Raw genomic sequence first — 57671 nt, forward strand, 5'->3', positions numbered from 1 at the left:
AGAATGCATGTCAAGAATGGAGATGAGCCGTACAGCTCAACCCATGCAGCGTTAACCCAATGGCCGGAGACAGCTACAGCGATTGGTGTAAGACTGAACCGCGAAGGGGAGCTTGAGCTCTGCTGCCCTTACGGATTGGAGGATTTATTCGCTTTAAAGGTTCGAAGATGCCCGAATTTTCATAAGCGAAGCTATTATTTGGAGCGTGTTCGGAAGAAACAATGGAAGAATCAGTGGGCACGGTTAACAATACTCGAAGTTTAGAGGGGGAGAAGTTCTATGGAGATCCGTCCCTATCCACCGGGGATCTGGAGTCAAAAACCCCTTAATGAGAGCAATATAGGATATCCGGTATTGAAGGAGCGAATTTAGTGTCCGGATCGGATGAGAACACGGAAGCGGCACCCCTTTATCATACCTTTGTAGCCAGCCGACCAAGCGAAGCGGGTAGCGGAGATGATCCGCTGCCGGGAATTTTTAAGTTATGAGAATAACGGAGTTGCCACGCACTTCAGTGCACTGTTTACATAGAAAGAGCGGCAAGGGCAAGGAATTGGGAGAACGCTTGTGGAATTTGTAAAGAGGTGGGCTCTGGAGAGGGGCGACAATGTGCTGCTGACCAGCGGGAACAAACCCGAGCGCAAGCGTGCCCATAGGTTTTATGAGAAAATGGGGTTTCTCCATCGGGACTCCGGTTTGTGAAGACATTATAACAACATGACTGAGGGGTCTGTAGCATGGAAACGTTCAATCACGCGCGTGAGAAGGAAATGTTGTATCACGAGAAGTTTTATGAAGCGGCCGCCTTGTTTGAGCCGGGCAGCTGGTTAGCACGCCCCGTCCAGACGGTTATGGATCATCTGGAGTTGTTGCCTTTTCAAAATATGCGAGTGCTGGATCTGGGCTGTGGTGTCGGTCGTAACAGCATTCCGATTGCACAGCAAATCCAACCTGCAGGCGGTAAGGTTCTATGCGTGGATTTGCTGCCCTCGGCAGTGGACAAGCTCCGGCAGTATGCTGCCTCCTATGGCGTAAGTTCCAGCATTGAGGCACTGGCAGCGGATGTGCAGCATTATGACATCGCGAAGGATACCTATCATTACATCATTGCCTGCTCTTGTCTTGAGCATATGAGCTCGGAGGCCGCCTTTGTATCCAAGATCAAACAAATGCAAGCAGGAACCATGGATCGGGGAATTCATTGCATATTAATGAGTACGGAAGTGAAGGAAATCGATCTGGAGACCGGTGTGGAGGAAGAGGGGTTAATCGAGTTGAATTTATCCGCTGACCAAGCCTTCTCTATCTTTTACGAGCTGTATCCAGAGTGGGAGATATTAATGAAGCGCCAAATACAGCAGGACATTCAAGAGGTGAAGGACGGAAGGGACGTCCTCTTTCGAAGCCAGTGGATTACGTTCATTGCCAGAAAAGGAGTGTCGTGACCATGGAGAAATATACGCATCTCGGCGTTTATGGTGTTCTGATCCAGGATGATCATATTCTGCTGATCCAAAAAGCAAGAGGGCCTCACAAAGGGAAGTGGGATTTACCTGGAGGTTCCATTGAATTTGGAGAGGAGCCGGAGTTTACGCTGAAGCGTGAATTTATGGAGGAAACCGGACTGTCTCCGATAAAAGGCAGTATTCGCACAGCCATATCCTATACCATTGTGTATCAGTATGCCGAGAATCAGATGGAAGAGCTGCATCACATCGGCATCATATATGATGTGGAGCTGCCTGATGATCAAGCTGTTATTAAGGCAGAAGGGGATGGACAGGATTCCTTAGGAGCCAGATGGGTTCCGCTTGAGTCGCTGAGTCTGTTACCGTTAACGCCATTTGTTGAGATGATGATGGAGCCGGTATTGATTGAAGAAGCCGAGGGGGAAGCATGACAACTTTATATTTTGTGCGACACGCAGAATCCCCGTATAGCGAAGGGAAGGAGCGGTCCCGCGGATTGTCCGTACAGGGTGCAAGCGATGCCGAGCGAGTTAAGGGTTTGCTGCTGGGAGAGGGTATTGGGGTTATCGTATCCAGCCCTTATCAGAGAGCGAAGGATACGGTACAGCCATTGGCGGATGCCCTGGGTTTACCGATTACGATGCTGGAGGATCTGAGAGAACGGAAGATCGGGGATTTCCAAGGGAACTCATTTACGGATGCCAAAAGGAAACTGTTTAACGAACCCGATACCTGCTTCCCGGAGGGAGAATCCAGTAAAGATGCGCAAAGGCGTGCAGTCCAGGCAATGGAGGGAATTCTGGATACGTACAAAGGCAAGAATGTCGTGATGGGTACTCATGGGGACATTATGACATTAATGCTGCACCATTACGATCAGCGGTTCGATTATGAATTCTGGCAGGGAACGAGTATGCCGGACATATACCGAGCCGAATTTGAAGAGGGAAAACTCGTGAACATATCGCGGCTATGGTGTGAAGGCTAACAAGAAGCTCAAGTTGGTCCATAGTATATTGAATGTACAAAGAAACCGTTTCTTTCGTAAATGGTGGGTCGGACTTCCATTTTACCATAAGATGAATTCAGGATATTGGAGGGCAACAGCCGAATGGAGGAATGCTTCGTTCCGCAGCGGCAGCGTACTCATAACAGACAAAGGGGCCTCCCTCAGGTCAAGTGACTTTTGGGATACCCCTTCTGCTTTTATAAAAATAACAGCTTAACTAAATTCCTTATGTAGAATAGACGAATAACGAATAGACGTTATACTTTTTAGAATTTGAAAATATTGATGGTCTTCTGCAGTTGGAAGACGGCATTATTCATTGCTTCGGCTTCCTCAGCCATCTTCTGGATAGACGAAATCCCTTCGTTCATGGAAGCAGATACCTGCTCCGTTCCTGCAGCGGATTGCTGCGTAATCGCAGATATGTTCTGAATGGCGGAAGAGATGTTCTGCGCACTCTCCAGCATGGACTCGCTCTCCTTGGAGAAAGCTGCGATCTGCTCCGAAATATACTGCACGCTGTTTACAATCTGCATGAACACCAGCTCCGCCTCACGGATCATCTCGGTTTGCTGCCGTACGACTTCTTCATTGATCTTAATATTCTGTGCTGCATGTTTGACATCCGATTCAATGCTCCGTACCAGATTAAATACCTCGCGGGTGGAGGAAGTGGATTCCTCGGCCAATTTACGGACCTCTTGGGCAACAACGGCAAAGCCTGCACCATGCTCGCCGGCTCTGGCCGCTTCAATGGAGGCGTTCAAGGACAGCAAGTTGGTCTGATCGGCAAGCTCGGATATGGTTTCGGTGATTTTGGTAATCCCTCTGGCGCTCTTGGCCAGTGCATCGATGGATTCCGAGACTTTTCCGGTGGCGTCGATATTTCGCTGCATCCCCGCGGATTGTTTGGCTACGGAATCTCTTCCTTGCTCAACGAGTCCCAGCGTCTCGATAGAACGGGCGTTCATTTCATGGGTGGAGTGCGTATAATTGCTGACCTTCTCTTCGATTTCGCGGATGGAATGCGTCATCTCCGATACGTCCTCCGAGATTTCGTTCGCACCGACGGCCAGCTCGTTGGAGGAGAGGGATACTTGATTCATCACTTGAATAAGCTCCTGATTTTTATTCGAAATGCTTCGGCTTGATGTCATTACCTTGCGGGTAATGTCCGAGGTTTCCTGTAAAATTTTGCGAAGCTTGTCCACCATGCTGTTGAAGGTTCGGCTTAGATCGTTCATGCCTCCAACCTCTTCTACCTGGAAGGTAAAGTCGCCTTTGGCGATTTTGGCAGAAACGCTGGAAATTTCGGCGAATGAATTCGTAAGCGTTTTCTCAATAACGCGAGAAAGAGGAAGGGTAAGTCCAATTAAAGCCAAGACAAGTACCACGCCAATGATTGCTTTGCCCATTAGAATAAACGCAAGCAGCATTGGAACCGCAAATAAAGCGGCAATAAGATAACAGGCTGCAGTAATTTTTTGTGAGATTGGGAGTCTGTTGAACCATGCCATAAGAATGAGTCCTCCTCGACAACATAGGATATATTTACCATGATTATAGCATCGCCGGGCTGAACTAGATATAACGAATTGACAAAAAGTGTTGAAATGGGTCGAAAGAACTGATCTTTTGGAAGGGGAGGGGAAGCGCAGCTAACTAGCCAACAGACAAATCCCCTCTCGTTGCATAGATACGCAGCAATATTATTTTACGGCACGGAATAAGGCGGAAGCGAGATAATCGGTGTTATCCAGGATCATCCGGTCATGCTTGAATAACGTTTCCCATAACGTTACATCAAACAGAAGTCCTTTATCGCGCTGCTCAAATGTATCCAGATGACGTGTTTGCTCTTCCTTCAATTGTTCGTTGAAGTGGTTATACTCCAGAATTTCCTCCTGCTTAAAACCGCAAGCCAGCAAGGATTGTGCCCATTCTTCCCGCAGCATCAGATTCGGAATCCCGAAGAATTCCAGCAGTTCCTTGAGCTTTGGCTCAGGCATTGGCTTATTCAGCAGCAATTCTCTGTCCAGCAGAACGCCTCCTTGATCCAGAACGCGATAATATTCAGGGAGTGATCTCGACGTATCCGTGAATACGGTGACTGATTCGGCCATAATCAGATCAAACTGGTTGTCTTCAAAAGGCAGCTCGCACACATCAGCCTGCAAAAATTGCACGTCCATTTTCATGGCTTCGGCTCTGGTGCGTGCTTTTTTAATCATATTCTCATTGAGATCTATGGCCGTGACTTGATAGCCCATCTCCGAAAGATGGCATGCTGTCCTGCCTGTTCCGCAGCCAACCTCCAGAATACGACTGTTCGGCTCAATCGGATAATTCTTCAGCATTCTTAAGGTAGCCTCGAATCCGCCCGGATGCGCACTGCCCATACCTAATCTGGATAGCATGTGAATGTAGTTCATTTCATCTTCCCTTCTTCCTTGTAGTCATCATGAGGGTAATCGTTTATTTACCATATGATTAAGGTACGTTTGGGGTTTTTGCTGAATTAAATATTTTGAGCCCTTTTTTTCGGGAGCTATGAGAACAACTGGGGGAAATAGCCATGAAGAAGGAACCGATGGAGGCAGCAGAGCGTGTTATCCACCGTCATTATCCCGACTGTTTGCTAGGTGTACTTGGCGGCAGCGCAAGCAGAGGAGAACATAACGAGCAATCTGATTTGGACATCGTCATCCTTGAGCGGGACGGAGATGAGATGCGGAGAAAGACCCTGGAAGCGGATGGATGGATTGTGGAATTGTTTATATTGTCTTTGTCATCCTATCGTGAATACTTCGACGAGGGCGTGATGGCAGCCAATCCGACATTGCAGCGGATCACAGCGGAGGGTAAGGTGCTGCGCTCGTTGCCGGAAGGAGAAGCAGTCCGCGCAGAGGCCCAGCATGATTTGAATTACGGACCGATGCCATGGATGCAAACCGATATTGATGAATACCGTTACATGATTACGGAATATGTGCAGGATTTGAAGAATCCTAAGCGGGATGGCGAGAAATGGTTTACGGTGCAAAAGATCATGACGGTACTTTGCGAATTTGTACTTAGAGTGAATGGGGAATGGACAGGGGAAGGCAAGATGCTGTTTCGGCTGTTCCACCGTTTCAGCACGACCTTGGGAGATCAATTGGAGGTTTCGCTTTCAGCGATGTATCGACAGGATGATCCCTCCCTGCTTCTGGCATTCACAGAGCAAATGCTGAACCCGTTCGGGGGCATGCTTCTTGTGGGTTATGAGGAATAGATTTTAACTGGTGAGCAATAAGAGAGGTACATTAGCCGTGACGTTCGCCTTCCACGACCAATACAATAATCATGTGATTCGGTCACGTCATTCTTTAAATCCAGGAGGGATCTTCATGAGCGGAGTATATGGTGGTGGATGGGGTAATTCAGTAGGTATTATTTTGGTTCTCTTCATCCTGCTCGTAATTATCTCGAGTGCTTGGGTTTAATTCGTCAAGCTCTTGGAGCAAATCGCAAAAGCCCGGCATGCGCCGGGCTTTTGCCTGTTATATAGAAGTGATCACGGTCTTGGCTTGGCTGATGGACTGTGTGCAGACACGACTGCGGTCATGACAAGGTGACTGCTGTCCGATTGGATCGCATGCAAAAACGCATCTTCGAGGGATTCAAACACCTTGGAGATGGAGCCGTCCAACCGGCTGGCATAGTGAACGCTTCCGGCGAACGTTCCTTTTTCCTTAGCCCGATGCACCTCTTTATAGATAACATCCATGTAATGGTCTGTACCCAGTGGATAAAGGGCAAATTGGCAGGCTGTATCTATATCGGCATTCTTCCCAATCTCGCGATTCAAACGCTCCGAATCCTCTGACATATATACATCGGCTTCCGTATCACCAGGGCAGCCAATAGAATAAGTTCCGTTAAAGATGGTGTGCACACCGCTTGCTGCCGCATAAGCAAAAATCGCCCTCGTTACATCAAATACATGCTCCGCCCGTCCACGAATACAGGTGCTCACATCATCCGTCTGAATCCATACTTTCCCCGTGTTGACGGATTTCAGCGCGTCCATAATGACTTCCACAAATCGGTCAGTCATCGGAAACACCGAGAATCGGCATCCGACGATGCGACTGGTTCCACATGTTAGCTCACTCATTGTTGTTATCCTCCCCTATGATATAAATCCACGCAAAAAAACCGCACCCCGTGAAGAAAGTGCAGTTATGCCTACGTGAAAAAGTATAAACATAAATGCTACACTTCCCCACGCTAGTATGACCTAGATCGGGTGATAAGGGTTAACGGCAGCACGCCGTCTCTCAGCACATGGCACCCCTAGTACAGCCAACATGATATGCAGTTGGTCCCGGAACTATTGCCAGTTCAGGAAGACAAAGGTTTCTTGCTTGTGTTATTGTATCGTTTTGCCGGAAGATTTTCAATCATTCGATTTTTTTTTCGACATTGATCCAAATTGATGCAACCGATGAAAGACCAGACGCATCGTAGTTATAGAGAGGGGGAGATGGCCTGGATGTCATACAGCGCTTAAAACAAAAAGAAGAGGCGGCTCTCCGGGAATTGATGGAACAGTATGGAGATTATCTGCTTCGCACGGCGGTATTGCTGCTGCGTGACCGTCAAGCGGCTGAAGAGGCCGTTCAAGATACCTTTATCCAGGCGTTCGAGAATATCGCTCAGCTTCGTGACGGCGACAAACTTCGTAGCTGGTTGACCCGAATTGCAGTGAATCGATGCCGGATGCGGCAGCGAAAATGGGATTGGCGTCATATTTTTCCCATGCCGAGGATGGACCAGCATGTAAACGAAAGTGTACCTGCCGTGGATGAAATGCTGGGCGTCCATTGGCGTGAGGCTGAAATGATCAAATCAGTGCAGCAGCTGCCCTATACATACCGAGAAGTGATTACGCTCTATTATTATAATGAGTTGGGTGTTCAAGAAATTGCAGCGCAATTGCAGCTGAATATAAACACGGTTAAGGCACGTTTAATGAGAGGGCGGCATAAACTCCGGCAGATTGTTGTCGAGAAGGGGGAGAGCGATGCGTAGCGAAGAACAGGAAATGGCCGAACAACTAAAGCAGGAGCTGGAGGAAATTCGATTCCTGGGCGCAGAGAAGGTGATTTCTCGCACATTTCCAAAATCCAGCCGCGAACGTTTGTCTTCCTTGTGGAATAAGGAAGTAGAAATTTCTGCTGCCGCAATTGGTTGTTTTGGCGCAGCAGCGGCCGTTCTGCTGCTCGGAGGTTTGTTATGGAGGGAAGCAATTGTGAAACCTGCTGTTTCCGTGCCCTTGCAGGTGAGCAATGAACTGCTTGAAGCCGGGGGGAATTATTACTGGAAGGATCAGTACGAGAGGATGGTGGCCAGGCTTGAAAATTCGGGTCAAGATTAAACACCTGGTGTTGGGGGTTTCGGGTTTAATCCTCTTTGTTATGATGGTATCTATGCTCACACCTCGAATAGGGCTGCTGATTGCGGAGAAGCAGATAGAACAAGGCCAAGCTGAGGGGATAGCCAAAGTCATTGACCTTATTCATGAAGAAAGCAGCAGCAACCGGAAATGGGAGATGATCGAGAAGTATGTGATTGTGCCTAGAGCAACAGAGCTAGCTCATCGGTTTGATGTGTTTATTAGTCCGGGGTTCACCAGCACAGGAGGAAGCGCCGATCAGCAGATTCGTTTTACTGAGGATGAACGTTTGCCGCTGCTGAATCAATATGTGCTGGGAGCGCCAGCCGGAGAATATATGAAATATGCCGCAATAGACCTTGCGGAGCATTATTCGATGAATGGTGATGTGGAGGGAGCAGCGGATATATTGGAAACCGCTATCCAAAAGTTCGGGGATCTGAGCAGCGGATATTCTCCGGAGCCTGTTCTTTATTCCTATCAGCATGAATTGGTGCTGGAGCTTGCGAGCCTCTATGACAGGCTGGACCAGCCTGATCAGGCGGCGCTGCAATATGAGCGATTAGGGAAAGTCCTTTCTGGAGATTGGAGGGACATCCATAGTAAGGCCCTTTTATATCACTCGGAAATGCTCCTGCGTCGGGGGAGCCCCCAAGCCGCTATGGACGTGTTGAATCGGATATCAGAAGGGTCCGGCGGGAACTTTGCAAATTCGGATATCTCAAAACGGGCGAATCAGCTGAAAGGACGGCTGAAGAGGATTTTAGACGGAGAGACCTTGTCAACGGTAAGCGGAACCTTGCGAAATCGTGAGGGGGATCCGATTCCATTCGCAGGTGTATTTTTACGTAAAAACAACGATCTGAATCACAGTCTGCTGTTAAGCGAACCGTACCAAATGCTGACAGACGCGAACGGTCGCTATCATTTCGAGGGTGTAGAGCCCGGCAGGTATCAACTCGGCATTGGTTTGAATTATGAACAAATCAATGGCAGAACGTGGCCTGTAGAATCGGGGGATTGGGTGGAGGTCGCCCCGGAATCGACACGACGGATTGATGTCACGCTGCAGCCATTGATTCAATTGACAACTCCAGTAAACCATGATGAGATACGCGGCGACATGATCTATTTTGAATGGGAGGCTACACCCGAAGCCGCCTACTATAAACTGAGTGTTGGTATCGAATTTGGCAGCGGATCGATGATGACGGCGATGGATAACTATATTGAAGGGAATTCGCTGCGGGTTGCTGTTCAGGATCTGTATGATCTCAGAAGCGGACTTTCCTACGAGGATCCGCATGATTGGACGACCGTTGCACCTGAGAGTGTGCTTGGTTACTCGAACCCAGAGGCTCCCTATTTCTGGTCGGTGGATGCTTACAAGGAAGACGGCACGAAGTTAACAAGCAGCAGCGGGTACCGCCTCAATGAGAGCACCATGGGTTATTTACCGTATTTCTTGTTAAAGGGTCGTGAATTGACGCCGGAGGATCAGCTGGTACTCGAACGTAAATATGATGAAGCGCTCGCGGCCTATAGTGATAATGTGAGTGCGCATCCAGAAGATATTCACAGCTTAAGGATGAAACTCCGATTGCAACAGATCAAGGATCAGTTGTCCAAGGATGTAGATAACAGAAGTTCAGAGGAAACCTTATCCACCCTGCAGGAGATGATCGAACGGCATCCGGCACCAAGCTACCTGATGGATCTGGCGGATTACTTCTATAATAATGAAGATTGGGACAGTTACAATCCGGCATTCGATCGGTACTCCTCTGTACGGAGCGAAAGCGAGGATCATTCCTATACCGATTCTCTCCACGCAACAGCGCTTATGAAGCAGGGCAGGCTGGAGGAGGCGGAGAGATGGTTTGCGCGGGTGATCCGACAGGATAAATCCCACCGTTTTATCGGCAATTACCTCGCCGTTCATATGCTGCACAGCGGTTCGCTGGAAAGCACGCTGCAATTGGCCCGGAAATATCCGGAGCGAATGATGTCAAGCGATACGGATTGGGCTGTTCTGGTGGAGCGAATGCTGATCGAATCTGAGGGAAACTCAGGCTATACCGAGATACTGAAAGAGAAATTGCAATGGGGCATGAGCGGAGAGCGGGATGCCATTCAGTTGTGGACGCCGGGAGAGGACTTCCAAGAGATCAAGCCCTTCCTCCAGGCCTTATTACATGTTGATTAAGTAGAGTCGCAGTTTCACTGCTGGATAAAGTGTTGGTATGAAAAAAGGCCGCCTATCCAAGTTATCAAAAACTTGGGTGGACGGCCTTTTCCGCTAAGGACTTAGCTGTATACTTTCACGCGATCTTCAATCGGAGCAAATTCTTTTTCGCCTGGTTCAGCAACCGGTTTACCGAAAGGCATTTGAGCGATCAGTTTCCAGCTCTCTGGAATGTTCCATTCGGATTTCACCTTTTCGTCGATCAATGGGTTATAGTGCTGCAGTGATGCACCTAGGCCCTCTGCCTCCAGGGAAGTCCATACCACGAATTGCAGCATGCCGTTGGATTGGTTGGACCATACCGGGAAGTTGTCTGCATACAGCGCAAAGTTTTGCTGCAGGCCTGTAACGACGTCATTGTCCTCGAAGAACAGTACTGTACCGTATCCAGCGCGGAATGCGCCCATTTTTTCAGCCGTGGATTTGAATGCTTCTTCGTTACCGACAACTTCTTTCAAGATGCCCTCGGTCAGGTTCCACAGCTTGTCATGCTGTTCGCCGAGCAGTACAACGACACGTGCGCTTTGGGAGTTGAAGGAAGACGGAGTGTACTTAACAGCTTCGTTCACAATTTCCTGGATACGCTCGTCCGAAATGACAGGGTCCTTGCTGATAGCATAGTGGGAGCGACGATTTTTGAGTGCAGTTGAAAAATCTTTAGACATAAGAAAAAACCTCCTGATGTAATGGTGTTGCATAAGCCTGATAAGAAGATGTCCTTTAATTCAGGTAAATATGCATTTTAGTGAAGCATTTTGCTCATAATCATTATTCCATATCAACTAACAATTTGTTAGAAATGATATTTATGTTAGCATGTTAATATAATGAGTTGCAAATGTCAACAATTCAGAACGAAACTCAGAACTAAAAGTTTATCTTTAATACCCGCTTACTGAGAATTAAAACACTTTTCTAAGGTCAGTCCTCTGATTGCTTTACACGATATGTCGAAACTTCATATCATGAACAAATCGTGAACAAATGATACGCAGATGAGAAAAATTAAATGATTTTGATTCTCAATTAGGGTTGTCGAGTGAGAATGAGAGTGATATAATGCATATCAGAACGCAATTGATAATCAATCTCAGTGAGAAGCTGATGAGATTGCGGACTGTCGGATATTCAGAGACATACGCATAGAAGGAAGAGCCATGAAGATTAGATACTTATTTGCAGCCGTTGTGGTACTCTCCATAATCTCATTATTTATTGGAGTTAAGGACATTTCACCACTGGAACTGTTCTCCATGTCAGAACAACAACAACATATTATGCTTGTCAGCCGGATCCCGAGGCTTGTCAGTCTTATACTGGCAGGGGTCAGCATGAGTATCTGCGGATTGATCATGCAGCAGTTAAGTCGCAACAAATTCGTGTCACCAACAACAGCGGGTACGATGGATTCCGCGAGACTTGGAATTTTGGTTGCCATGCTGGTCTTCACAACAAGCGGTCCACTAATCAAGATGCTTGTGGCATTTGTATTCGCACTAGCGGGAACCTTCATCTTTATGAAGATCCTGGACCGGATCAAGTTCAAGGACGCCATCTTTATTCCCCTCGTTGGACTGATGTTCGGTAATATTGTTAGTTCGATAGCAACCTTCTTTGCTTACAAATATGATCTTATTCAGAATATGTCCGCATGGCTCCAGGGTGATTTCTCCATGATCATCAAGGGACAATATGAAATGCTATATATTAGTATCCCGCTTGTCATTCTGGCCTACCTGTTCGCTAACAAGTTTACGGTAGCCGGGATGGGAGAGGAGTTTGCAACGAACCTTGGTCTCAAGTACCGGAGAGTTGTGAACCTGGGATTGGTCATTGTAGCGCTGGTCACCGCATCCGTCGTTCTAACCGTCGGCGTGATTCCTTTTCTCGGTCTGATCATACCTAATATCGTTAGCCTGTATCTGGGAGATCACTTGAAAAAAAGCCTTTCGCATACCGCGCTGCTGGGGGCCGGATTCGTATTGTTCTGTGACATCCTTGGCAGGATCATCATTTATCCCTATGAGATTCCAATCAGCCTGACCGTGGGCGTCCTTGGAAGCGGTATATTCATTTTCTTACTGATGAGGAGAAAGGCTTATGACTTATAAAGCCAAAATCGGCCTGTTGGCCGCGGCGGCAATCATCCTGGTGGCAGTCTTTCTGTTCATTGATCTTGGCAGCAATTGGGACTACGCGCTTCCGAGAAGGATCAAAAAGGTGCTTGCTATTATTCTGACCGGCGGAGCCATTGCTCTGTCTACCACGGTGTTTCAAACGGTCACGAATAACCGGATACTAACGCCGAGTGTTATGGGATTGGATTCCTTATATATTCTTATCCAGACAACGGTAATCTTCGTCTTTGGATCGTTTACGCTGTACAAACTGGGCAGCAATGTGAACTTCCTGATTAATGTCGGAGCCATGATATTGTTTGCTGGAGTTTTATACAAAATACTGTTCAAAAGGGAAGGGAATAATATTTACTTCCTGCTGCTCATCGGTATGATATTCGGTACGCTGTTCTCCAGCATGTCCTCCTTCATGGAGGTGCTGATTGATCCGAATGAGTTCCAGTATGTGGCGGACAAAATGTTTGCCAGCTTCAACAACGTAAAGACGGAGCTGCTCATTCTTGCCATGATTGTGGTTGCTTTGTCACTTCTCTATTTTGCTCGATTCGCCAAGTATCTAAACGTGCTTTCACTTGGACGTGAGCAGGCGATCAACCTCGGTGTGAATTATGATTACGTGGTGAAGCGGCTCCTGATTATTGTCGCTGTTCTGATCTCTGTAGCAACTGCGCTGGTCGGGCCGATTACATTCCTGGGACTTCTTGTTGTCAATGTTGCCTATGAGGTTATGAAGACATATCGGCATTCATACTTAATCACAGCTTCTATACTTATTAGCATCATCGCGTTAGTGGGCGGTCAACTGGTTGTCGAACGGGTGTTTACGTTCTCCACAACGCTCAGTGTTATCATCAACTTCATCGGCGGTGTCTACTTCATATACCTGCTTCTAAAGGAGAGTAAAGCATGATCCAGGTTACGAACGTATCGAAAGTCTATAGCGGCAAAAAAGTCGTTGATAACGTGTCGGTTACGATCCCGAAGGGGCAAATCACTTCCTTTATCGGCCCTAACGGTGCCGGTAAAAGTACTTTGCTGTCCATGATAAGCAGATTAACGGGCAAGGACAGCGGTCAAATTACGGTGGATGGCAAAGAGGTCAGCCAGTGGAAAAGCAGCGACCTTGCGAAGAAGGTTTCGATTCTGAAGCAATCTAACCATATCAGTCTTCGTTTGACCGTGCGGGAACTCGTATCTTTTGGCCGATTCCCTTACTCTCAAGGCAGGTTGAATGCGGAAGATGAGAAGTTCGTGGATGAAGCGATCTCGTATATGGAGCTCGGAGATATGCAGCATAAATTTCTTCATCAGCTCAGTGGCGGTCAAACCCAGCGTGCTTACATCGCTATGGTTATCGCCCAGAATACGGAGTATATTTTGCTGGATGAGCCACTGAACAATCTGGATATGAAACACTCCGTGCAGATCATGAAGATTCTTCGAAAGCTTGTCGCCGACATGAATAAAACGATTGTTATCGTGATTCACGATATCAACTTCGCTTCCTTCTACTCGGATTACATCGTTGCCTTGAAGGATGGCGCTATTGAGAGCGAAGGGAAGACCGAGAGCATCATTCAGAGCAATGTTCTGCGCGGAATCTACGACATGGACATTGAGATTGAAGAGATTAACGACAATAGAGTATGTGTGTACTACGCCTAATCTATAACAACGTTTGTAAGGGATAAGGAACGGTTCAACTGCCATCGGCAGGTTCCTTATCTCTGCTAAAATAGCTGGGGCTGCCTTGCGAAGGGACGGCATGATTCAATCTGTCCTTATTTAATTACTAATTCAACCATACATTCAAATATATGTTGAAGATCAATATGAAGCAGGAAAATACAAATATAAAAGATGGGGTGTACGTAATGAAAAAATGGTTAACTTTATTCATGGTAGTAATGTTCACGATTGTACTCGCAGCTTGTGGTCAAGACGATAAAACAACAGGTGCCGATGGCGGAGACGCTGCAGGGGATACGCCTCCAGCCGATGCGGAAACAATTAAGATCACCCACCAGCTTGGTGAAACCGATGTACCGAAGAACCCTTCACGTCTGGTTGTATTCGATTTTGGTATTCTGGATTCCGTAGATAAATTGGGCGTTGAAGTATTAGGCGTTCCGCAAGCAAATATTCCTGCTTACTTGTCCAAATTTGAAGATAAGAAGTACGAGAATGTAGGGAGCCTGAAAGAGCCGGACTTTGAGAAAATCAACAGCATTGATCCCGATCTGATCATCATTTCCGGCAGACAGCAAGATGCCTATGAGGAACTGAGCAAAATTGCTCCAACGATCTTCTTGGGCGTGGATACAAGCAAATACATGGAATCCTTCAAATCCAACATGAACACGCTTGGTCAAATCTTTGGTAAAGAAGCAGAAGTTGAGAAAGAAATGGCTGCCATCGATGAGAACATCAAAGCGCTGAATGAAAAAGCAACGGCAACAGGCAAGAAGGCATTGATCATTCTTGCTAACGAAGGCAAAATCAGTGCATACGGTCCAGGTTCCCGTTTTGGTATTCTGCATGATGTGTTTGGTTTCGGAGCAATAGATCCTAACATCGAAGTCAGCACACATGGTAAAGATATTTCGAACGAGTACATTGTAGAGATGAACCCTGACTATCTGTTTGTAGTTGACCGCGGTGCTGCTGTTGCCACTGGCGAAGGGGAATCAGGCGCTAAAGCGGTAGTTGAGAATGAGCTTGTAAAAACAACCAATGCCGCTAAAGACGGAAACATCGTTTACTTGAACCCGGATTTCTGGTATCTTTCCGGCGGCGGGTTGACTTCCGTATCTGAAATGATTACTGAAGTTGACGCAGCTATTAAATAATCCAAGACCCTTTCCGAAGGGAACGGTAATGAACATAGAAGACACCGGAGCAGCTTTTACCAGGCGCTCCGGTGTTTTATTTTTTTGCATTAGGGTAAGTGGTTAACGGATAATAAGATAAGGCAGATGTTGACGTAATAAGATGATGATCATCAGGCTCGCTCAACCTGGAATAGTCGATTAGGAGGAGGTCTTTATATGTATCGGAATCAAATCTATATAGATGGACAATGGGTTCAGACCGAGGAGCAAATGGACGTATATAATCCGGCGAACGGGAAGGTTATAGGCACCGTGCCTAAAGGCGGCAAGAGAGAAGCCCAGCAAGCGGTGGATGCTGCAGCGGCAGCTTTTTCGGATTGGTCCGGCAGAACCGCGAATGATCGCGGGGAACTGCTTCGCCGGTGGCATCAGTTAATTGCAGATCATACGGATGAATTGGCCCGAATCATGACCACGGAGCAGGGGAAACCGCTGAAGGAAGCAGCAGGCGAGATTCGATATGCCAACAGCTTTGTTGATTGGTATGCGGAAGAAGGTAAACGAATATATGGCGAGACCATACCCGGTTCTTCCAGTCGTCAACGTATCATCGTGACCAAGCAACCAGTGGGTGTTGTAGCTGCCATTACGCCTTGGAACTTCCCGGCTTCGATGATTACACGCAAGGTAGCCCCTGCGCTGGCAGCTGGCTGCACCGTAGTTATCAAGCCGTCCGGTGAGACGCCATTCACGGCGATCAAGCTGGTGGAGCTAGCAGATGAGGCGGGCATTCCTGCCGGGGTAATCAACATCGTAACTGGACCTTCAGGTGATATCGCTGACGTGTGGCAGAAGGACAGTCGGGTGAGAAAACTGTCATTCACGGGTTCAACCGAAGTGGGGAAACAACTGATGGCTGGCGCTGCGGCCAATGTGAAGAAAATATCGCTGGAGCTTGGTGGTCATGCTCCATTTATCGTGACAGATCAGGCAGACCTGGATCAAGCGGCAGCGGGATTAATCTCTTCCAAGTTCCGCAATGGGGGACAGACCTGTGTATGTGCCAACCGGATTTATGTTCAAGAATCAGTTGCGGAGAAGTTCGCAGCGAAGTTTACGGAGCTTGTCAAACAATTGAGGGTGGGGAATGGACTGGAGAACGGAATCGATATCGGACCCTTGATTAACGAGGAGGCTGTGGATAAAGTCGTTCGACAGATCAAGGATGCGGAAGAGAAGGGCGGCGTTATATTGGCTGGCGGTCAAGCTCTCCCTGATCTGGGAGGCAACTATGTCGAGCCAACCGTGATCATGAATGCCACGGATGACATGGAGTGCATGAATGAGGAGACCTTCGGTCCCCTTGCACCCATTACCACCTTCAAAACCATAGACGAAGCGGTCAAGCGAGCCAATAACAGTCCTTACGGATTGGCTGCCTATGTGTTTACGCAGAATTTGGGCGAAGCGGTCAAAATCGCGGAATCTCTCGATTATGGCATCGTAGGAGTGAATGACCCTGTACCTTCCACCGCTCAAGCTCCGTTTGGCGGATTTAAAGAGAGCGGACTGGGCCGGGAAGGCGGCCATTACGGAATGGAGGAATTCCTGGAGGTAAAGTACATTTCACTTGGTTTGTAAGAGCGGAATGAGTATTGCGATATTCAATGAACATGGACAAGCTGAGCTGTCCAAACGAATTTAAGCCGTACTGCATCAGGGCAACAAAAATTCAGGGGCGTTCTCCAGGTTCAGACCTGGAGAACGCCCCTTTTGAGCTATTGCTGAATCAATACCGGCTTACCGGTTTCCGCGGATTCATTCGCGGCCAGCGTCACCTCGAGTGTCTTGAACCCGTCTTCGTAGGAGGCAAGCACAAGGCTTGGATCCTGGTTTCGAATGGCGTCGATCAAGGCCGTAGTAAGATCCTTGTAGAAGTCGGTTTTGCTGCGGTATACCACTTCTTTCTCCTTATCTGCGATGGAAAGCGTGGTTCCATCCAGAACGACCCGGAAATCGCGTCCCATGATCTCAATTCCGCTCCGATGATCGAATTGGATAAATCCCGTCTGCATATGGCCGACTGCTCCAGAGTCCAGCACGAATTGAATCGCGCCTACATCGGGAATGTCCAGATCCGGAATATCCTGCATAAGCAAGAGACTCATATCGGCATACAAACGGGTGATGTCGCCGCACAGGTAGCGTACAAGGTCCATGGTATGAGTAGACTGCTCAACCAGCTGTCCGCCGGACAATTCTTTTTTGCGCCACCAAGGAGTAGGTACAGGTGTCGTTATGTAGTGGGCACGGACCATGCCGATTTTTTTGTCTTTAAGAAAATCCTTGGCGATTGCAACGGTGTCCAGGTACCGCAGACAGTATCCGGAAGCTGCTATGATTCCGCTTTCATTGATGACTTTGACTTTGTGACGGACGGACTTCACGTCCAGACCCAGCGGCTTCTCGACCATCAAGTGAATGCCCTTGGCTGCTGCCTGTTCTTCAATATCTCCATGGCAGAATGGCGGGATGCATACGTACAGAACATCCAGCGGTTCCTGCTCCAGCATCGTGCTGCCGTCCGTATAATAAGCGGAGCCATACAATTCGGCCTGCTGTTTGGCTAATGCTTCATTCGTATCGCATATTGCAGCCAGTTGAACATGTTCATTCTGGTGAAGGTTTTTAATATGGACAGCGCCCATACCTCCGGCTCCAATTACACCTGCTTTAATCATAGGTTGCTCACTCCTGATCGTATAATGATGATGGATAAATATTCCCCAATTCTAGGACTCACACGTGATTATAGCCCCGCTATCCATATTATTCAAGCTTTCCTTTGTATGCCGGTACAGAGGATTCACCTGGAAAAAAGTACAGCAAACCTTCCTGAATACATACTAGGTGCTTGCTGCTAATAACCCTCATACCCGGCATAGCTGCGTCGGCAGCGCCATAGGGACGATGTTTCCCATAGCGCCAACACCAACTCTGACATCGGTATCATCCGGCAGACTCCTTTATCGTGTATATTGCTGCGGGATGTGTTATCCTTTAATCCCGTTCATGGCAATGCCCTCAATGAAGTAGCGCTGAAGGAATATAAACAGGATGATGATCGGAAGGGTTGCCATAAGCGCACCGGCCATCAGGAGAGGATAGTCGGTGGAATGCTGTCCCTGAAAGCTGGAGATTCCAATGGATAGCACCCGCATGTCCTCTGAGCTTGTCATAATGAGCGGCCACAGTAAATCGTTCCACGAGGCGAGTATGGTGAAGATGGCCAGGGAGACAAGCGCAGCTTTGGATAACGGTAAGTAAATATTCCAGTAGATCCGGAAATAACTGCAGCCATCGATTTTGGCTGCCTCCTCCAGATCCTTCGGCAATGTCATGAAGAATTGTCTTAACAAGAACGTACCGAAGGCACTGAAAATACCCGGTACAATGAGCACATAGAACGTATCCAGCCAATTGAACTCACGCATAATGACAAAGCTCGGGATCATCACAACCTGTGACGGTACCATCAATACCGCAAGGAGCGCGAGGAAGATAGCATTCTTGAAAGGAAATCTCAAACTTGCAAAAGAATAGGCTGCGAGTGAGCACAGGACAAGCTGGCCCGCTGTGCGTCCGAGTGTGACGATAACGGTATTCAAGTAATACGTGCCAAAATCAATGGTTTGAATGACACGGAGGTAGTTGTCCAAGTGCCATTCGACAGGGAGCCATTTGGGCGGAATCGCCATGGAATCGGCAAAGGACTTGAAGGATGTGGATATCATCCACAGAAACGGCATAATCATGAGCAGCGCCCCGGCAGCTAACAGAACGTGGACTGCCAGACGGCTTGCTTTTCCCGATCGGGTTGAAGTATTCACGTCTTCATTCCTCCTGTTATTGGTAGTGAACCCAGCGCTTTTGAATATACATTTGAACCATGGTGATGACTAGAATCACAACGAATAGAATGAAGGCCTGCGCTGAAGCGTAACCCATATTGAAATATTTGAACCCGTCTTCCCAAATGCTGTAAACGACGGTCCGGGTGGATTCCAGCATCGTAGTCTGCTGATCCATCATAATGAAAATCAGGTCAAACACCTGGAATGAATTGATAAAGGACATGACCAATACAAAGAACAGGCTGGGCGTCAGCAGCGGCAGCGTGATCCGAAAGAACTTGTACATCGTTCCGGCACCGTCCAGCGAAGCGGCTTCATAATAGCTGCTGGAGATGCCCTGGAGACCGGAGAGCAGAATGACGGCGTTATACCCGATACTGCTCCAGACGCTGACAAGCACGATGGAAAACAAAGCGAATTTTTCATCAAACAGCCAATTCGGCTGAGGCAGATTCAGCACTCCCAGCACATTGTTGATCAACCCGAATTCGGAGTTGTACAGCCATTTCCAGACCATGCCGACCGCAATCGGCATCGTGATTACCGGGATGAAATACAGTGTGCGGTAGAAGACCATGCCTCTGATCTTCTGATTCAGCAGTACGGCCAGAACCGTTGCGATTGCAACGGACAACGGAACGGTGCCGACGGTATACATCATCGTGTTCAGCAGAGAGCCGGTGAATTTGTCGTCCTTCATCAGATTCGTGAAATTATCTATTCCGACGAACTGGGGAGAGGTTAACCCGTCCCACGATGTAAACGACAGGAACAGGGATGCGGCGGAAGGCGCCATGTAGAACAAACCAAGCCCCAGCACGACCGGCAGGATGAAGATATATCCCCACAGGGCTTCGTGCCGGGCAAGTTTCCCGACCTTTCGCTTGGGTATCTCAGGAGGTTTCGTGATCACAGTTATGGGAGAGCTCACAGGCTGCACCGTCCTTTCTTGGAATTCCTACTTGGGAGCGGATGGTTGTCATTTGGTTTCAGTTGCAAGGATTGCATCCATTTGTTCACCGGCGTTTTTGAGCGCTTCTTCAAAGGTTTTTTTGCCAAGAAAGGCTGCCTGGATTTCCTTCACTTCCGCATCCTGCCATTCCGCTGTTTTCTGGGATACCGGATAAGGCACGGCAAATTCCAGACTGTCCACAAATACCTGCAGATCGAGAGAAGGAATGGATTTCAGCCAGCCACCTTCCGTGCCTTTGTAGGCAGGCATCGAGAAGCCGGAATCGGCCAGCAGTTCCTGTCCCTCCTTGCCCGATAGTATCTGCAGCAATTCCCAGGATTCCTGCTCTACTTTTGTCTTGCCGTTGATTGCCCAGCTCAGTCCGTGAACGATGGAAGCTTTCTGTTTACCGGCAGGAAGAACAGCAACGCCGAGTTTATCGCCGAGAAGCTTGTGCAGCTCAGGCGAGTTGACCGAAATCCCCGGAAACATGGCGGCCTTGCCGGAGCCGAACAATTGGCGGGACTTCGTTTCAAGCTGCTGCTGCGCATTCGGCGAGTAGCCTTTGTCAATCAAGCCTTGTTCCCACTTAAAGGCCGACAGAGCTTCAGGCGTATTAAAGCCGGATGACTTCTTATCGTCCGAGATTACAAATCCTCCTGCTTGGGCAATAAAGTTGTAGTAACCGATTTGATTGTCGATCGGCGCTATGTAACCGTAAATACCGTTTGTTTTATCGGTCAGCTTGGCCGCATTCTCCTCTACGGTTTCCCAGGTCCAGGTATCGTCGGGATAGGATAAGCCCGCGTTGTCAAACAACTCTTTGTTGTAATAGAGTCCGATGGAATCCTGGAAGTAAGGAAGACCGTGAAGCTTGCCTTGATAGGTATACATATCGACGAGTGCTTCGGTATAAACCGAGGTGTCCAGTCCGCTTTGCTCAATGAGGGGAGAGAGGTCTTTGATCAGACCGGAGGAGGCGTAGGAGTGAAAGTTGGGTCCGTTCATCCAGTAAACATCAGGACCACTATTGCCGGCGAGGCTTGTTCTCAGCTTGGTCCAATAATCCGCCCATGGCGTATACGTTACTTTCACTTGAACATTCGGATGCTTCTTATTGAAAATTTTGATGGACTTGTCCAGCGTGTCCCGTACGTTTTCGTCCCAGAGGGCGACGTTGATTACCTTTTTCCCATTGTCTCCACCGGAGGCATTGCCACCACAAGCGGACAGTAAGGCAGTAAACACGAATAGCATCGCAATCAGGACAGACATTCCTTTTTTCATTACATAACCCTCCTTAAAATGTTGGCATGGTTTTGATCAAGCATGATGGGGTCATAAAGCTTGTTCGACGTGAAAACCAGTCTCCTTGGTGGGAGCGCCCCCTTTGTATAGCTGGAGTAAAAAGCATTAGTTATTCCAATCGTCGAAAAAAGTTAACATCAACATGCTATCTTTTGTGACAGAATAACTAGCTTCTATTGCGAAAGATTATATAATCCCCTCGATTATTTTTCAAGATAGCGATTTCAATTACTTTTAAATTATTTTTTTCACATAATGTGAGGTTGGGATAATTCTTACATATAACATTATTTTGATTGATGGAATAAGTTAATTTCGCTTATTGAAAATGTTATAGTGTAGCTAACCTCATTTTTCCGATACAGAAAGTCGCACTAATTGATGAACCTATAGAAAGGTTGAGCTTGCTTGAACAATATGAAAAAAGGGGATCACAAGCTGATCCAGGCATTAAACCGATCCAAGGTGCTGAACAAGATTCGTACGGATGGTCCCATATCGAGAATTGAGCTGGCCAAAAAAAATAAGCTGAGCCCCTCCACAGTCGCTTCCGCCGTTCAGGAGCTGATTAAGGAGGGCTACGTCTCTGAAATCGGCACGGGTTCTTCCAGCGGAGGGAGAAAACCCATTCTGCTCCAATTCAATCCGGATAATCATTATTTATTTGCTGTAGCCATAACGAATTCATTCCTAAATCTGGCCCAGATGAACCTGGAGGCAAGGGTGCTGAGAAAGGAAACCTATCCGATCGAAGGACTTCAGGGTAATGCGGTTATCGAGCGGCTGCTCGAGCTCATGGATGATTTCACTGCAGGAGCGGAGGACTTGGAACGTTGTGTCGGCATTTCCCTCACCGTTCCAGGTATTGTGAGTGATAGTCAGGGAGTGCTGCACTATAACACCAAGCTGCGGATGACCGATGTTCCGCTAAGGCAGATCCTCGAAGACCGCTATGGAATGCGGACCTGGGTTGAAAACGATATGAATTCCGTTGTGCTCGCAGAGCGGCGATTTGGTGATTATGCATTCGGGAATTTGATCTATATTTCCATCGGTGACGGACTCGGCTCCGGTATATTAATAAACGATAGCCTCCTGAGAGGCAAGCATGGGGGTGCCGGCGAGTTTGGACACACCAGCGTGAATCGCAGCGGAATTCGGTGTGAATGCGGCAATGTAGGCTGCTTGGACAGTTATATCAGCTGGATCGCTGTGTATTCACGAATCATTACAGCAATAGCCACAGGACGACCGACTCTAATTCAGGAGCTGAGCGGAGGGGATTACAGCAAAATCGTTCCGTCCGTGTACAAGGAAGCCCTGTGCAGAGGGGACAAGCTGGCCATGGATCTGAATGAAGAAGTAGCGGAACACCTCGGCGCAGCCATTGTTAATCTGGTCAATATGTTTAATCCCGAAGCACTCGTTCTGGGCGGGGAGATGGCGCATGGGAATCCGGAGCTATTGGCAATGGTTCGAAAATATATGGACCGGCATGCGATGCCGATCCTGAAGGATGATATGGTGTTTGGATTGGCATCCCTTGGCGAAGATGATAAGTTAATCGGTGCGGCTTCTGTCCTTCTGCAGGACTTATTTGGTTTCACCCTGACGGAATAATGAATTTGACAACGTTTCCACCTGCACGTTATCTTTGGTTAAATGCACTTAACGGAAGGGGAGAAGATGATTGGAGCAGTACATTCTGTCGCTTGACCAGGGAACGACAAGCTCTCGGGCAATCTTGTTTAACAGGGAAGGAGAAATTGTACACTCAGCGCAAAAGGAGTTCCCTCAGTATTTTCCTCAACCGGGGTGGGTGGAGCAGAATGCCAATGAAATATGGGGCTCCATCCTTGCGGTTATTGCGACCTGTTTATCCGAATCGGGTGTGAAGGCGGATCAGATAGCGGGCATCGGGATCACGAATCAGCGGGAGACCGCAGTATTGTGGGACCGCAACACGGGTGAACCGATATATCATGCGATTGTATGGCAGTCCAGGCAGACAGCCGGCCTATGCGAGGAGCTGATCGCTGCAGGGCATGACGGAAAGGTCAGGGAGAAGACCGGGCTTTTGATCGATCCGTATTTCTCTGGTACCAAAATCAAATGGATTCTCGACCATGTGGAGGGTGCGCGGGAACGCGCCCGGGGTGGAGAGATTATATTCGGCACCATTGATACCTGGCTGATCTGGAAGCTGTCCGGAGGCCAAGCGCATGTGACCGACTATTCCAATGCTTCACGCACGATGCTCTATAACATCCATGACCTGAAATGGGATGATGAGCTGCTGCAGCTGCTGGATATTCCGAAGGTCATGCTGCCTGAGGTAAGGCCTTCTTCCGAGATATACGCCAATACGGTGACCTATCACTTCTTCGGGCGTGAAGTGCCGATTGCCGGGGCTGCGGGAGATCAACAGGCAGCGCTGTTTGGTCAGACCTGCTTCTCCGAGGGCATGGTGAAGACAACGTACGGAACAGGCAGCTTCATGCTGATGAACACTGGCGACAAGCCGGTCAAATCCGAACATGGGCTGATTACGACGATTGCCTGGGGACTCGATGGCAAGGTGCAGTATGCGCTGGAGGGCAGCGTATTTGTGGCCGGATCAGCTATACAGTGGCTGCGCGACGGTCTGCGGATGTTCCGTGAGGCGAAGGACAGCGAGCCTTATGCGCGCAGGGTTGATTCAACGGAAGGCGTGTACGTTGTGCCCGCTTTTGTCGGACTTGGCAGTCCGTACTGGAACAGCGACGTACGGGGCGCTGTTTTTGGTCTGACCAGAGGTACGTCGAAGGAGCATTTCATCCGTGCAACCCTGGAGTCGCTTGCCTACCAGACCCGGGATGTACTGTCCGTCATGGAGGAGGATTCAGGGTATAACATCACATCCCTGCGAGTGGATGGAGGCGCGGTGGCCAACACCTTTCTTATGGAATTCCAGAGCGATATTCTGAACGTTCCCGTGGAACGCCCGGACATCACGGAGACGACGGCTCTTGGAGCCGCATTCTTGGCGGGTCTTGCTGTTGGCTTCTGGAAGGACCAGGATGAGATATGCAGCAAATGGAGCATGGGGCGGAGCTTTACGCCAACCATGCAGGAAGAAGTAAGGGAACAATTATATGCGGGGTGGAAAAAAGCCGTTTATGCGGCAATGGCTTTTCATTAGCATTTTATATGTTATAATAATTCATAAGTGAATATTTGTCTGGAGACTTGGAGAGACCACTAGGCGCGGAAGACCTCATGGAACGAGGTTTGTTACTGCGTGTTTCGTGGTCTCTTTTTTGTTGCTGTTTCTATAAGAGGTAACAATAGATAAAAAAAGGGTAAAACATACTGGGAGGGATTTGTTTGATGTTGCCACAGTCGTTTTCAAGCTTGGATCGCAAGCGTCGTTTTGAAGGAATTGCAGAGAGCACTTATGAGCTGATCGTGATTGGCGGCGGGATCACCGGTGCGGGGATTGCACTCGATGCGGTCACGCGCGGCATGTCGGTCCTGCTGGTGGAGATGCAGGATTTTGCAGCAGGAACCAGCAGCCGCTCGACCAAGCTGGTGCATGGCGGACTGCGGTATTTGAAGCAGTTTGAAGTGGGGATGGTGGCTGAAGTCGGCAAGGAACGGGCGGTAGTCTACGAGAACGGACCGCATGTTACTACGCCGGAGTGGATGCTGCTGCCCATACATCAAGGAGGCACCTTCGGGAAGTTCAGCACTTCTGTCGGCTTGATGGTATACGATTTCCTGGCTGGCGTGAAGCGGGGAGAACGGCGCTCCATGCTGTCTGTCTCCGAGACGCTGAAGCGGGAGCCGCTTCTGAAGCAGGAAGGCCTGAAGGGCGGCGGTTACTATGTAGAGTACCGGACGGATGATGCCAGACTCACGCTTGAGGTCATGAAAGAGGCAGCTGCCAGAGGGGCTGTGCTGTTCAATTACGCGAAGGCCGAGTCTTTGAACTATGATACGAATGGACGGATTACCGGCATCACGGTGAGAGATATGCTGGACGGCGAGGTCAGGACCGTAACCGGAACCAAAATCGTGAACGCCGCTGGTCCTTGGGTGGATCAGGTGCGAGAGATGGATAAGTCCAAGAAGGGAAAAATGCTTCAGTTGACCAAAGGGGTCCATCTGGTCATTGACCAGTCCAAATTCCCGCTCCGTCAAGCGGTGTACTTCGATACACCTGACGGCAGAATGGTGTTTGCTATTCCTCGTGACGGAAAGACCTACGTGGGAACAACCGATACGGTGTACAAGGCCAATCCCGTGCGTCCCCTGATTACGGTGGAAGACCGGGATTATATATTGAAAGCTATTCACTATATGTTTCCCGATGTGAAGCTGTCCGCGGCTGACGTTGAATCTGGGTGGGCCGGAGTCCGGCCGCTGATCTTGGAGGAGGGCAAGAGCCCGTCCGAAATTTCACGCAAGGATGAGATATGGGAATCCCCGTCCGGCCTGATCACCATTGCGGGTGGCAAACTGACCGGTTACCGCAAAATGGCGGATACGGTTGTGGATCTGGTTGCCAAACGAATTCAGGAGCAGGGCGGCCAAACGTTTGGTCCCGGGATAACGAAGAATCTGCCGATATCCGGCGGGCATATAGGCGGCTCCCGTCAATTTCCTGAATTTGTTCGCAAGCAGGCGGATATCGGAGCGGCACAAGGAATCGACCGTAAGCTCGCCGAGCAATGGGCGCAGATGTACGGCTCCAACGTAACGGAGTTGTTTCGCTTGGCCAGCGCAGGATCCGATCAAGCGGAAGCATCCGCGCTTCCCGTATCGGTTCTGGTACCGCTGATGTATGCGATCCAGTATGAGTTGGCGTCGAAGCCGACGGACTTTTTCATCCGTCGTACGGGTTCCCTGTTATTTAACATCCAGTGGACAAGAAAATGGAAGGAGCCCGTAATGGATTATATGGCTTCCGTTCTGGCATGGAGCGAGCAGCAGAGAACGGAATACGCAAGGGAACTGGATGAGGAACTGGCATCTGCCACGCAGCCAATAGCACAGGAGCAATCGGAGGCAGTGTCCCTCTCACAAGACTCCACACAAGAAAAACTATCTTCTTAAACGATGTGCCTAACCAAGATGCAAGGAAGAGGGTTTGGTTAGAGCCATAACGGCTTATTCAAGCTCGACAATCTAGTCGTAAGGGCAACGGTATGATAATCTATATACGTTCACATTGAGAGGAGAGATGACCCGATGAACCACAAAGCGTATGAAGAATTATATCACGGAGAGAGCGCGGTTTGGCTCCAGCATGGCCCTTACGAAGCGGCGATATTGCCTGGGATCGGAGGCAATCTCATCGCTTTCAGGGATAACGAAAGCGGTTACCGTTTCCTTCGCGAACCTGAAGCACACGAGATGGAAGCATTCAAGTCCAATCCAGGCGTTCACGGCATTCCTGTCCTGTTTCCGCCGAATCGATATGAAGACGGGAGGTTTCCATGGAATGGACAGACCTATCAATTCCCGGTGAATGAGGTTGAGACAGCTAATCACCTCCATGGCTTTTTACATACGATACCGTGGACGGTCGAGGATTATGGCAGCAGTGAGGCTGAAAGTTATGTGGTCGTTTCCGTAACGATCGATGAGGATCACCCGGTGTACGCCATGCTTCCGCACACGTTCACGTTTCGGCTCCGCTATACGCTGAATCGGGATGGATTAGCCCAGCATGTGTTGATACGCAACCGGGGAACGAGCAGCATGCCTTGCCTGCTTGCCTTCCATACGGCGATCAATGCTCCGTTTGCACCTGAGAGCACAGCGGATGATTGCGTTGCAAGAATAACGATCGGAGAGCGGTGGGAAATGAGTGACCGCATGCTGCCGACCGGGGAATTCCAGTCCCTGACGGCGGAAGAAGAACGGCTGCGGACAAGCGGGGTCAACCCCTATTTTGCCCCCATGGACAACCATTACACGGCTGTACCGCAGAACGGCAGAAACCGTATGGAATTGACGGATACCAGGCTGGGAAAAACCTTGGTCTATGATGTCGGCAACTCATATAAGCAGTGGATGGTATGGAATAACAAGGCATCCCGGAAGTTTTTCTGTCCCGAGCCTCAGATCAATCTGGTGAATGCTCCAAACGTGAATTTGCCGGCGGATGATATCGGTTTGTTCGGTTTGGCACCGGGTGATATTTGGGAAGCCACCTCTCGGCTGTATCTTAAAGGCTGATCCTTAATTCCTCCCCTATAAAAAAGCGTATGGATCGCAACACCTGTTACTCAGGGCGTTTACAGTCCATACGTTTTTGCTATAAGACATATGATTTCATGCTTCAGCTCCCTGCGGAAGAGCCGGGAATCTCTTCACGCCCATGCCTGCGACTGCGTTTGATGTGGTCCGGAATGACAAAAAAGACAACATACATAAGGATAAATAATACAAGTGCAATGAATTCCTCAACCATAATGTATAGGGGATGTGGACCCAGCAGATCCAGCAGCGACGCGGTTTCCGGCTTGCGCATCAGGAACATGTAATTGGAACCAACAGCCCAATTAACAAGACCGACAAGCACGGCGGACACGTTAAGAAATACCATCGTCCAGCCAATGGATTTCCAGGTTGGCCGGTATCCTCTTACCCATGTCATGTACAGCGCTGTTAATATAATGGCGGTATGGACGGTAAAGAAATGAAAGAAGCGGAAGTGAGGGATAGGATAATCCAGATTGGGTGTCAGTATGGCCTGAAGTGCCCCTCCGATGCCTGCAAAATAAACTAACGGATATAAGCGGCGTTCATCCGTAAGCAGGATGGCTATGGAGAGAAACAGGGTCAGACTGCACAATTCCAGCGGCAATGACGTGGCAGGATCCCAGATGCCGGTTAACACATACCAGAGATGAAGGGACGCCTCCGGCAACGAGAGTGCGGCAAGCAGGCTCCATTTCACGGTCTTTTGAAGGGCAGTCGTTGAGACGATTACAGACCTGAACAGATACAGGAGCGCGGCAAGGGCGATCAGGATAACGATGGCTATCCAATGCTCGGTGGAGAAGGCGGCAAATGCCTTCGGATAACTCGGATCAAATAAGGATTCGATGTTGTATCATCCTCTCTGTAGTTCGCAAGCCCATTATGATCGATATTACCATGAAGTGGATGTAGAATGAATATCATTTTTATGCCGGAATACATTGAATTTATGTCGGATCGAGAACCCGAGAAGCATACCGTCATCATCGCTTATTAAGGAAGTGGGTGCATTATTGTGAATAGATTGTATGGGCTCAAACGGTATTTGAGTATAGGATTAAGCTTGGTTTTGATCTTCACCCTCATCGGTTTTGCTTACCCTGGTGAGGCGGAGGCTGCTTCCTCCAAGTACAAAAAGTTTTTTGATATTAGCAGAAAGGGAGCCGTGGTTCCCGGCTTATCCGGAAACAAAGAATGGATACCGCAGGGACTCGCCCTTGTGCCGAGCAAGAAGTGGATTATTATGTCTCATTATTGGGGCAATACAAAGAGCAAGCAGGCCAGCAGCATCTCGATCACCAGCAGCAAAACCAACAAGCGAATCAAAACGCTCTATTTATATGAGAGCGGAAGCAAAAAGCATACCGGTCATGTTGGCGGACTCGCCGTCAGCAAAAATCATCTGTGGGTGGCGTCTGGCAAAAATGTGTACAAAATTCCGCTAAGCACCATCGAGGGCAAAAAAGATTACAGCCATGTTGTCATGACCCGATATGCGCTCGGTCATAAGGCATCTTATGCCACTTATTCCGACGGGATTCTCTGGGTAGGTGAATATATGGATGGAGAGGATAAGGGCAGCAAGCAGTGTGCCCCCGGACCGAAGGGCAAGCTTCGAGGTTATAAATTGACTTCCGGCGATGACCTGTCGTCGAACCGTAAGGCGGATTATACATGGAGCACGCCTGATCGTATCCAGGGTGCGGTTGTGACGAAATCCCGCGTATTATACAGTCAGTCCTGCGGCCGCAACAATGCAAGCAAGCTGCTTATTTATACACGTGGGGCATCCGGCAAGGCCGCAGCTACCCCTTTGACCATGCCGCCCATGTCCGAGAATATTGCGATACGTGGCAATGATCTGTATGTTCTGTTTGAATCCGGTGCCCGGAAGTACAGAAACGGCGCATTGCCGCTGAAGAACCTTTACATTGTGAATGCCAAGAAACTGAAGATTTAATACTGAACAAGCAAAAGATCCCGACTCCGCTCAACGGATAAGGGATCTTTTGCTTGTGATTCGAAAAAACAGAACCATATACATGTTGCGGCACTGCTCAAACAGGCTGTTTGGCTTCCGTGATCAGGCGCTTCAGCGACTCCTGCTTCCATCTCGGAATACGCAGATGCTTGGCAGAGGGCGCCTTTTCTCCAAAGTAAACGATGCCTTGCTCTACCGTAGTGACTTTGTCTACATTCACATAGCAGTTGCCGCCGACATGATAGAACTGTTTACCGGAGAGCAGGGATGCGATTTTGTCGGCAGTCATTCTCTTTTTAATATTATAGTTCCTGCCGTGAAAGCTGACCAAACCGTGCGATCCGGTTTTAAAGAACAGAATGTCTGTCTCCACCACGAAGTCCTCATACATGTTGCGGGATTCCGATACGTGCTTCATCATTCTGCTTCCCCCTTTGTCAAGATCAACAATTGATAACGCTTACATTCTAACATGTTTTCCGCAGGGTTTAAAGAACTTTTTATTTTGGCATGATAAAAGCCCCACACCACGAGGGTGCAGGGCTTGGTCAATCTTTAAGGTGCAGCAGGTGCTTCCGGTGTCTCTGTAGCAGGATCTGCCGGCGCTACTTCCTCCAGCGTGTTGGTGATGGTTGCTTTGTCTTTTAACTCTTGAATATAAGCGGAAGATTCCTGGTAAACTTTTTGATTCTCAAGCTGTTTACGGATTTCAACCTTCTTGTCTTCCAGAGTAGGATTCGTAGCTTCCTTGCGATCGGTAAGCTTGATGATATGATAACCGAAGGAGCTCTTCACCGGGTCGCTGATTTCATCCTTCTTCAATTTGAAGGCTGCTTCTTCAAAAGCAGGATCCATCTCGCCGCGTCCGAAGAAGTCCAGGTCACCGCCTGTGTCCTTGGTAGCGTCTTGATTTTTCTCTTTGGCAATTGCCGCGAAATCAGCGCCATCCTTAAGCTGCTTCACAATCTCATCGGCTTCTTCCTTGGTTTCAACCAGGATGTGAGAAGCGCGAACCTGTTCAGGTGTAGCAAAGGATTCTTTGTTCTGATCATAAATGGTTTTGATCTCTTCGTCCGTTACTTTGATTTTGTCGCCCATCAGTTTTTTGAGTTCGACTTGGGTTTTGGTCTGCCCTTTCAGATCCTCAAGTGTCATTCCCGATTGCTGCAGGGCCATATTGAATTGATCTTCGGATGGGAAGGATGCCTTGAGAGCGTCAACTTCTTCATTCACTTCCGCGTCCGTCACGGTAATGGACTGCTTGGCCAGTTCCTGCTTAATCAGCTCTTCCGTGATCATGGAATTTACGGTTTGTTTCCCGCCCGCTTCAACAAGCTCATTGTACAGGGTATCCTTCGTAATCTTGACGTCATTGACTTTGGCCACTGCTTCGTTACCGGATCCCTTGGCAAATGGAGGTACAATCAGGACGACGATCAACGCTGCCGCGAGTACCAGTGAAGCGATCATCCAGCCTTTGCTTCCATTACCGCCATCACCAGCCGGAGGCTGCTCATCGTGCAGGGGCTGCTCGGGCTGATCCTCTGAATGCATGACAGCAACCGGAGACAGGGGCTGATCGCTCTCTTCCTTATAAGGTTCACTGGATTCAGGATAGGTTGAATCCGAATCTATTCTTTCCTCTTCATTAGACAAGTCGCCCGGTTCTTGGGGGATATTCTCTTTCTCTTGGGCTTGTCCCTGTTCATCCTCGGGTTGCCCCGGGTGGTTTGGCTGCAAATCGTTATCTTTCATTTAATGATTGACTCCCTTCGACTGCATATAATAATGAGTTGGTTCATTCTTTAATCACTTTACCAGATAAGCTTTTGGTTTACCTTAAGAAAAAATAAAAATTGAAAATATAATTGAAAAGCCCTTGATTTGATGATAACTGATTATAACTCTTTGAAAAAAATGCACCCATGTGCTGGTTACAGTATAAGCATTCCCGCTATGCCGCATGCAATACCAAGCAAGACTACAGACGAAACTACAAACCATATGACCTTTCTCGGGAACGAACGTCTTACCATGAGAAGGGAGGGAAGGCTGATGGCCGGCAAAGTAAGGAGCAGCGCTGCTGCGGGGCCGGCTCCAAGACCTGCTGCCATGAAGGCTTGAATGATCGGGATTTCGGCGGCAGTCGGAATGACAAAGAGCATCCCCATGACGGCAAAGAAAATGACAGCCAGCAGGCTGTTCCCGGCTGCTGTTCCCAGGTGAGGGAACATCCAGACTTGCAGCGCGCCAAGCAGCAGGACTGCGATAAAATAAGCCGGAACCACGCGAATGAGCATATTGCCGATGCTGGCGAGCCAGCGTTTCCACAGTGGGCGATCGTCTTGCTGATCGGTGCTCGGCGGTGTGTCGATCTCCACCGGCTCCGATTCTTTGGCAAAGCGGTTTGCCAAGTAGCTGACGCCAAAGGTTAGAAGGATGCCAAAGACCAGTCGCAGCAAGGTGAATTTCCAGGATAGAACAAACGTCATAAAGACGAGTGTTGCCGGATTAATGGTTGGATTACCGATCCAGAACGCAAGTGCAGACCCTACAGATACCTTTTTCTTGCGTAGACCGATGGCGATAGGTGCGGCACAGCAGGAGCACATCATGCCTGGAATGGATGCAATCCCTCCTATCGCCGTACTGCCAAAGGTCGATTTGCCGAGAACGCGAAGGAGCCACTGGGAGGGCAGCAGGGACTGGACTAATGTGCCAAGCAGAATACCCAGCACGGCTGCTTTCCAGACGGCTTTGAAATAAGTGATGGCATAATCCCAAGCTGCTTGCCATGAAGGTGTGGCACTGCTATCCATGCCTAGTATGGAAGAGCCGATGCTGTGCTCGACAATCGCCTTGAGTGCTTTATCGTAATAAGGCCACCACTTCACATAGGTCAGACCGGTTGCTGCAATTATAATGAAGATTGTGATGAACCAGATGGTTTTTCTGCGATTCGAATGATCAAAGGCCATTCTGCTGTCGCTTGAGTGATTCATAATTCGTACTCCCCCGATATATCGTGAAATTATTTACATATCCAATCTAATAGTATATCACAATGTGGACTTGTCGTAGAGAGATTTTCCCGGGAATTGCAAGAAATAGGAAGATCATTAGACTTGCGGCAGCTGATTTCATATAATATAAGTATTGTGTGCATAAATGAAGTGATTGGCAAAGATTAATATTAGATGATCCCCGGAGTAGATGAGACGTATTTCGAGCATCCGCGCCGGGGTTGTTGCACGTGCTCTTGCAATATATCAAAACTTAGATGATGAAGGGACGATCTGTGATGACTCAATCGGAGAAAATAAAATTAACTTCCTATTCCTCTAAAGGAGGATGCGGCTGCAAAATTGGTCCTGCGGATCTGGCTCAGGTCATTCGCAAGCTCCCCCAAGCGGAACCCAATCCGAATCTGCTGGTTGGTCTGGATACGAGCGATGATGCAGGTGTATACCGTCTTACCGATGATTTGGCTATGGTCCAGACGGTTGATTTCTTTACACCGATCGTGGATGACCCTTATGATTTCGGTCAAGTGGCAGCGGCCAATGCAATCAGCGATATCTATGCGATGGGAGGCAAGCCGCTAACGGCACTGAATATTGTGGCATTTCCGATCTCAACCCTCGATAAGCAGGTGTTGACCGATATTTTGAGAGGTGCTGGGGATAAACTGAAAGAAGCGGGTGTAACACTGGTTGGTGGACACTCCATTGATGATAAAGAGCCGAAATTCGGTCTTGCCGTAACAGGTACCGTACATCCTGACAAAGTGAGAACGAATGCAGGAGCCAAGCCGGGCGATGTGCTGATTCTTACAAAGCCCATAGGTGTCGGTATCCTTACGAGCTCCATTAAGAAAAACCTGTTAAGTGATGAGGAGATCCGCCGGGTTACCGCCGTAATGGCAGCACTCAACAAGACCGCTGCCGAAATGATGGAATCGTATAACGTTCACGCGTGCACCGATGTGACCGGATTCGGGCTGCTTGGCCATACACTCGAAATGGCAAAAGGAAGCGGGACGGGGATACGCATTTCCAAGTCCTCTGTACCTGTCCTGGAGCGAGTTAGAGAAATGGCCGAGGGTGGCGTCATTCCGGGTGGGACAAAAAACAACTATGATCACGTGAAGGACGATGTTGATTTTCCGGACGACATGGATCAGATCGACAAGTGGATACTGTGTGATGCGGTAACTTCGGGTGGACTTCTTATCGCCGTTGACGGCTCGCAGGCGGATCAGCTTCTAATGGAGCTTCGGCAAGCCGGGCTGGAAGCGGGAAGTGTCGGCAAGGTCGTAAACGATCATCCGTCCCGCATTGTCGTTGAGTTGTAAGTGAGCCTTTTTTTTGGATCAATAAAGGAGCGAGCAGACCATGTTTCAAGACATCAGCGTTAACGAGTTATTGGAGCTTCAGAATAAAAAGAAGATGACATTAATCGATGTCCGTTCCCCGTCGGAATACAGGGATTCAACGATCCCGGGAAGCCTGAACATTCCGGTCTTTAATGATGAGGAACGGGCGGAGATTGGCACCATCTATAAGCAGGTAGGCGTAGATGCGGCTAAAGAGCGCGGACTTGCCATTATGTCGGCCAAGCTTCCCGCCTTCGTTAAGCAATTCAAGGAAATTGACGGTGATAAAGCAGTTTATTGCTGGCGTGGGGGGATGCGCAGCCGGACAGCGGCAACCGTGCTCTCCCTGATGGATATCCATGTCAGCCGGATTACTGGCGGGATTAAGGCTTATCGAAAGTATGTGCTGGATACGCTTGAACATAAGACATTAGAGGCCGAAGCGTTTGTTCTGCATGGTTTGACGGGAACGGGCAAGACGGCCGTGCTCAGGCAGCTTCAGCAGGAGGGGTATCCTGTCGTTGACCTGGAAGGGCTGGCAGGTCATCGCGGCTCGATATTTGGCCATATCGGTTTACAGGCCAGCAATCAAAAGACCTTTGATTCGGAATTGGTTGAACGACTGAAGCAAGTGGAGTCGGCCCCTTACGTGTTATTCGAAGCCGAGAGCAAGCGGATTGGCAAAATCGTTGTACCCGACTTCCTTATGGAGAAGAAGGAGTCCGGCGTAGCTATCGTACTTGAACTGCCGATGGAAGAGCGTGTTCGCCAGATCATGGAGGACTACAATCCCGCTGCATACAAAGAACAGTATTTGGCGGCTTTCCAATTGATTAAAAACAGGATCCATACTCCTGTTGCTGCTGAGATCGGGAGGTCGCTGGAGGAGGGACGGTTTCCACAGGGAATCCGGATGCTGCTTGAGCATTATTATGATCCCAAGTATAACCATACCTCCAGTCAATATGAAGATGCCTCGCCTATCGTTGTCTCAGTGGATAAAGTAGAGGAAGCTGTGAAAGCCGTAAAAGAAATATTGCGGAATCAGATGCTGCAGAAGACCGGCACGTAATCATTCGTATAATCCGAGAGGATAAGGAGGATCCATTGTGGTTCTGTATTTAATCGTGATTACTTTGGCTTTGATCGGCGGCATTGCGACGCTGCTTGTTGGTTTTTCCCAGGAAAACCGCAAGTCGAATCCAGCGTATGAAAGTAAAACCAAAGCTAATATTACCAAGCTGATCGTCATCTATGTGTTGGCCTTGATCGCATTTATTGTGATTTGGTCACTATTCGATTAGAAAAAACAGATAGCCCCTGACCAAGAGCTGGATACCTGACGTATCGCTTTTGGCAGGGGCGATTTCTTTGAGATGAAAGGCTTTCTTTAAATAGACGAAAGGGCTTCGGATATGGGCGAATCGCCTGCGATCAGATCGAAGGAACGCCGGAAGGTGTTCTCTTCATCCAGGGATAACAGAATCGTGCTTGCTACATCCTCCCGCGGAATGGAGCCGCTATGGATGTCCTCGGCAGCGGTGATACGGCCTGTACCGGGTTCATTCAGAAGTCCTCCTGGACGAATAATCGTATAGGAGAGCCTGCTGCTGCGCAGGATCTGATCCGCATAATGCTTGGCTGCATAATAGGGCTTGATTTTTTCATTCCAGGACTCCCGGTTGTGGGCCTGTATGGCGCTAACCAGAATGAAGCGTGAGACATGTGCCTGCTCGGCAGCCTCGATCATTTTTGCAGCCCCATCCAGATCAATTAAGAGAGTTTTATCATAACCGGTTGCACCGCCTGAACCGGCGGCAAATACAATGGCTTGGCAATCCTGTGCGGCCTGTGCAAGCTCATCAACCGCTCCTTCCAGATCAGCAAGGACGGTTTCGATTCCGGCATTTTCGAAATATCGTGCCTGCTCCTCTTTTCGAACCATCGCTTTTACGGTGTACGCTTCATGATCTTGAAGCAGGTGTGTAAGGTGTTTTCCGATTTGACCATTCGCACCGACTACTAGAACCTTCATAGGACAAACTCCTTTATCGTTAAAATTTCTCATATTAGAGTAATAATACCAAATTTAGCATAACCTAAGGGGAATTTCTTGGGAATCAGCGCTGGACTTTTCTTTATCTCTGGAAAATGATATTATCTTGTTTTCACCCAAGTCATATAGATTTGAAACAACGCAAAGGAGAAAAGAGAGTTTGAGCGGACAGATGAATTGGGCTTCAGGAAGACAACGCTGGATTTTCTTTATATCACTCATCAGCTTCGTAGGATTTATCATAATGGCCGCATTGGTTAAGTTTCAGCTCTTGGCTCCACTCGATCTGGCCATCATAACCTCAATACAGAACCTGGAGCATCCATTCATTACGGATATCGCAATAGGCCTCTCATTTATAGGCTCGATCGGTCCGGTTACTGTATTGTGTCTTATCGTAATCGCCGTGCTATATTGGGTATTGAGGCGTCGCACGGAGATTCTTCTACTTATTGTAGTCGTATTCGGTTCATCTATTCTTAATCTATTATTAAAATTGATTTTTCAACGGGTGAGGCCGGATATCCACCGCCTAGTTGAAATTACGGGATACAGCTTTCCCAGCGGGCATTCGATGGGTGCTTTTTCCTTCTACAGCGTGCTGGCATATTTGTTATGGAGACATATAGACAGCAGGACAGGAAGAGGAGTATTAATCGCTTTTGCAATCATCATGATTCTAAGCATTGGGATTAGCCGGATATATCTGGGTGTTCACTATCCAAGCGACATCCTCGGGGGCTATTTGGCTTCCTGCGCATGGGTTAGTTTTATGGTCCGATATTATGAGAGAAGAATGGGGAAGCGGGGCTTCCCGGATGCGTGAACGTCATGTCGGCCTGCATCACTTTGGAAAAGTAAGGGTAATTCATGGAATAGCGGTTTAAGCGGAGGAGTATGTATCATGGTGTGTAAGCATAGATTTGAATTTGGGTTATGTAAGGAGGGCTGTCTATGGCATTTGGAGCAAGAATGTTCAAAACCGGCCTAGCCGTAACGCTGGCTCTTTATTTGGCTATGCTGTTTGATTTTCAATCCCCTGTTGTAGCCGCCATAGCCGCGATTTTTGCGATGCAGCCGTCTATCTATCGGTCGTGGAGATATTTTCTGGACCAGCTGCAGACGAGTACGCTTGGGGCGATACTGGCGATGCTCGGAGGATATTTTTTATCCAATCAACCGATTTCGGTCGGTCTGGTATGTATTTTAGTGATCATGATCTGCATGAAATTAAAAATGGGAGAGACGATCGGTCTCACCCTGGTTACGGTTATATCCGTAATGGAAGCTTCCGGTCAATGGGACTTTGCACTCAACCGGTTTATTCTCACGATCATCGGCATCGTATCTGCTTTCCTTATTAATATTCTCGTATTTCCTCCAAAGCCGAAGGAGCAGTACATTAAACGGATTCATATTGTCTTCGGCAAAATGTCGCTGCTGCTGCGGACGGCCATTTCCCACGAGATGAAGGATTCGGTCTACCGTGCGGAGAAGAAGGAACTTGAAACAGCAATCAAATCGTTGTCGGACAAATACAATTTGTTTGAGGAGGAGCAGAAGAAGCTGAAGCGAGCCAAGTATAGCCAAGCTAGACAGCTTGTTGTGTATAAGCAGCTGCTCCAATCCCTTCGTAAAGGATATGAAGTGCTGGACGCCGTGGAGAATCATTACTTCCAGGCGGAACGGTCGGAACTGATCGACGAGCAATTTGATAGCAATCTGGAGCGGCTGATGAAGTACCATGAGCATATTCTATGGAAGTTCGAAGGAAAGCTGAAGCCGAATGAGGACGAGGCGGAGACCATGGCCGAGAACAATGAAGCGTTTATGGAGCAAGTGATGTGCGGACCGGGCGCAGATCCTGGCGGGCTTCGGCTGTCGGTTGTGGCTGCCTCCATGTATGATTACGGTTATCAGCTTGACCGGTTGAATCGGGTGGCGGATCAAATCAGCCGTGTTGTGGAGGACAAGGAACAGGAAGAAGCCTTGTTCTCCTGGTTGAGAAAATAAGCATATCAAACGATATGAAGGGGCCGATCAAGACTCGCTTTTGATCGTTATGACCAACATGCGGATGGCAGGAGCTTTCTTGGCAAGCCCAATCGGACATGGTATGGTAGATGAACCACACGATATGAATGCCAAAAAACCGGCCATTCCGGCCGGTTACTAAATTCAAATGTTGTATTAACTGTAGCATGCTGTTATAATTAGCAATGGTTTGTCATTAAAAACAAATAATGTGGTTAGAATACCACAACTGTATTATATCACAGACATTTTGCGCTGTCAACCAGTAAATTAGGGGGATGAACAATGGCTATCAGCGAAGAGGATTGGCAAGAAGAACAGACACGGGTAACGGAAGTATCGACGAAAATCAGCAAAAAAATATCTCAGTTGGAAGCGAGTGTCGGAGATATCCGTGATGTCGTTATCGATATGCGGAAGGACTTCTGGGACGAAGTTACGGTTAACTTCAGCAATCCGGATGATTTAGGTGAAACATCGACCAATCTGAGACAGCAGTCACAGGTACTGGCAGAACGTGAGCATGCTCATCTGCAGTCAAGCAAGCTGCTTAAAAAGTACAGAAAACTCGTGGAATCTCCTTACTTTGGTCGCATTGATTTTAAAGAGGAAGGAACCTCGGAGACGGAGACTATTTATCTGGGAACCGGCTCTTTTCTGGATGAAAATATGGAGACGTTCCTCGTGTATGACTGGCGTGCACCGATATCCAGCCTGTATTATGACGGAGCCCCGGGTCCCGCCCAGTATGAGACGCCCTCCGGCCTGGTGAAAGGTGAAATGCTGCTGAAGCGCCAGTTTGTAATCCATAGCGGCCAGATCAAGGTATTGTTTGATACTGGCGTGACGATTGGTGATGAACTGCTCCAGCAGGTACTCAGCCACAGCGCGGATGACCGGATGAAGAGCATTGTAGCTACCATTCAGAAGGAGCAGAATGCGGTCATACGAAACGACAAAACACGCATGCTGATCGTTCAGGGAGCTGCTGGCAGCGGAAAAACCTCAGCCGCACTGCAGCGGGTGGCTTATCTACTGTACAAATACCGGGAGACACTCCGGGCCGATCAGATGATTCTGTTCTCCCCGAACCCGCTGTTTAACAGTTATGTGTCCACCGTGCTTCCCGAGCTTGGCGAGGACAACATGCAGCAAACGACCTTCCAGTCCTATTTGGAGCACCGTCTGGGCAAGGAATTTGATCTCGAAGATGTATTCACACAGACGGAAACTTTGCTGAATGCAGATGATTCGCTCCGCTACCGCGCGCGTCTGGAGAGCATATCCTATAAATCCTCCGGCGCTTATCTGGATACCATCCGACGATATAAAGAGCTGCTAGAGAAGAATGGCATGCTCTTTAAACCGGTTGTTTTCCAAGGCAAGGTCATCGTCAGCTCGGATGAAATGACCGCCCAGTTCTATGGTTATGATTCAGCGGTTAAACTCGCCGGCCGGATTGATCTTATGAAGGAATGGATGCTGAAACGTCTGTCGGAGTTTGCCCAAAGTGAAAAAGACGCTCCATGGGTCGAGGAGCAAATCGAGCTGCTGGATTCGGATGATTACCAGCGCGCCTTCCAAACGATGAAGCGGAAGCAGAAACGGAAGGAAGAGACGTTTGACGATTTTGATAAGGAAAAGGACGTCCTTGCAAAAATGGTGATCAGCCAACGTCTCAAACCGGTCAGACGCTGGATCAAGCGATTCCGCTACGTGGATGTCAAGGGGATGTACCGTAAACTGTTCACAGACGAATCCTTGTTCCGCCGGGCTGCGGGCGATCCTGAGAATCTTCCGGCACATTGGGAGGATATCTGTAAGCTCACCACAGCCTTTCTGGACGATAAATCGTTGATGTACGAAGATGCTACCCCGTTCCTGTACCTGAAGGAGCTGCTCCAGGGTTTCCGTACGAACACCGCCATTCGTCATGTGATTGTCGATGAGGTTCAGGACTATTCGGGTTTCCAGCTGGAATTCCTGAAGCGATTGTTCCCTCGGGCCAAAATGACGGTACTCGGTGATCTTAATCAAGCGATTTATGCGCATGGGGAAGCTCTGGGAAGCTTGGAGAACTTGGTCAGTTTGTATGGTAAAGAGGATACGGAAGTTATCACCCTGACGCAAAGTTACCGCTCCACGTATGAAATCGTTGATTTCACTCGGCAAATGATTCCAGGAGGAGAGCGGATCGTTCCCTTTAACCGTCCGGGTGAAGCGCCGCGGGTGATTCAGGTTCAGGATGAAGAAGCGCTGAAAGGAACGATTATTTCCGATATACGTGAGCTTCATGAGCAGGGATTCCAGTATGTTGCGGTCATCTGTCGAACGGAAGAAGAGAGCCGGCGTGTGCACAAGCAGCTGTCAGCTGATATTCATACGAGATTGATCACCAAGACGACCCCGGCATTCGAGAAAGGAACCCTTGTTGTTCCCGCCTATTTGGCAAAGGGTGTCGAATTCGATGCGGTTATCATTTACAACGGTTCCGAGGCCGTGTATCACCGGGAAAGCGACCGGAAGCTGTTCTATACCGCCTGCACACGTGCGATGCATAAACTGCATGTTTATCATATCGGGGAAAAAAGCCATTTTATCCCGGAAACTTGAAATAGGAAGATCTGTCTGAGCTCTGGGTTCAGGCAGATCTTTTTTTTGAGGAGTGATTCATGAAAAAACTTGTTCTGTTTCATGCAAGGAAAAAATCGGAAATTATTTTGTGGATGAATCAGGGTAATTTCTTATGTCTTATGGAGGGTGTTATCCAATTTAAAGCATTATTTGACCGTTGATTAATAAATTTTTTGAAATATTTTTGGATTAAGCGGTTTCACGGCCTCCATAACTATTCATTTTAGACACAATTTTGACGAAAATAGAATGGGGGTATATTACTTATCAAAGGTCGGGTGCTTGCGGATGAAGATAAAAACAAAATTAATTCTATCGTCTACGATTCTTGCGACGGTTACGGCGGTTATCGTAATCATTGCATTTATCACTTCGAACATGACGGAGAAGAGGTTCAGCAAGATTATTGAAGAGGATCAAAAGGTCATTTACAACCTGACCCAACTTGAAACTTTATTGACAGGGATTTCAAATGACGAGCGCGGCTACTTGTTGACCGGGGATTCGACCTTTGTAGATTCGTTAAAATCGAGACAGGAATCCGTTAGTAAAGTTATGAAAGAAACCAAAGTCCTAATGACGACTGAGGAAGATGTAAAGGTCTTCAACCAGATTGAAACCGGATATGTAATTTACACGGAAGCTGTGACACAGGTCTTAAACAAATTGGGGTACGATACGGGGTTTTACAAGGCGGTACCGTTTCGGGTATACGAAGCCGCGTTTAACCAGGAACGTGAGATTCGCAAATCTTTCAGTACGCTTATAGCGGAGTTCACGATCAATAAAAATGAAGCTTTGGCCAAGCAGGCCGATGAGATTGCCAGCAACAGCGAACTTCAGAATATGATGATTATGCTGATTGGTATGGCAGCCGTCGTTTATTTTGCGATCCAGGGATATCTTCTTACCCGTTCCATTCGTCCATTGAACCAGATGAGCGATCAGCTATTAAGAATCGCCGATGGCGGCGGTGATCTTGTTACCCGCCTGAACATAACCACGAAAGACGAGATCAGGGCGGTTGCCGACGCGTATAACAAGCTGGTCGAGGGGTTCCGAGCATTGGTTGTACAGGTGCAGGATACCGCTGGACAAGTCGGTACCGCAGCGTCGACACTGCACTCGACCACGGAGGAAATTCGTCAGGCATCTCAGCAAACCTCGGGCATCATGGAAGAATTGGCAGCCGGGGTTGAGAACCAGCTTCAGGATACGGAGGAAACGACAGCAACGGTAACGGATATGGCGGAAGGAATGAAGCATATCACGCTCGCCGCAAAAGACGTGTCCGGATTGGCAGCCACTGCGAACAAGTTAGCATCCGAAGGCGAACAGGCGATTATACATACGTTGAACCAAATGGAAGGCATCCGCACCAGTGTAGATCAATCCGCACAGTCGGTAAGAGCTCTTGGTGAAAAAGCCTCAAACATCGGGGCGATGGGACAAATTATTATTGAAATTGCGGAGCAGACTTCCCTTCTGGCTTTGAATGCTTCGATTGAGGCTGCTCGCGCGGGTGAGCACGGAAGAGGTTTTGCAGTCGTTGCTGCTGAGGTGCGGAAATTGGCAGACCAGGCTTCCAATTCCTCTGTTGAAATCAGGCAGTTTGTGCACGAGCTTCAACAGGATATTTATGATTTGGCCGGGGTCATGGAACAGGGTACACGCGAGGTTACAGAAGGCATGTCCGTGGCACAGGGAGCCGAGAGAGCCTTTAAGGACATCGAGCAGTCCGTTGTGGAATTGAATGAACAGATTCAAGGCGTAACCGTTGCAACCGAACAGATGAACTCCGGGGCTGATGATCTCGTTCATGCCATTCGCAGAATTCAGGAAGTTACAGAAACCACAGCCGGTGGAACACAAAGTGTCAGCGCTGCAACGGAAGAACAGTTGGCTTCCATGGAGGAAATTACCAATTCCGTAGAAGATCTGAACGTAATGTCCGGCAAGCTGCGACAGTTGATGTCCGGTTTTAAAGTATAAATAAGGAAAAATTGCATAAGGGAAAAATTGACCACCTTGCAGTCATGCATATTCTAGGCGAAAGAACCTACAATATGGATGACAGATAACGCAAAGGTGGTCTTCTCATGGAAAACAAGAAATGGGATCTGGTTGCCTTGGCATCCATACCACTCATCATGACGCTGGGCAATTCCATGCTCATTCCCATTTTGCCGCAGATTTCCAAAGTCCTGGGAATCAGCTCCTTTAAAGTCAGTATGCTCATTACGGTTTATGCTGTTGTGGCTATCTTGTTAATTCCGATTGCCGGCTATTTATCGGATCGGTATGGACGAAAGAAGATCATCATCCCAAGCTTAATCATTGCCGCATTAGGCGGAGCGGTATCCGCCGTGGCCGCATGGATGCTGAGCGGGACGACGGCGTATTATGTTATTTTGGCGGGGAGATTTCTGCAGGGTATAGGGGCCGCCGGTGCATTTCCCATCGTTATTCCGCTTGTGGGAGATATGTTTAAGGGTGAAGAAGAGGTCAGCAAGAGTTTAGGTATTATAGAAACCTCCAATACATTCGGTAAGGTAATCAGTCCGATATTGGGTGCTTTGTTAGGGAGTTTTATTTGGTTCCTGCCCTTTACAGCGATTCCGATTCTGTGTCTGATTTCACTCGTTCTAGTCATATTTCTTGTGAAGACACCAAAAACGAACAGCAACAATAATAAACAGTCCCTCCGTGAATTTTTGAAAAAGACAAAGCAGGTTTTGCACGAGAAGGGCCGATGGCTGTACGCGATTTTTGCCATCGGCGGTATCGCTATGTTCGGCGTGTTCGGTGTGCTTTTTTATTTATCAGAGACACTGGAGAGCACCTACAAACTGCACGGCGTGGTAAAAGGCCTTGTGCTTGCGATTCCGCTTGCATTGCTGTGTCTCGCGTCGTATCTGGCAGGTAAATTCACGGGCAAGAACAAGGCGGCCAAAAAATGGACAGGTTTTGCAGGTATGACCCTCTTAACCGCTTCCTTGATTGTGACCGGCTTCAGTTCACAGATTTATTTTGTGGTCGGTATGATGACACTGGGCGGCATCGGGATCGGCATGGTCCTGCCATGCATGGATACGCTGCTTACTGAAGGCGTTGAGAAGGAACAGCGCGGCACCATCACTTCATTGTACAGCAGCATGCGTTTTATCGGCGTATCTCTTGGACCGCCTGTTGTCTCACTGCTGCTCGGCGCGAATCATTGGGTGATGTTTGGCACCTTGGCCGCTGTTGCAGCAGTGGGCGGGCTCCTCACATTATTCGCCGTGAAGCCGGAGGCCAAAGAAGAAGACGACTCGTCGGGAGGAAATGCATACCGAGCGGATTTCAAGAAGCCGCAGGAATTCAAGAAAAAGGGTCTTGTCCATAAATAATGGACAAGACCCTTTTTTTGTATGGGCGAAAGCCGTTCACTCAAAATTGAATCGCTGCATTCTACTCCGTATACGGGTCAATTTCTTTGATCATACGATGCCCGGATGGTGTTTCCTCCCCTAGGGCGATTCTACTTATCGAGATCTACTTATTGAGCAGTCCCGTTTTGACGAGGTACTCCCGCGCTACCAGATCCTCGCGGTATCCTTCATCCACCAGCGCGTTCAACTCCTGCATGTTCTCTTCGTTGATCTGTCCGCCAAGCGCATTCAGCGCTTCGCGCACTTCCGGATACTTTTTCAGCAGATCGCTCCGCACAATGGCACCCGCATCGTACGGAGGGAAGAAGCCTTTGTCATCCTCCAGAACGAAGAGATTGTTCACCTTGACCTGTCCGTCTGTTGTATAGGCACTGGCAACGTCAAGGTCATTTTGGGCAATCAAGCGATATTTGATCCCCTGATCCATTCCTTTGACACGCTTGAAGTTCATATGGTACAGCTCCTTCAAACCTGGATACGTATCTGGCCGGTCCGTGAATTCAAACTCAGCGCCAAGCTCCATATTCTCAGATACCTTGGCAAGATCACTGTAGGTCCTGAGGCCGTATTTTGCGGCGGTATCCTGAGTAACTGCAAGAGCATAGGAGTTGTTGAATCCGATGGGCTCCAGGAATTCCAAGCCGTCTTGTGCAACGAGCTCTCTTGTGCGCTTAAGAGTCTCTTCCGCACTGCCGGTTTCCTCCAGATAATAGTTAGCCACAATGGTACCGGTATAGTCGGGATAGAGCTGTATGTCATTGTTCTGCAGTGCCTTCCAGGTTACGCTGGATCCCCCGAGATTTAGCGTTCGCTTGACGCTCAGCCCCGTACGGTCTTCGATCAGGTCTGCCATCATATGAGCCAGGATAATGTTTTCTGTGAAGTTTTTGGAGCCGATGACCAGATCGGCAGGACCGCTGGAACTTACGCCGGGGGATTGCGGATTGGTACAGCCGTTAAGGCTGACGGTCAACGAAACAAGTAGCAGTAAAGTAAGGATTCTAGAAGCGGCAGATTTTTTTGTGTTTTTCATGCGGTTTCCCTTTCGCTCCACGTTATATTTTCAATCCGCGCGGTGTTGTCCACTTCTCGAGGAGTCCGAGCAAATAATCCAGCAGCAGGGCCATAATGGCTGCCGGCAGCGCACCCAGGAGAATCAGTGCATCGATATTACGGGTGATCCCGAGAAAGATAAAATCCCCCAGGCCGCCAGCCCCGATAAAAGCCGCCAGTGTCGCGGTACCGACATTAATAACCGTTGCCGTCCGGATTCCTGCAAGGATGACCGACATGGCGAGAGGCAGCTGAACCCGTAACAGGATTTGGGTTCCCGTCATTCCCATGCCGCGTGCCGCTTCGATAACTGAGGGGTCCACATCCTTGATACCGGTGAAGGTATTGCGGATAATCGGCAGCAGTGAATAGAGGAACAGTGCGGCTATCGCAGTTTTCATGCCGATCCCGAGGAGCGGGATCATAAAGCCGAGCAGAGCCAAGCTTGGAATAGTCTGAAGAATGCTGGCTCCGCCTATGATCCAGGTTCGCAGGAAGCTATACCTGGATACCAGGATTCCGGCAGGAACTCCAATGATGATGGCGATGACCATCGAGATGAGAACGAGCTGAATATGTTCTCCAACGGATACCAGAAGCTCGCCCCACCGCAAAGAGAACTGACGGCCGATTTGCTCCCAGATGGATGAGGAATTCATGCTTCATCACCCCCTCCGGCCCAGTGGCTTGCAAAGGTGGAGATTAGAGTCCCGCGTGTGACAACGCCAATGAGCCGCTCCCGCTGGTCGACAACGGGAATGATGCCGAATGGGGCATCATTTACAGCGATTAAGGCATCTTTGGCCGTTGCCGTATCAGGCAGCGTCAGCTTCACGGGTTTCATAATTTGCTGCACAGTCGCCGCGGTATCGATGTTGGATTGCAGATCATAGGCCGATACCAGACCCGCGAGAACGCCATCTTCCGTTAGCACAAGCAAGGTATCCGTCTTCCGCTGGCGCATAAATGTGATGGCGCGCAGCGGAGACCGGTTCAGGCTAACTGTCGCCGGGTTTCTGCGCATCACTTCCGTAACCGGTATGAAAGTAGGATTTTGATAAACCCGATTCTTGCCGATGAATTCTTCAACGAATCCATGTCCCGGCTCCCGGAGCAGCGTCTCAGGTGAATCCAGCTGAACCATCGTTCCGGATTTCATCACGCCGATCCGATCTCCCATCTTAAGGGCTTCATCCATATCATGGGTAACAAATACAATCGTTTTCTTCATATCCTGCTGCAGCCGAAGCACCTCATCCTGCAGTTGTTCACGCGTGATCGGATCAAGTGCACCAAATGGCTCGTCCATCAGTATGATTTCGGGATCTGCAGCCAGGGCGCGTGCAACGCCGACGCGCTGCTGCTGCCCACCTGAGAGCTCTTTTGGGTATCTTGAAGCATAGGTGTCGGGATCGAGTCCGACCAATTCAAGAAGCTCATAGACCCGCTGCTTTTTCTTAGCCTTGTCCCATCCCTTTAAATCCGGGACCAGTCCGATATTCTGTTCCAATGTATAGTGCGGGAACAGCCCCGTCTGCTGGATAACATAACCGATGCTGCGGCGGAGCTCAACGGGATTGGTGGAACGGATATCCTTGCCATGAATCGTAATCGTTCCGCCAGTATGGGGAATCAGACGATTGATCATTTTCATGGTGGTTGTTTTTCCGCAGCCGCTTGGTCCGATCAGAACGAGAAATTCCCCCGACTGAATCTCGAAATTCAGTTCTTTAACAGCATGAAAGCCGTCGGAATAGGTTTTGCTGACGTTATCGAATGTAATCATAAACATCCTCCCTAGAACATGGGGGTTTCATATGGCTGTAACGAAAAATTCAAATAAAGCGCAAAAGTCTTCAGCGTAAGGCTGAAGACGGTTTGCACATGATTTTCATTTTGGCGTAAGTATGAAATCCAATTATCGTCATTGTGTCCGGGAGGTGGAAGCTTTATGCGTGAATGATCTGTGAATGGATGTTTACATGAGGGCAGCTCTGCCTGTTATGATCCTGCTGCCGCAGACTTGGTCTCCTCAAGTCTTGTTCGGGCTTTGGAGCGAGATTTGCCGATGATGTGCGCTAGGATATAGATCAGAATTAACAGTGCAAGCGCGAGGGCTGAATAACGGTACATGATGGCATACGATGTGGATTTGGCGATGGAACCGAGCACGATGGAGCCTATGGCAACACCGAAATCGAGGGAGTTAAAGAACATGCCGTTTGCCATGCCGCGCTGCAGGGGATGAACCTCCTGAATCATCCAGGTCTGGATGGACGGCTGAATGGCACCAAAGCCAAGACCGTAACATAATGCCGATAACAGCATGGTTCCGGTTGAGGATGCGAAGGTCAGGAGCAGCAGACCCGAAACCATCAGCACCGCTGCGGGCACAACGAGCGCTTTATGTCCATAACGATCATAAATTCTGCCGGAGAAGGGTCTGACCAGAATAATGGCGATCGCATTAAATAAGAAGAAATACTGGGGATTCCGAAGGTGAGCCTCGGCTCCGTACAGCGCCATGAAACTCAGCAGACCTCCGTAAGTAATGGACATTAAAAAGTTAAGAACGCTGGGGAGGATCAGCTTGCTGTTAAAGGAACTCCGTGGTTTATCTTCCAGGTGGACTGGCTCGGTTACGGGGCGCTCAGGTATTCGTCGTGCAGGCGCCCTGGACGTAAGAATGTAAGCGAGCGGGAAGATGAGGACATTGATGATAACGGTGATGATCACTAAGGGGGTGAAGCCGCCGCCTTGGAGCAATGTTAAACCGATCATAGGTCCGATCGACATGGCAAGGGTGGTGGATAATCCGAAGTATCCCATACCTTCACCCAATCGTTTGATGGGAATGACATCGGATGCCATCGTCGGAAACGAGGTGCTTGTCATACCGAATCCGATGCCGAACAAGATGCGCATCAGCAGCAGAAATACGATGCCGGATGCCCAATAGTATCCGAGCGTGGCTGCCAGAGATATCAGGAGTCCGACATAGAGAAGCAGCCGGAGCTTTCCTTTTTCAAGTGCTCTGCTTGAGACAAAGCGGGAAGCAATTGCACTGAAGGCGAAGAGGCTGGTAATCAGGCTGACCTGCAGGGGGCTTGCCATAAAAGTTTCCTTGGCATAAGCGGGCAGCGTGGTCAGCATCATCTGCAAGGTCAGAAACAGAAAGAGGTTGCTGACCATCAAGGTGATAAATTCTTTTGTCCATAATGGTTGTTTGGCTTTCATTTCATTCATGTGAAACATCTCTCCTGTTGTTGTGTATATGATTCATGTTGTTGTTGATGCGTGAGAGAGTGTCCCGGAACATCTCCAATTGACGACCGTCAATTCCTTCTATTATTTGGCGTCCGCATTCGCTTTCGATTGCGGTGGTAGCCTCGATCAATTCTTTACCGGTGTCCGTCAAATAGAGCTGGAAAGCTCGGCGGTCGTTAACCGATACGGATTTGCGCGTGTAGCCTTTTTTCTCGAGCAGATCCAGTATGCGGGTTGTCGTAGGTTGGTCTTTGTCCGCTTTTACGGCAACTTCCTTTTGGTTTAACCCTTCATGTTCGCCAATATGAAACAGGACCAGCCATTGTTCAGGGGTGATGTCAAAGGGTTTTAGGGCATTGGCAAACAATTGGGATGCACGGCGATAGGTGTAACCCAGGTGAAAGCCGATGGAGGGATTGTGTGTAGGTTCTTTCAAGAAACAAGTCACACCTTTCATTTTTAGATTATCGAAATAATAGTTGTCTTAACAATTATATGTTTTAACAACTAAATACGTCAAATCCTCATAAAATTTAAATCGTTTACATGACAGGGTTTCACAGGCCGATGTGGAATATGAAAATTGACGATAACATAGTTCTAACAATTGGGAGCTATATTTATATTACAAAACCAATATCCCAATACTCAGGAGGAATAAGGAATGTCACAATTGATTAATTTTGCCCACCGCGGCGCATCGGCCGTATGCCCGGAGAATACGATGGCAGCTTTTGCAAAGGGGCTTGAACTGGGAGCTACCGGGATTGAAACCGATGTCCAGATGACCAAGGACGGAAAGCTGGTTCTAATCCATGATGAGAGCGTAGCACGTACGACGGGAGCCGAAGGACTTGTCAAGGATTACACTTATGAGGAGCTCTCTTCATTGGATGCGGGTTCATGGTTTGGAGCTGCATTTCAAGGCGAGCGCATTCCGCTGCTGGAGGAATTGCTGGAATTAACAAAGAATCCGGGCACAATCGTGAATATTGAGCTGAAGAACGGGGCGATTCAATATCCGGAGCTGGAGAAGCGTGTAATCGAGGCAGTAAGACATTACGGCATGTCGGAGCAAATCGTCATCTCAAGCTTCAATCACTATTCGCTGGTAGAGTGCAAGTTAATTGATCCTGAAATCCGCACGGGCCTGCTGTATGGGGAAGGCTTATACAAACCGTGGGAGTATGCCAAGCTGGCAAAGGCCGATGCCCTTCATGCATATCATCGAGCGGTTCTCCCGGAGTGGGTAACGGAAGCGAAGCTGCACGGCGTTGTTTATCATCCATGGACGGTGAATGACGAGGAACAGATGAAGGCTTTGATCGATGCAGGCGTAGCGGGAATTATTACCGATTACCCGGATGTGCTCAGCGGATTGCTTCAAACCAAGGGAGTGTGACCCTGTGAAGAAAACATGGCTGCTGGGCTTTGGTTTTTTCAGCATCAGCATAACTTGGGCGCTATATAATGCTTTTGTGCCCTATTTTCTGGAGGATTACATATCCAGTGTCGCATTGATCGGTTTTTTTATGACAATTGATAACTACTTTGCTCTATTCTTGCAGCCATGGATTGGAAGTCGAAGCGACCGGACACATACCCGGTTTGGAAGAAGAATGCCTTATCTGCTTATCGGAATGCCGCTGGGCGCCCTGTTTACGGCGATCATACCGTTTCATACCGGAATGGCAACACTCATTCTGTTCATGGTTCTTATGAATCTGGCGATGAGCTTGTATCGTTCACCGACCGTCTCTTTAATGCCGGACATTACAGAAGAGAAGCGGCGGACAAGAGCCAACGGCGTTATTAATTTTATGGGTGGCATCGGATCGATACTGGCTTTTGGCGTGGGCTCGGTGCTTTACAAAGCCCATCAGTCCTTGCCGTTTATAGCCGCTGCCGGCATAACGCTTGTATCTTTATTTATCCTAATGACATTTATCAAGGAGAAGCGTGACGCACCCGGCTATCAGGCCCAGACTGCCGCCAAGCCCAAAGTTTCCTTCAGGAGCCAGCTCGATCGGACGACAGTGCTGCTCTTGGCGGCGATCTTCTTCTGGTTTGTAGCCTATCAAGGCGTAGAGACGCTGTTCACATTGTATGGCAAGAATGAGGTAGGGCTGACCGAATCGCAGGCTTCCTTCTCCTTAACGTTTTTTTCACTTGCTTTTGTGCTGTTTGCTATTCCAAGCGGATGGCTTGGCGGCAAATTCGGCAAAAAGCGGATGATTCTCATCGGTGTCAGCGGTCTGCTGATTGTTTTCTCGATGGTACCGCTGGTCGATTCGCTGTTATTGCTTCGCATATTGCTGACGGTGGGTGGGTTGTTCTGGGCATGCATCAATATCAATTCCTATCCATTCATCGTATCAACAGGATCGGAGGACAGCATCGGAACACGGACAGGGATGTACTATTTGGTGTCATCGCTCGCGGCGATCTCCTCACCTCCTCTTCTGGGCAAGCTCATTGATGGAATGGGGTATTGGATTCTGTTCTATTGTGCCGCGGGCAGCATGCTGCTCGCCTTGATCTGTGTACTGATGATTCGTTATCCGGAAACGGCAAGCCCCTCCACACCGAAGGGAGCGACTGCCGGCTTATCCTAGCGGATGAATATGTCGTGACCGAAGTTTTGGCTCCTGCTTGTTAGTGCGGAATAACATTGACGAGAGCCGGTTAGCGCAGGTAGAATCTTATATCAGATACACCCGTATCGGAATATGCCGGCGAAGGTGCAGGAGCTGATTCTTAGGTTGACTACTATTTATGATATTGCGAAGAAAACAGGCTATTCGCCTACGACGGTGTCCAAAGTCTTCAACAACTATCCGGATGTCAGGGAGAAGACGAGGGTCAAGATTCTGGAGACAGCGAAGGAAATGGGCTATCTTCCGAACGCGAATGCCAGGTCTCTAACGACCAAGCGTTCATGGACCATCGGTATACTGTTCGTAGAAGCAACAGGAGCGGGGATTCGTCACCCTTACTTTGGGGCTGTTATCGAAAGCTTCAAGAAAATCGCCGTCTCCAAAGGGTATGATCTGATGTTTATTTCCAAGGATGTTGGCGGACGGAGAAGCAGCTACGTGGAGCATTGTAAAATCCGCGGGGTCGACGGCGTAGTTGTCATTCTCTCGAGCAGCGATGATCCTGATTTCCAGGAGCTGCTGGACAGCGGCATCCCTTGCGTTATTCTGGATTCCTCGCCAGAGAAGGCCCATTCCGTCTGCTCCGATAACATCGAAGGAAGCTTGCAGGCACTTCGGTATCTGCATTCACTCGGACATCGCAGCATCGCCCATATCTCCGGCGGATTGAATACGTTTGCAGGCGAGCAGCGTCAGCAGGGCTATGAGCAAGCTCTTCGCGAGCTGGGTTTGACATTCAGGAAAGAATACATAACAAGCAGCGACTTCTTCTCCATGGAGAGCGGATATGATGCGATGAACGGGTTGCTTACACTGCCGGATCCTCCGACAGCTGTTTTTGCCGCTGGGGATTTACTTGCGCTTGGAGCTATTCGCGCCGTGCAGGATCGCGGCCTGAATGTGCCTGGGGATGTGTCGATTGTCGGGTTTGATGATATTGAGATGTCCCGTTACATAACCCCTGCGCTCACGACCATACGTCAGCATACAGAACAGCTGGGCGCTGTTGCCGCCGAGATTCTAACGTCTTCGATTGAAGAGCAAGATACCGCGGTGAAGTCGGTTATGCTGCCTGTTGAATTAATTATTCGGGATTCCTGCCGCCCGGTCACTTAGGTGAACCTGAAAGAGCAGGCCTATTTTTACACCATTTCGAAACCGGTTTCGAAATTAATTTAAGGGGGATACGAACATGGCAAATTACCGTTTTGAGAAGGATACCTTTGTTATCGAGCAATATGATCAAGCCAAGACCTTTTCCAGCTTTCTTCCGGGCATTGCAGGTTTGAAGGGAATTCCGATGTGGACTTTTTACGTGAATCGGGGTCAAGGGATATGCAGCTTCGGGATACGCGACAAGAACTCGCCGATTATGGAGTTTTCGCCAGCTAATATTGCATACAAGAATGTGTCTGCTACAGGATTTAGGACGTTTATCAAGCTTGCCGGGACCCCGTCCGTCTACGAGCCGTTTCAATCCTTTCAACCCGACCCGCAGGCGCAGCGAACGATGTTTATTCGTCAGAATGAGCTGGTGATCGAAGAAGATCATGCCGGAAACGGACTTCGCACCTCGGTATCGTACTTCCAGCTGCCTGGAGAAGACTTTGCCGCGCTGGTCCGTGAGGTTAAGATAACGAATGCTGGAACTCGGAACGTATCGTTTGAGCTGCTGGACGGTTTGCCGGAGATTTTGCCTTACGGTGTTGCGAACAGCGGCTACAAGGAGATCGGCAACCTGCTTCGCAGCTGGATGGAAGTGGAGAATCTGGATCAAGGCATCCCGTTTTATAAAGTGCGCTCCAGCACGCATGACGAGGCGGAAGTGAGCGAGGTTACGAACGGTCACTTTTATCTGTCATTTGATCAGCACGGGAAGTTAATCAAGCCACTCGTAGACTTCGAGCTGATATTTGGTGGGAATACATCACTAATCTATCCCGATCGCTTTGCCACAGCGTCCATCGAATCGCTGGCACAGACGATACCCTATGCTGTGAACAAAGTACCCTGCGGCTTTAGCGGCTTGCCGGCTGAGCTTGGGCCCGGGGAGTCGATAACCGTCTACACTCTGGTTGGTCATGTGAATGACATTACCAGAATCAATAAACGCTCAAATGATTTGTCCTCGCCTGCTTATATCCTCAGTAAGCGAATGGAGGCAGCCGCATTGACGCGCGAATTAACCGATGATGTTGCCACGAATACGGGGTTGCCGATATTTGATGAATACAGCCGTCAATCCTATCTGGACAATTTCTTGAGAGGCGGGTATCCGTTTATATTCGATAACGGGAAGGAAGGCGCCGTTGTCCATCTGTACTCCCGTAAACACGGGGATTTGGAGAGAGATTACAACTTCTTCTCGCTCGCCCCGGAGTATTATTCGCAAGGGAATGGCAACTTCCGGGATATGAATCAGAATCGACGGAATGATGTGTTCTTTAATCCCAAGGTGGGCACATTCAATATCCGGATGTTTTTCAGTCTGATCCAAGCTGACGGGTATAATCCCTTAAGCGTGGAAGGGACCAAATTCCGCGTGACTGAAGGTATGGAGGAGCAGCTGGAGAAGCTGCTGCGCGCCTCGGTGTCCGGGGATGGGGATTACGACAAGCTGAAGGCGGTCTGTGGCGGCGATTATACGCCAGGGAACATCATAAACGCGATTGCGGATCAGGGCATTGAATTGTCCATCGGCGAGGAACCCTTCTTATCCAAACTGCTCACCATCTCCGATCAACATTTTGCAGCATCTTTTGGTGAGGGATTTTGGTCGGATCACTGGACATATAACATGGATTTGGTTGATGCCTACCTTAATATTTATCCTGACCGTTGTGAGGAACTGCTGTTTGGCGAGAAAACGTATTCGTTTTTTGACAGTCCGGTTTATGTGCTTCCGCGGCACGAGAAGGTTGTGATCAGCCGTGGCAAGGTTCGTCAATATGGTGCCCTGCTGGAGGATGAGGAGAAGCTGATGAAGCTGGGCAGAAAACGGAACGCGGCGGAATGGCTGCGGGTTGACGGCGGGAAGGGTAGCATATACCGTACCCATCTGTTTGTCAAAATGATCTCATTATCACTCAGTAAAATGGCTACACTCGATCCGTACGGAATGGGGGTCGAGATGGAGGCCAATAAGCCGGGCTGGAACGATGCAATGAACGGCTTGCCGGGCTTGTTTGGTTCAGGCATGAGCGAGACGATGGAATTGAAGCGCATGGCGGCTTTTATTGTGGATGCTGCTGAGCAGTTCAGCCGGCATACCATTCAAGTACCGGAAGAGATTGCTTCCTATTTAGAAGGTGTATTTGCTGCCGTGCAACAATATCATTCCGGGGCATTGGATTCTTTCCGTTACTGGGATCAGGTGGCGGGATTACGCGAAGCCTACCGCGCTTCCGTAAGGTTTGGCATTACAGGCCGCGAAGTCGAGTTGCCGGTGAAGGACGTGAAGATCATATATGCTGCATTCCTCAGCAAAATTAATGAAGGGATTGAGCGTGCGGAGCAGATGGGAGGCGGAATCGTGCCGACCTATTTCCGGTTTGAAGTGGAGCAATTTGAGGAGATACGGGATGCGGAGGGGAATCCGGTGATAACCGGATACGGCCTGCCTGCCGCTAAAGTACTCGGGTTCAAACCCTATGCGCTTCCGCACTTTCTGGAGGCGCCAGCCCGGGGAATGAAACTCGCCGGTGAGGAACAGGCTAGAGCGATGTATGAGCGAATCAAGGCTTCCGAGCTGTATGATCCGGAACTTGGGATGTACAAAACTTCCGTTAGCCTTGAGGAAGAAAGCGACGAAATCGGGCGCATTCGTGCTTTTACAGCCGGATGGCTGGAGCGAGAATCGGTATTCTTGCATATGACGTATAAATATTTGCTTTCTTTATTAAAAGCCGGCTTGTATGACGAGTTCTTCTCGGAGATCAGGTTATCGCTTATTCCATTTCTGGACCCGGCAGTGTATGGACGAAGTACGCTGGAGAACTCCTCCTTTATTGCAAGCAGCGTCAACCCGGATCCCCATGTCCATGGACGCGGTTTTGTGGCTAGACTTAGCGGATCGACGGCCGAATTCCTCAGCATGTGGATTACGATGATGGCAGGGAAGCAGGTATTCCGTTACGAAGACCATCAGCTTCAGCTGCATTTGAACCCCGTGCTCCCGGCTTGGTTGTTCGATGAGAACCATGAGGTATCTTTTACTCTCCTCGGTTCCGTCAAGATTACGTATCGTAGTAAGCGCACCGCCAATACGTATGGACAAGATGGGGTTCGTATCCAGCGTTTGACCCTGACGACAGTGGATGGAGATCAGGTTGAGGTAGATGGGCCGATTCTTTCAGGGAAATGGGCACATGAGGTTCGTAACGGGAATGTCCAATCGATTCAAGCTGATATGGGGTAAAATAGTATCCCCAAACCAACAGACCGCCAGGCAGCAGCCGGGCGGTCTGTTAGTTTTCCTGAAGCTGCCCTTTATTCCTCGGGCGGCTTTTTATGTTTGGTTGTTAAGATGGAGCTAAACGAAATGCCTATGGCAACACCAATTGCTATCCCGATGGCGATGTTATTCATGGCGACGCCAATCGCAATGCCGACGCCAATTCCTATACTTATGCCTAATGCCGTATTGTTCTTTTTCTTTTCCATATTGCTGTCACCTCCGTCTTCATGATGCTGCTATACCGTTACTTCGCCGGGTCTCCAATCATCCTTGTCCTTGTGCTGGAGGATGTTGATCACAGCCATAGAAATACGGCTGCTTCGTATTCTTTCACTTGCAAGTCCTCTTGCTGCAACCCATAATAGGTATATCGATTTGCATACATAAATGAAACATCATCTTAGAGGGTCAGGAGGGGGCTGCATGCAGTGGATTGCAATGCTGACGATGCTGATTGATCATGTGGGGCTCGTGTTTTTTCCAGGCCAGGAGATTTGGAGAATTATCGGCCGCATTGCTTTTCCGATTTATGTATACGCTCTGGTTCAAGGACATCATTATACTTCTTCCAGGCCCAAGTATATCATGCGGCTGGCTATCATTGCAGCGATTTCCCAAATCCCGTATCAGCTTGCTCTGGATCCCGGGGGACTGAATGTGGTCGTAACGCTGGTTGCCGGAGCATTGGTGCTGTATGTGCTGGAACGCTCGGAGTCTTTGTTGCTATCAACGATGCTGGTCGTTGCCGCCTGCGCCTTGATGAGTGAATTTCCGTTTGATTACGGGGCTTACGGTTTGCTGCTGATCTTGATTTTCCGTTATGCGCAAGCCAGCTGGCTTGTTGTTCTTCATATTTTATTAAACGTGATGTTCTGGTTTCTTAATAACTGGGAACTTCAGATGTGGAGTGTGATTCCGACGGCGATGATAGCTTATGGTCCGCATCTATGGAAAAAACTTGAGTCCATCCGGGTAAGCCAGTGGGTATGGCGTTCATTTTATCCTCTGCATTTACTGGCGATTGCATTATTAAGGGTATTTATATAGAGAGGTCCTGATTAGGTCATACCTAATGAATGGAATCCTTTACAAGGAGAGACATACATGTTGAATATAGCAATTGCTGCATGCGTCCTTTTGTTTGCTGCAGCGGGTTACATTGCGTTCATGAATTCCAGAATAATTGCGGATAAAAAACGGGAAGCATACATTCCTCCGCCCCCTTCGGAATATACCGTTTATATGACACCTCAATTCTCCGAGGAGGACAAAAGATCTCTTGCTCCCATCGGCGTGATGGAATTCCGTGATGCGCAAGGGATGATGAAGGTTTATCTGTGCCGGGTTAAAAATGAGAAGGATGACTTGCAGCTGGAGCAGGCCGGTAACGTATTTCTTCATCACCTGACCAAGGCCAGAGATACCGGCGCACTCATGTTTTACCGTACAGTGGAGGAAGCGCTGCAGGGACCGGAGGAGAAAAGCTTGACGGACCGAATCTCTGTGGTCGCGAAAAAAAAGGCGAGAACAGAATAAGGCTTTCCGGGTCAATCCACCTACTTGCGGGGTAATAAAGAATTAAAAGACCGAAAGGAGATTTTCCGAAATGAAAACATTTAAAATCGGAAGGACATCGGTCTCCGTCTTTATAGGCGATATTACGACATGGACGGGCGACATTATCGTCAACGCTGCCAATTCGGGACTGCTGGGCGGAAAAGGTGTGGATGGCGCAATTCATAGCGCCGGAGGACCGGAGATTATGGAGCAGTGTATGGAAATTCGCAAACAGCAAGGCGGATGCCCGCCAGGCAACGCTGTTATTACGGGAGCGGGCAATTTGCCTGCCCAGCACATCATTCACACCGTTGGCCCGATATGGGAGGGTGGTGGACGGCGTGAGGAGCATACTCTGGCCGAATGCTACCGCAATAGCTTACTGCTTGCAATAGAGGTCGGTGCGAGAAGCATTGCCTTTCCTAATATAAGCACAGGTATCTATGGGTACCCTAAAGCTCCTGCTTGTGATGTTGCGTTAAAGGCGGTTACCAAACTGCTGGAGGAGGATCTTCCGGATAACCGTCTGGAGCGGATAGACTTCATTTGTTTTTCTCCCGAGAATGAAGAGCTCTATGCTCATTGGCTTGAGCAATTCATCCAGGAGAAGGA

The 57671-nt window shown here is 48.8% G+C and carries 54 protein-coding genes and 1 riboswitch (2 of these 55 running past the window's edge); of the genes, 35 read left to right on the forward strand and 19 right to left on the reverse strand.

The genetic code is table 11. The annotated features are described in order from the left end of the window. From B9D94_RS09160 to B9D94_RS09180, 5 genes are all read left to right on the forward strand, one after another. A protein-coding gene (locus tag B9D94_RS09160; RefSeq protein WP_148246876.1) for a nucleotidyltransferase family protein crosses the window boundary here: on the forward strand, positions 1-264 show its end. It extends 285 nt beyond the left edge of the window; the window shows 264 of its 549 coding nt (coding positions 286-549); its start codon lies beyond the left edge, outside the window; its stop codon occupies positions 262-264. 303 nt (positions 265-567) lie between these two features. Continuing rightward, entirely contained in the window at positions 568-702 is a 135-nt protein-coding gene (locus tag B9D94_RS09165) for a GNAT family N-acetyltransferase (protein WP_172963928.1), read from the forward strand. A gap of 35 nt (positions 703-737) precedes the next feature. Continuing rightward, positions 738-1445 carry a class I SAM-dependent methyltransferase gene (locus tag B9D94_RS09170; protein WP_148246878.1) on the forward strand — a complete coding sequence of 236 codons (708 nt, stop codon included), beginning with the start codon at positions 738-740 and terminating at the stop codon, positions 1443-1445. Between the two features lie 2 nt (positions 1446-1447). Then, positions 1448-1900, forward strand: coding sequence for an NUDIX hydrolase (locus B9D94_RS09175; protein WP_148246879.1), 453 nt, complete (start codon positions 1448-1450; stop codon positions 1898-1900). Further along, positions 1897-2457, forward strand: coding sequence for a histidine phosphatase family protein (locus B9D94_RS09180; RefSeq protein ID WP_148246880.1), 561 nt, complete (start codon positions 1897-1899; stop codon positions 2455-2457). The genes B9D94_RS09175 and B9D94_RS09180 overlap by 4 nt, the downstream gene beginning before the upstream one ends. Positions 2458-2744: 287 nt before the next feature. Here the strand turns inward: B9D94_RS09180 and B9D94_RS09185 are convergent, their stop codons facing one another. Beyond that, the gene (locus tag B9D94_RS09185) at positions 2745-3995 is read right to left on the reverse strand and encodes a methyl-accepting chemotaxis protein (RefSeq protein WP_036641922.1); all 1251 of its coding nucleotides are present in this window, start codon (positions 3993-3995) and stop codon (positions 2745-2747) included. Between the two features lie 192 nt (positions 3996-4187). Further along, positions 4188-4910, reverse strand: a complete 723-nt coding sequence (locus B9D94_RS09190) for a class I SAM-dependent methyltransferase (RefSeq protein ID WP_036641924.1) — start codon at positions 4908-4910, stop codon at positions 4188-4190. A 143-nt stretch (positions 4911-5053) separates the two neighbouring features. On the opposite strand from B9D94_RS09190, the gene B9D94_RS09195 reads away from it, so the two are divergent. Both B9D94_RS09195 and B9D94_RS09200 read left to right on the forward strand, forming a co-directional pair. After that, a complete protein-coding gene (locus B9D94_RS09195; RefSeq protein WP_148246881.1) occupies positions 5054-5752 on the forward strand; it encodes a nucleotidyltransferase domain-containing protein in 699 nt (232 codons plus the stop codon). Between the two features lie 115 nt (positions 5753-5867). Continuing rightward, the gene (locus tag B9D94_RS09200) at positions 5868-5963 is read left to right on the forward strand and encodes a YjcZ family sporulation protein (RefSeq protein WP_006211454.1); all 96 of its coding nucleotides are present in this window, start codon (positions 5868-5870) and stop codon (positions 5961-5963) included. A 71-nt stretch (positions 5964-6034) separates the two neighbouring features. On the opposite strand, the gene B9D94_RS09205 is transcribed toward B9D94_RS09200, so the two are convergent. Then, the gene (locus B9D94_RS09205) at positions 6035-6637 is read right to left on the reverse strand and encodes a YkoF family thiamine/hydroxymethylpyrimidine-binding protein (RefSeq protein WP_063480071.1); all 603 of its coding nucleotides are present in this window, start codon (positions 6635-6637) and stop codon (positions 6035-6037) included. Positions 6638-6725: 88 nt separating this feature from the next. Further along, a riboswitch (TPP riboswitch) is annotated at positions 6726-6828 on the reverse strand. Positions 6829-7065: 237 nt separating this feature from the next. Here B9D94_RS09205 and B9D94_RS09210 point away from each other — a divergent pair. The 3 genes from B9D94_RS09210 to B9D94_RS09220 are packed head-to-tail and all read left to right on the forward strand — an operon-like array spanning position 7066 to position 10124. Beyond that, positions 7066-7554 carry a sigma-70 family RNA polymerase sigma factor gene (locus B9D94_RS09210; RefSeq protein WP_063456014.1) on the forward strand — a complete coding sequence of 163 codons (489 nt, stop codon included), beginning with the start codon at positions 7066-7068 and terminating at the stop codon, positions 7552-7554. Beyond that, positions 7547-7900 carry a hypothetical protein gene (locus B9D94_RS09215; protein WP_148246882.1) on the forward strand — a complete coding sequence of 118 codons (354 nt, stop codon included), beginning with the start codon at positions 7547-7549 and terminating at the stop codon, positions 7898-7900. The genes B9D94_RS09210 and B9D94_RS09215 overlap by 8 nt, the downstream gene beginning before the upstream one ends. Beyond that, positions 7878-10124: a carboxypeptidase-like regulatory domain-containing protein gene (locus tag B9D94_RS09220; RefSeq protein WP_172963929.1), complete on the forward strand. Its 2247-nt coding sequence runs from the start codon at positions 7878-7880 to the stop codon at positions 10122-10124. The genes B9D94_RS09215 and B9D94_RS09220 overlap by 23 nt, the downstream gene beginning before the upstream one ends. Positions 10125-10225: 101 nt before the next feature. Here B9D94_RS09220 and B9D94_RS09225 read toward each other — a convergent pair whose 3' ends face one another. Beyond that, a complete protein-coding gene (locus B9D94_RS09225; protein ID WP_006211447.1) occupies positions 10226-10828 on the reverse strand; it encodes a nitroreductase family protein in 603 nt (200 codons plus the stop codon). Between the two features lie 492 nt (positions 10829-11320). On the opposite strand from B9D94_RS09225, the gene B9D94_RS09230 reads away from it, so the two are divergent. The 5 genes from B9D94_RS09230 to B9D94_RS09250 all read left to right on the forward strand — a co-directional run bounded on the left by B9D94_RS09230 (position 11321) and on the right by B9D94_RS09250 (position 16773). Further along, positions 11321-12274 (forward strand): ABC transporter permease, encoded by a 954-nt coding sequence (locus B9D94_RS09230; protein ID WP_006211446.1) that lies wholly within the window; start codon positions 11321-11323, stop codon positions 12272-12274. Next, positions 12264-13211 carry an iron chelate uptake ABC transporter family permease subunit gene (locus B9D94_RS09235; RefSeq protein WP_006211445.1) on the forward strand — a complete coding sequence of 316 codons (948 nt, stop codon included), beginning with the start codon at positions 12264-12266 and terminating at the stop codon, positions 13209-13211. The genes B9D94_RS09230 and B9D94_RS09235 overlap by 11 nt, the downstream gene beginning before the upstream one ends. Continuing rightward, positions 13208-13966 carry an iron ABC transporter ATP-binding protein gene (locus tag B9D94_RS09240; RefSeq protein ID WP_036641932.1) on the forward strand — a complete coding sequence of 253 codons (759 nt, stop codon included), beginning with the start codon at positions 13208-13210 and terminating at the stop codon, positions 13964-13966. Before B9D94_RS09235 ends, B9D94_RS09240 begins: the two co-directional genes overlap by 4 nt. A 209-nt stretch (positions 13967-14175) precedes the next feature. Then, positions 14176-15150 (forward strand): siderophore ABC transporter substrate-binding protein, encoded by a 975-nt coding sequence (locus tag B9D94_RS09245; RefSeq protein ID WP_148246884.1) that lies wholly within the window; start codon positions 14176-14178, stop codon positions 15148-15150. A gap of 198 nt (positions 15151-15348) precedes the next feature. Continuing rightward, positions 15349-16773 (forward strand): NAD-dependent succinate-semialdehyde dehydrogenase, encoded by a 1425-nt coding sequence (locus tag B9D94_RS09250; protein ID WP_148246885.1) that lies wholly within the window; start codon positions 15349-15351, stop codon positions 16771-16773. A 137-nt stretch (positions 16774-16910) separates the two neighbouring features. Here the strand turns inward: B9D94_RS09250 and B9D94_RS09255 are convergent, their stop codons facing one another. From B9D94_RS09255 to B9D94_RS09270, 4 genes are all read right to left on the reverse strand, one after another. Beyond that, positions 16911-17873 carry a Gfo/Idh/MocA family protein gene (locus B9D94_RS09255; protein ID WP_148246886.1) on the reverse strand — a complete coding sequence of 321 codons (963 nt, stop codon included), beginning with the start codon at positions 17871-17873 and terminating at the stop codon, positions 16911-16913. A 312-nt stretch (positions 17874-18185) separates the two neighbouring features. Further along, positions 18186-19022 carry a carbohydrate ABC transporter permease gene (locus B9D94_RS09260; protein ID WP_148246887.1) on the reverse strand — a complete coding sequence of 279 codons (837 nt, stop codon included), beginning with the start codon at positions 19020-19022 and terminating at the stop codon, positions 18186-18188. A gap of 16 nt (positions 19023-19038) precedes the next feature. Beyond that, positions 19039-19977: a carbohydrate ABC transporter permease gene (locus B9D94_RS09265; RefSeq protein ID WP_148246888.1), complete on the reverse strand. Its 939-nt coding sequence runs from the start codon at positions 19975-19977 to the stop codon at positions 19039-19041. A gap of 48 nt (positions 19978-20025) precedes the next feature. Beyond that, positions 20026-21285: an ABC transporter substrate-binding protein gene (locus B9D94_RS09270; protein WP_148246889.1), complete on the reverse strand. Its 1260-nt coding sequence runs from the start codon at positions 21283-21285 to the stop codon at positions 20026-20028. A gap of 438 nt (positions 21286-21723) precedes the next feature. Here B9D94_RS09270 and B9D94_RS09275 point away from each other — a divergent pair, with 438 nt between their 5' ends. From B9D94_RS09275 to B9D94_RS09290, 4 genes are all read left to right on the forward strand, one after another. Continuing rightward, positions 21724-22926: an ROK family transcriptional regulator gene (locus B9D94_RS09275; protein ID WP_036642413.1), complete on the forward strand. Its 1203-nt coding sequence runs from the start codon at positions 21724-21726 to the stop codon at positions 22924-22926. Positions 22927-22996: 70 nt separating this feature from the next. Further along, complete coding sequence (glpK, locus tag B9D94_RS09280) at positions 22997-24487, forward strand: glycerol kinase GlpK (RefSeq protein WP_063480063.1); 1491 nt, start codon at positions 22997-22999, stop codon at positions 24485-24487. Positions 24488-24675: 188 nt separating this feature from the next. Beyond that, positions 24676-26403, forward strand: coding sequence for a glycerol-3-phosphate dehydrogenase/oxidase (locus B9D94_RS09285; protein WP_036641946.1), 1728 nt, complete (start codon positions 24676-24678; stop codon positions 26401-26403). 135 nt (positions 26404-26538) lie between these two features. Beyond that, positions 26539-27531 carry an aldose 1-epimerase gene (locus tag B9D94_RS09290; RefSeq protein ID WP_036641948.1) on the forward strand — a complete coding sequence of 331 codons (993 nt, stop codon included), beginning with the start codon at positions 26539-26541 and terminating at the stop codon, positions 27529-27531. A 103-nt stretch (positions 27532-27634) separates the two neighbouring features. Here the strand turns inward: B9D94_RS09290 and B9D94_RS09295 are convergent, their stop codons facing one another. Then, the gene (locus B9D94_RS09295; RefSeq protein ID WP_148246890.1) at positions 27635-28405 is read right to left on the reverse strand and encodes a YwaF family protein; all 771 of its coding nucleotides are present in this window, start codon (positions 28403-28405) and stop codon (positions 27635-27637) included. 168 nt (positions 28406-28573) lie between these two features. Between B9D94_RS09295 and B9D94_RS09300 the strand changes: the two genes are divergently transcribed. After that, a complete protein-coding gene (locus B9D94_RS09300) occupies positions 28574-29518 on the forward strand; it encodes a hypothetical protein (RefSeq protein ID WP_200860839.1) in 945 nt (314 codons plus the stop codon). 97 nt (positions 29519-29615) lie between these two features. Here B9D94_RS09300 and B9D94_RS09305 read toward each other — a convergent pair whose 3' ends face one another. The 3 genes from B9D94_RS09305 to B9D94_RS09315 form a co-directional block, all read right to left on the reverse strand. Further along, positions 29616-29960, reverse strand: a complete 345-nt coding sequence (locus tag B9D94_RS09305) for a hypothetical protein (RefSeq protein WP_006211427.1) — start codon at positions 29958-29960, stop codon at positions 29616-29618. 134 nt (positions 29961-30094) lie between these two features. Next, on the reverse strand, positions 30095-31294 hold the full coding sequence (locus tag B9D94_RS09310) for a peptidyl-prolyl cis-trans isomerase (RefSeq protein ID WP_006211426.1): 1200 nt from the start codon (positions 31292-31294) through the stop codon (positions 30095-30097). A gap of 179 nt (positions 31295-31473) precedes the next feature. Beyond that, a complete protein-coding gene (locus B9D94_RS09315) occupies positions 31474-32541 on the reverse strand; it encodes a permease (protein WP_063480058.1) in 1068 nt (355 codons plus the stop codon). A 299-nt stretch (positions 32542-32840) separates the two neighbouring features. Here B9D94_RS09315 and selD point away from each other — a divergent pair, with 299 nt between their 5' ends. From selD to B9D94_RS09330, 3 genes are read left to right on the forward strand one after another with little or no spacing between them, the layout of a single operon-like run. Beyond that, positions 32841-33893 (forward strand): selenide, water dikinase SelD, encoded by a 1053-nt coding sequence (gene selD, locus B9D94_RS09320; RefSeq protein WP_063480057.1) that lies wholly within the window; start codon positions 32841-32843, stop codon positions 33891-33893. Between the two features lie 40 nt (positions 33894-33933). After that, positions 33934-34986, forward strand: a complete 1053-nt coding sequence (gene mnmH / locus B9D94_RS09325; RefSeq protein ID WP_036641961.1) for a tRNA 2-selenouridine(34) synthase MnmH — start codon at positions 33934-33936, stop codon at positions 34984-34986. 37 nt (positions 34987-35023) lie between these two features. Next, the gene (locus B9D94_RS09330; protein WP_006211422.1) at positions 35024-35218 is read left to right on the forward strand and encodes a hypothetical protein; all 195 of its coding nucleotides are present in this window, start codon (positions 35024-35026) and stop codon (positions 35216-35218) included. 86 nt (positions 35219-35304) lie between these two features. Here the strand turns inward: B9D94_RS09330 and B9D94_RS09335 are convergent, their stop codons facing one another. Further along, complete coding sequence (locus B9D94_RS09335) at positions 35305-35949, reverse strand: SDR family oxidoreductase (RefSeq protein WP_148246891.1); 645 nt, start codon at positions 35947-35949, stop codon at positions 35305-35307. Between the two features lie 181 nt (positions 35950-36130). Here B9D94_RS09335 and B9D94_RS09340 point away from each other — a divergent pair, with 181 nt between their 5' ends. The 5 genes from B9D94_RS09340 to B9D94_RS09360 all read left to right on the forward strand — a co-directional run bounded on the left by B9D94_RS09340 (position 36131) and on the right by B9D94_RS09360 (position 44027). Continuing rightward, positions 36131-36796, forward strand: a complete 666-nt coding sequence (locus B9D94_RS09340; RefSeq protein ID WP_148246892.1) for a phosphatase PAP2 family protein — start codon at positions 36131-36133, stop codon at positions 36794-36796. A gap of 128 nt (positions 36797-36924) precedes the next feature. After that, complete coding sequence (locus B9D94_RS09345) at positions 36925-37983, forward strand: FUSC family protein (protein ID WP_006211418.1); 1059 nt, start codon at positions 36925-36927, stop codon at positions 37981-37983. Positions 37984-38289: 306 nt separating this feature from the next. After that, positions 38290-40617: an RNA polymerase recycling motor HelD gene (gene helD, locus B9D94_RS09350; protein WP_148246893.1), complete on the forward strand. Its 2328-nt coding sequence runs from the start codon at positions 38290-38292 to the stop codon at positions 40615-40617. A gap of 309 nt (positions 40618-40926) precedes the next feature. Next, positions 40927-42630, forward strand: coding sequence for a methyl-accepting chemotaxis protein (locus tag B9D94_RS09355; RefSeq protein ID WP_006211415.1), 1704 nt, complete (start codon positions 40927-40929; stop codon positions 42628-42630). A 107-nt stretch (positions 42631-42737) separates the two neighbouring features. Further along, entirely contained in the window at positions 42738-44027 is a 1290-nt protein-coding gene (locus B9D94_RS09360; protein ID WP_006211414.1) for a bacillibactin exporter BcbE, read from the forward strand. Positions 44028-44172: 145 nt separating this feature from the next. On the opposite strand, the gene B9D94_RS09365 is transcribed toward B9D94_RS09360, so the two are convergent. The 5 genes from B9D94_RS09365 to B9D94_RS09385 all read right to left on the reverse strand — a co-directional run bounded on the left by B9D94_RS09365 (position 44173) and on the right by B9D94_RS09385 (position 48825). Beyond that, positions 44173-45102: a glycine betaine ABC transporter substrate-binding protein gene (locus B9D94_RS09365; protein ID WP_148246894.1), complete on the reverse strand. Its 930-nt coding sequence runs from the start codon at positions 45100-45102 to the stop codon at positions 44173-44175. Positions 45103-45124: 22 nt separating this feature from the next. After that, positions 45125-45781, reverse strand: a complete 657-nt coding sequence (locus B9D94_RS09370; protein WP_006211412.1) for an ABC transporter permease — start codon at positions 45779-45781, stop codon at positions 45125-45127. Beyond that, entirely contained in the window at positions 45778-46908 is a 1131-nt protein-coding gene (locus B9D94_RS09375) for an ABC transporter ATP-binding protein (protein ID WP_148246895.1), read from the reverse strand. The genes B9D94_RS09370 and B9D94_RS09375 overlap by 4 nt, the downstream gene beginning before the upstream one ends. Positions 46909-47123: 215 nt before the next feature. Continuing rightward, positions 47124-48368 carry an MFS transporter gene (locus tag B9D94_RS09380; protein ID WP_148246896.1) on the reverse strand — a complete coding sequence of 415 codons (1245 nt, stop codon included), beginning with the start codon at positions 48366-48368 and terminating at the stop codon, positions 47124-47126. After that, positions 48361-48825: a MarR family winged helix-turn-helix transcriptional regulator gene (locus B9D94_RS09385; RefSeq protein WP_006211409.1), complete on the reverse strand. Its 465-nt coding sequence runs from the start codon at positions 48823-48825 to the stop codon at positions 48361-48363. The genes B9D94_RS09380 and B9D94_RS09385 overlap by 8 nt, the downstream gene beginning before the upstream one ends. A gap of 228 nt (positions 48826-49053) precedes the next feature. On the opposite strand from B9D94_RS09385, the gene B9D94_RS09390 reads away from it, so the two are divergent. The 4 genes from B9D94_RS09390 to B9D94_RS09405 all read left to right on the forward strand — a co-directional run bounded on the left by B9D94_RS09390 (position 49054) and on the right by B9D94_RS09405 (position 55463). Next, a complete protein-coding gene (locus tag B9D94_RS09390) occupies positions 49054-49791 on the forward strand; it encodes a glycerophosphodiester phosphodiesterase (protein ID WP_036641986.1) in 738 nt (245 codons plus the stop codon). A gap of 4 nt (positions 49792-49795) precedes the next feature. Continuing rightward, positions 49796-51004, forward strand: coding sequence for an SLC45 family MFS transporter (locus B9D94_RS09395; RefSeq protein WP_006211407.1), 1209 nt, complete (start codon positions 49796-49798; stop codon positions 51002-51004). Between the two features lie 147 nt (positions 51005-51151). Next, on the forward strand, positions 51152-52162 hold the full coding sequence (locus tag B9D94_RS09400) for a LacI family DNA-binding transcriptional regulator (RefSeq protein WP_148246897.1): 1011 nt from the start codon (positions 51152-51154) through the stop codon (positions 52160-52162). Between the two features lie 76 nt (positions 52163-52238). After that, entirely contained in the window at positions 52239-55463 is a 3225-nt protein-coding gene (locus tag B9D94_RS09405) for a cellobiose phosphorylase (protein ID WP_148246898.1), read from the forward strand. A 71-nt stretch (positions 55464-55534) separates the two neighbouring features. On the opposite strand, the gene B9D94_RS30935 is transcribed toward B9D94_RS09405, so the two are convergent. Then, entirely contained in the window at positions 55535-55708 is a 174-nt protein-coding gene (locus B9D94_RS30935) for a glycine zipper domain-containing protein (RefSeq protein WP_172963930.1), read from the reverse strand. Between the two features lie 217 nt (positions 55709-55925). Between B9D94_RS30935 and B9D94_RS09410 the strand changes: the two genes are divergently transcribed. From B9D94_RS09410 to B9D94_RS09420, 3 genes are all read left to right on the forward strand, one after another. Continuing rightward, complete coding sequence (locus B9D94_RS09410) at positions 55926-56549, forward strand: TraX family protein (protein WP_148246899.1); 624 nt, start codon at positions 55926-55928, stop codon at positions 56547-56549. 57 nt (positions 56550-56606) lie between these two features. Continuing rightward, the gene (locus B9D94_RS09415; RefSeq protein WP_148246900.1) at positions 56607-57038 is read left to right on the forward strand and encodes a hypothetical protein; all 432 of its coding nucleotides are present in this window, start codon (positions 56607-56609) and stop codon (positions 57036-57038) included. A gap of 70 nt (positions 57039-57108) precedes the next feature. Further along, on the forward strand, positions 57109-57671 hold the 5' portion of the coding sequence (locus B9D94_RS09420) for an O-acetyl-ADP-ribose deacetylase (RefSeq protein WP_006211402.1). It continues 13 nt past the right edge of the window; only the first 563 of its 576 coding nucleotides appear in the window; it begins with the start codon at positions 57109-57111; its stop codon lies beyond the right edge, outside the window.

Source organism: Paenibacillus sp. Cedars (genome assembly GCF_003184205.1).
In the GTDB taxonomy this organism is placed as follows: Bacteria; Bacillota; Bacilli; order Paenibacillales; family Paenibacillaceae; genus Paenibacillus_AQ; species Paenibacillus_AQ glucanolyticus.

Bases quoted from the DNA above. Each gene is read 5' to 3' on its own strand.
- B9D94_RS09170 (WP_148246878.1), top strand. From the start codon at position 738: ATGGAAACGTTCAATCACGCGCGTGAGAAGGAAATGTTGTATCACGAG.
- B9D94_RS09175 (WP_148246879.1), top strand. From the start codon at position 1,448: ATGGAGAAATATACGCATCTCGGCGTTTATGGTGTTCTGATCCAGGAT.
- B9D94_RS09180 (WP_148246880.1), top strand. From the start codon at position 1,897: ATGACAACTTTATATTTTGTGCGACACGCAGAATCCCCGTATAGCGAA.
- B9D94_RS09185 (WP_036641922.1), bottom strand. From the start codon at position 3,995: ATGGCATGGTTCAACAGACTCCCAATCTCACAAAAAATTACTGCAGCC.
- B9D94_RS09190 (WP_036641924.1), bottom strand. From the start codon at position 4,910: ATGAACTACATTCACATGCTATCCAGATTAGGTATGGGCAGTGCGCAT.
- B9D94_RS09195 (WP_148246881.1), top strand. From the start codon at position 5,054: ATGAAGAAGGAACCGATGGAGGCAGCAGAGCGTGTTATCCACCGTCAT.
- B9D94_RS09200 (WP_006211454.1), top strand. From the start codon at position 5,868: ATGAGCGGAGTATATGGTGGTGGATGGGGTAATTCAGTAGGTATTATT.
- B9D94_RS09205 (WP_063480071.1), bottom strand. From the start codon at position 6,637: ATGAGTGAGCTAACATGTGGAACCAGTCGCATCGTCGGATGCCGATTC.
- B9D94_RS09210 (WP_063456014.1), top strand. From the start codon at position 7,066: ATGGAACAGTATGGAGATTATCTGCTTCGCACGGCGGTATTGCTGCTG.
- B9D94_RS09215 (WP_148246882.1), top strand. From the start codon at position 7,547: ATGCGTAGCGAAGAACAGGAAATGGCCGAACAACTAAAGCAGGAGCTG.
- B9D94_RS09225 (WP_006211447.1), bottom strand. From the start codon at position 10,828: ATGTCTAAAGATTTTTCAACTGCACTCAAAAATCGTCGCTCCCACTAT.
- B9D94_RS09230 (WP_006211446.1), top strand. From the start codon at position 11,321: ATGAAGATTAGATACTTATTTGCAGCCGTTGTGGTACTCTCCATAATC.
- B9D94_RS09235 (WP_006211445.1), top strand. From the start codon at position 12,264: ATGACTTATAAAGCCAAAATCGGCCTGTTGGCCGCGGCGGCAATCATC.
- B9D94_RS09240 (WP_036641932.1), top strand. From the start codon at position 13,208: ATGATCCAGGTTACGAACGTATCGAAAGTCTATAGCGGCAAAAAAGTC.
- B9D94_RS09245 (WP_148246884.1), top strand. From the start codon at position 14,176: ATGAAAAAATGGTTAACTTTATTCATGGTAGTAATGTTCACGATTGTA.
- B9D94_RS09250 (WP_148246885.1), top strand. From the start codon at position 15,349: ATGTATCGGAATCAAATCTATATAGATGGACAATGGGTTCAGACCGAG.
- B9D94_RS09255 (WP_148246886.1), bottom strand. From the start codon at position 17,873: ATGATTAAAGCAGGTGTAATTGGAGCCGGAGGTATGGGCGCTGTCCAT.
- B9D94_RS09270 (WP_148246889.1), bottom strand. From the start codon at position 21,285: ATGAAAAAAGGAATGTCTGTCCTGATTGCGATGCTATTCGTGTTTACT.
- B9D94_RS09275 (WP_036642413.1), top strand. From the start codon at position 21,724: ATGAAAAAAGGGGATCACAAGCTGATCCAGGCATTAAACCGATCCAAG.
- B9D94_RS09285 (WP_036641946.1), top strand. From the start codon at position 24,676: ATGTTGCCACAGTCGTTTTCAAGCTTGGATCGCAAGCGTCGTTTTGAA.
- B9D94_RS09290 (WP_036641948.1), top strand. From the start codon at position 26,539: ATGAACCACAAAGCGTATGAAGAATTATATCACGGAGAGAGCGCGGTT.
- B9D94_RS09305 (WP_006211427.1), bottom strand. From the start codon at position 29,960: ATGATGAAGCACGTATCGGAATCCCGCAACATGTATGAGGACTTCGTG.
- B9D94_RS09310 (WP_006211426.1), bottom strand. From the start codon at position 31,294: ATGAAAGATAACGATTTGCAGCCAAACCACCCGGGGCAACCCGAGGAT.
- B9D94_RS09315 (WP_063480058.1), bottom strand. From the start codon at position 32,541: ATGAATCACTCAAGCGACAGCAGAATGGCCTTTGATCATTCGAATCGC.
- selD (WP_063480057.1), top strand. From the start codon at position 32,841: ATGACTCAATCGGAGAAAATAAAATTAACTTCCTATTCCTCTAAAGGA.
- mnmH (WP_036641961.1), top strand. From the start codon at position 33,934: ATGTTTCAAGACATCAGCGTTAACGAGTTATTGGAGCTTCAGAATAAA.
- B9D94_RS09335 (WP_148246891.1), bottom strand. From the start codon at position 35,949: ATGAAGGTTCTAGTAGTCGGTGCGAATGGTCAAATCGGAAAACACCTT.
- B9D94_RS09345 (WP_006211418.1), top strand. From the start codon at position 36,925: ATGGCATTTGGAGCAAGAATGTTCAAAACCGGCCTAGCCGTAACGCTG.
- helD (WP_148246893.1), top strand. From the start codon at position 38,290: ATGGCTATCAGCGAAGAGGATTGGCAAGAAGAACAGACACGGGTAACG.
- B9D94_RS09355 (WP_006211415.1), top strand. From the start codon at position 40,927: ATGAAGATAAAAACAAAATTAATTCTATCGTCTACGATTCTTGCGACG.
- B9D94_RS09360 (WP_006211414.1), top strand. From the start codon at position 42,738: ATGGAAAACAAGAAATGGGATCTGGTTGCCTTGGCATCCATACCACTC.
- B9D94_RS09365 (WP_148246894.1), bottom strand. From the start codon at position 45,102: ATGAAAAACACAAAAAAATCTGCCGCTTCTAGAATCCTTACTTTACTG.
- B9D94_RS09370 (WP_006211412.1), bottom strand. From the start codon at position 45,781: ATGAATTCCTCATCCATCTGGGAGCAAATCGGCCGTCAGTTCTCTTTG.
- B9D94_RS09375 (WP_148246895.1), bottom strand. From the start codon at position 46,908: ATGATTACATTCGATAACGTCAGCAAAACCTATTCCGACGGCTTTCAT.
- B9D94_RS09380 (WP_148246896.1), bottom strand. From the start codon at position 48,368: ATGAATGAAATGAAAGCCAAACAACCATTATGGACAAAAGAATTTATC.
- B9D94_RS09390 (WP_036641986.1), top strand. From the start codon at position 49,054: ATGTCACAATTGATTAATTTTGCCCACCGCGGCGCATCGGCCGTATGC.
- B9D94_RS09405 (WP_148246898.1), top strand. From the start codon at position 52,239: ATGGCAAATTACCGTTTTGAGAAGGATACCTTTGTTATCGAGCAATAT.
- B9D94_RS30935 (WP_172963930.1), bottom strand. From the start codon at position 55,708: ATGGAAAAGAAAAAGAACAATACGGCATTAGGCATAAGTATAGGAATT.
- B9D94_RS09410 (WP_148246899.1), top strand. From the start codon at position 55,926: ATGCAGTGGATTGCAATGCTGACGATGCTGATTGATCATGTGGGGCTC.
- B9D94_RS09415 (WP_148246900.1), top strand. From the start codon at position 56,607: ATGTTGAATATAGCAATTGCTGCATGCGTCCTTTTGTTTGCTGCAGCG.